Raw genomic sequence first — 57,671 nt, 5'->3', positions numbered from 1 at the left:
TCTCGTCGCGGCGACGGAGGGTGTGCTCCTCGCGAATACGCTAGCGTCAGTCACCACTCAAGACGGACTCACAGTCAAGCCGCTCGATGAATGGCTGTCGTGCTCATCATGCTCGCGCGCGTAATCAAGGTGTTTGTCCGGCAGCGACCTCGCGGTCGACCTCTGCCCTCATACGATCAAATGACGCATCGAACGCATTTTCCATGCTGCAAAAACACCCTGCGGCGACGCCGTCAATCGGTACCTCCGTCGGGGTTCCCTGCGAGGTCTCCCTGATGCACTGCGTGGCGACGTAAAAACCTTTTTCGGCCACTTCACCCGAATCGGAAGTCATCTCGAAGCCCATGTACTCGTAGCTGCGCTTATCGACCATCAATGTCTCCATCTATGCGGGAAAATGCTGCCTTGATCCAGAAAAACTGAGGTAAACGAGCAGACGCTTTTTTCCATTAATCTTCGTGGGCGGATCGATAGAAACGTTGGAGCCGATACAATTCCGAACGTCTATCCATTGGGCCGCCATCAGCACCCCTATTCCGCCAGCGACCGGTTCTGCATCGCGACAGTCAGGAAATGCATAACGCACGCCACGTCGTTGGGGCGCGCGCCCACGACATAACCAACGTTCCGTCCGAAGCCCTCGATGTGATAGACCTTACTGCTTTCCTGGATGCTATGTGGGAGGACAGCGTCAGGACGATCCGTGTTTCCGATCGCGTCGAACGCGCCTCTGATGCGATATCCCTTGCCGATACGCTTGAGCCGAAACTCGGATCGCCAGCTATTCCCAGAGGCATGCGTCAGTCCAGTATCGCGGATAGCCGCAGTAATCGAAATAGCGAATTTAATGCTGCCGAGACGCAGGCCAATCTGTGCCGACATCCAGAGTATTCATAGCTCGTTGTCGCACAAGGCCGGCATGCACCACGGTCGAATCCGAATCCGCGTAATTGATTCATTACGGCGAGAGCGATACCTGCGTTCATCGAGCCAGCTTCCCGCGTTGCCCACAACGAAGCCCATACGTCATGCCTCATGATCAAAGCGCGCCTAGCCAGCTGTTCAGACCTCGTCGAGCGCTGCAGCCAGCAATCCGCAAGACTAATCTGAATTTTTCAGTATCCTATCCCTGCCTTCCTCCTAAATTAATGAGGGTGCGGTGCGATGAGGAGCGCGCGCTATTTTTGGGGGTTGGCCAACACCTGCTTGAGCGCCTCCATGGCGCTCCCGAATTGTGTCCATTCCCCGTTCTGCATCGCCCTCTGGGCGTCCTCGAATCGCCGTCGTGCCAAGCTTGCATCGGGTTGACCGGGAGCGGTCCGCACAGCGGCCGCCGCTGTTTTGGCTCCGTCGCCCTGTGTTACGCTACCTTGAGATTGCCGTGTACCGAAGAGGCCATCGAGCGCCTCGCCAAGCGTGGGTTCCATCACAACCTTGTCGCCCGCAACTGCGATAACACGCTTCAGTTGTGGAAAATTAGTGCCTTCTGCGGTCATGTAGAGCGGCACCACGTAGAGGAACGAGTTCTCAATTGGCGTCACGATCAACTTTCCGCGAATGACCCGCGAACCTTGCTGGTTCCAGAGGGTGAGCTGCTGGGAAATGGTAGTGTTCTGATCGATCATTGCCTCGATCTGGTTGGGTCCGTAGATCAGCTTCTCTTTCGGGAGCTCGTAAAATAGCATTTTTCCGTACCCGGGAAAATCTGATCTCGCCGCCATCCAGGCAATCATGTTGTCCCGGTTTTGAGGCGTAAAAGGCGTCATGAGCAGATATTCAAGCTTGCTGCTGCCGGGAAGCTTCATCAGGATGTAATAGGGATCCATAGGCTGAACCTGGCCTGCGTACGTTTCCTTGGGCGCGGCCCACAGGTCCTCCCGGTTGTAAAACACCTGCGGATCCGTCATGTGAAAAGTCCTGTATTGGTCGGACTGGAAAGCGAAGAGATCCTCGGGATACCGCAGGTGGCTCCTGAGATCAGGGGACAGCTCAGCCAGATCCCTGAAAGCATCGGGAAACGCATTCCGATAGGCGAGCAGCACGGGATCCTTCGGGTCCATGACGTAGAAGCGGACGGTTCCATCGTACATGTCCACTACGACCTTCACGCAATTTCGGATGTAGTTGAGTCCGTCGTAGCCCGGCATCGCACCGGACCCGGTCCCTGCTGTATTCGGAGTCTCCGTCTCACCCGTCATTGCGGCACCCATGCGTTGTTCAAGCGCATTTCCGTAAGGTGTGTTCCGCTCCGGATTGGCGTAGGGGAAGCGATTCGAAATCGTATAGGCATCCTGAATCCAGTAAAGCTTCCCAGCGCTCAATACAGCGTATGGATCGCGGTCCAGTTTCAGGAACGGGGCGATCTGTGCAACCCGCTCGTGAACATCCCGGTAGATCTGGATCCGGCTCTCAGGCTTCAGATAGGAGGTCAATAAAATGTTTAGGTCGGCTTTGGTAAAAGCGAACAGGATTCTTCTCCAGACGCTGTCCAACGGGATTCCGCCCTTTCCGCTGTAGCTTGTGTACACGTTGTCATTGCCCTTGGGGTAGTCGAACTCCTTGATATCGGTCGAAACGATCCGGTACCCAGACATCGACTGACCGTAGTAAATGGAAGGCTGAGTGATGGACAGACCGAAGTCGGACTCGGCGGGAACGTTCTCGAGGAGGTATTGCGGAAACCCCCCTCCGGTGGTCTTCGAGACGAAGTTCATGACCACCCCATAGCCGTGTGTGAACTGAAGATACTCGTTGACCCAGGTTTGTGCTTTCTCAGGAAGTTTGGCGGAGATCTCGCGGGTAGAGAGCATGACCTGATGATAGCCATCCGCCAGATGATAACGGTCGGTGTCGATGTTATAGAACTGATAGTAGAGCCGTATCGCCTGGGTCTGTTGATACGTCTCAAGTAGCGGTCGCGAGTCCCACAGACGAATGTTCTGTATCGTGTCCTGATTTCTCGCGAGTACATCAGGCGTCAGATCCGCGAGGGCGGGATAGGTCGTTTCCTGGACTGCATCCAGTTGGTAAGCCTTCCGGGTGTATGCGATGTATCTTTTGAGGTAAGGGGTCTCCAGCTTGAGCTCGCTCGGCTGCACGAAGAGTTCCTGAAAAGCAACGGGAAGCAGCCACACCGCGATGCCCCAGAGAACCAGGTACGCGCCGGTTCCCGCGGCCAACACCAGCATCTTGAACCGCGGACGGAAAGAATTGGCGACGAGCAATGCGCATGCCAGGGCTGAGACCGCCAGCATGATCCAGAGCGCAACGCGTGTTACATGGTCAGCCGCGTAGCCCGCGCCGTAGACGACACCCAGCGTGGAGAAGACGAGCTCATAGTGGCCAAGGTAAAAGCCCCATGCAAAATTGCCAGCCAGCATAAAAAGCAGCACCGAGATATGTGACGTGACACGATCGTCCGCAGAGATCCTTACGCTCCTATCTACGCGCAACAATCCCAGGAATGCATAGGCGAGCAGGACCAGCAAAAGCGTCAGGATCGTCAGCAATGTGAGGCTGTTTTGCAGCAGCACATAGAAGGGCAGATGAAAGACGTAAAATCCCACATCGACGCCGAAAAGCGGATCGGCTATGTCGAAGGCTCCGCCATATCGAAAGCGAAGATAGGTATCCCATTCTGCATAGAAGCTAACCGCATAAATCAGCGCGATGCCCGCGCTGATAGCTCCAATCGCCATCTTCACTACCCCAGGAACAAACACGATGTCTGGCAGTGTGTGTCCACGGTCGGTGGATGAACCGGCCGGCATGGTGGCTTGCCCCCTGGCTGGGACGTCCGTGCCATTTTTGCTGATCTGGCGCAGGTTGAACCACACGTAAAGGAAGACAAAGACGAAGGCGGAGGCGAACATCCCCAACTGGGCTGAAAGGAGCGTCCAGAAGACACGGACGTAGTCTAACTGCCGCATCCAGAGCCATTGTTGGATATAGCCGGCAACACCCGACGCGAAGGCGGCGAACAGGGCCACGGCAATAATCAGGTTCCTGAGCCGATGGCGCGATGGGCGATCTATTCCGATCGCGGTCACTTTTTCGTGTGCGAACCGTTTCGGTTCCTTGACAGCCGTAGGGATATCGTTCATTTCGCCACTCCTGATCTGCCGCCACGCAGCCCGTTCTCGCTATACGCTTGCCGTCGTATCTTTCCGACAAAGTCAACTGGCTTCTACCCTGGCACGTCGCCGCGTTAGGCTGTCCAGGCGCATATTTTCAGCATGTCCCGCCCATGCGTGTCGATGTAACGCCTGTGACCGATGACCCTTCCCGCATCTGGCGATTTGAGATGCGCGTGAACGTTCCAAAAGCAAAGCGCGCAGCGTTCCCGGTCATCGGCACCGCGTCGATCGCCATAACGCGTGGTTCAGCGGCCGCTATGGGTGCCCGCATCGCCGCCGTTGCTATAGGCCTTCGCTATTTCGGATTTCATCTCTTTGTACTCGTCCAGCGCCACCTCTCCTCGGGCATACCGCTCGTTCAGAATATCGAGAGCCTCTTTCCGTATCTGCAGCCCAAAGTTTCGTTGAGCACGATAGGTATAACCCCAGTTTCCGAAGCTTGAAAAAATCAGAACGATCACGGCGAACCATAGAAACCAGCCCCAGCCGGAATACCAGTCGTTCCAGTAATAATGTGCCATTTGAACCTCCCAATTTTTCAAGTATTAAATCTGTCGCCAGAGTGAGGAAGTCCTCTTCGTCACCGACGCATGAACCGCTGATCACTTCGCATGGACTCATTTGCGGTTCGGCTTTCCGGTCGCATGGCAATACTTCATCAGACCGCGACCTCGCGAATGTCAACACATCCTGGTAGCGCGTGTGTGCGAGCTAGCCTAGAGCACAAATAGTGTGACGTCTTCACTCCAAAGATCGGTTCTTCGCTACACCATCGGACGGTAGCGCCGTAACCCGAACCGGTGCTAGCGGACTACAGCCGTGCATGGTCGAGGCCGGCATCGCACTCTTGACAAGATGCTATGCGCTCTCGGCGTTGTGTTCTGTCCAGTACCGGACACTTCGTCGCGGCAGGATGCGTTCAAGGGCAGTGTGGAACACCGTCAATAATCTCGAGGAAATCTGCGGCCCTCAGGCTTGCACCACCAATCAGCGCGCCGTTGACCTCTGGAAGTGCGAGAATCGCCCGTGCGTTGGCGGGTTTGACGGAGCCGCCGTAAAGGATGCGTACCTCCTTCCCTTGCTCGCCCAGGTGCTCGACCAGACACCGTCGGATGTGCGCGTGCATCTCCGTGATCTGCGACGCTGTCGGCACCTGGCCGCTTCCAATCGCCCAGAGCGGCTCATACGCGACTGCATTGTGGAGCGAGACCATATGCTGAGGCACGCTACCCGAAATCTGAGTCCCGCATACAGATAGTGCGAGCCCCCCCTCGCGTTGCGATTTAGTCTCGCCGACACAAACAATTGTTAGGAGCCCGGCGCGCCATGCAGCTTTAGCTTTCTCTGCCACCATCGCATCGGTCTCCCCATGACCCCGCCGCCGCTCCGAATGTCCCACGATGACGGTACTCGCGCCCGCGTCTTTGAGCATCTCGGCGCTAATATCCCCTGTGAACGCCCCCGAAATCTTGCTATGGCAATTCTGTCCTCCAATTGCCATGCGCCCAGCCACCTGCTCTGCCGCGCGTGCGATTAACGTGGCCGGCGGGCAAATCAGAATGTCCGCGTGTGGAGGCGTCGCGCTCACCGATGCTGCAACAGTATCGATCTCGACCAGTTGTGACAGAAGACCATTCATCTTCCAGTTTCCGGCAATCAAAGCGCGCATGTCTTCCTCACATTGGCTGGTTGACCACCCATCACGCTGCGGCTGGCTCACTGACTCGAAACCGCCATCGCCTTGTTTACAATCAGCCGGACTTTCAATCAATCAGTCATCCTGGTGTCGCAAGGTCGAATCACAGACTTCGTGATCGCCTGAAACCAAAGGGGACTCGCTGCAGTTGCCGTAGCTTCGCAAACGTACGCGGCGCGAGTGATCCTGGTCGCAAATCACACGATCGAGGTATGCTCCTGAGGGTCAAACCAGAATCGCGACGACGTGGCATTCCACAGTTCGATGACGCGAATATCGGGATGGCTGGGCTCATGACCGAGAATGCTTACCGACGCCGGATGCAACGGGAAATGCTGCCCATCCATCAATGGGAGCCCGATCCATCGGGCTGCGATGACTGCGCCAAACTGGCCATGCGTAAAGAGCGCGATGTTGCCGTGCATCGAGCACAGACGTGTGATCAGGCTGTCGGCGCGCGCAGAGACTTCTGTGGGCGCTTCACCGACTGGAACTCCGTCCCGCCAAACATTCCAGTCTGGGCGCATCTTCCTGATGTCGGAGGACCGCCAGCCTTCGTAGTCGCCATAGTCCCACTCCGCCAGATCAGCTTCAATCTCGCTCGCCTGCCCGAGGCCGGCCAGCTCGCAAGTCTGCCGGGCACGCAGTCGCGGACTGACGAATACACGTCCGAACCGGATCTTCCTCAGAAGCGGCGCGAGTTCACGCGCCCCGTTCTCGCCGTCTGCAGTCAAGGGGAGATCAGTGCGTCCGGTGTGCTGCCCGCTGATAGACCAGGCGGTCTCGCCATGCCGAACTAGATACGCCTGCAGTAATTGGCTCATGACGCCTCCATCACTGCGCTATATTCGCCGCGGAGCGCGGCGTGATTGCACCGCGCACGATGCAACAATGCTTCCTGGGCCGCGCCCCGATTCGCCACCGCGGCTGGCACAGTTCGCTGCAGGCATAGAACTGTGGCATCTGCCACGTCGCCCAATGTCTCCTGTATCGCACAGGCTAAGCCGGGAAGAACCATATTTGGCTTCAGTATCATCCCCTCCAGCATCACGCCTTGCGAGTTGAGTTCGTTGAACACGTTGCGCAGCAACTGCTCTGTGACCTCGCCGCATCGATACAGGGAATGAGAGCCGTCCATCAGCACCTCGGGTTCCACGACGGGTACCAGGCCAGCTTCCTGGCAAAGAGCAGCATAGCGAGCCAGCGCGTGGGGGTTGACATCCATGCACCCCCGGCTCGGAACGCCTTCGGCTACGGTTATAACTGCCCGCCAATTGGCAGACCGGGCGCCCATCTCGGCATATTCACGTAGGCGCTCGCGCAATCCATCGAGGCCTTCTGCGATTCTTTCCCCGGGATGCCCCGCCATGTCCTTCGCACCTAGGTCAACCTTGATACCGGGAATGATGCCCGCATCGATTGCGACGTCCAGGAGGGGGTGCCGTGAGTCTTGCGCTGACGTACGGTCTCGTCGTACAGAATCACGCCGCTCACGCACATTGCAAGACCCGGTGTGATCAGAAGCAACTCACGATATGCGCGCCGCACCCCTTCGGTCTGCGGGATCCCCAATCCGAAAAATCGCCTGTTGCAGGTTGACGTGCTTTCATCCATCGCAAGCAGGCCCTTGTGGCCGGCGACAAAAGCATTTGCGGTGTCCACGACTTCTTGTGCCTTCATCTGATCCTGCTCCACATCGATTACCGGACGTCCGGGACCTCGCGGCAAACCGTACGCCGGCAGATGCACATCGCAAAGCCCAGCACACAAGCATGACGGTCATGCGCGATCTGGTGCCGGCTCGATCCAATAGCGACTAACTGAGAAAAGTCCTAGTCGACCGGCCTGATAACGGACTCGGGTTGTTCCAGGCCAGCGGAGCCCTCACACGCATATTAATGAGGATGAGGAATCTCGAGGCAACGGTCGATGTCGGAATGATAGCTGCGTGCGACGTGTGAGCGACAGGCTCGGAAACTACTCGGCACCTCCTCCATCGTCATCAAATTAGCGGAGGCGCGGTGGCCCGCAAGCCGGTTGCCCAGCTCCAGTCCGATCATGCCCTCAGTTTCCGCATCCAGCAGGTCGAGAGGAAAGCGCTCAACTTCAGGCGCGGCCATGCCTTACGACGCGAGCAGCCCAACTTGTGACCGATTACCGTGGACAATCACGAGATTGCCTCCGGTCGCTGCCTTCGACAGTTGTGTGGCGGCAGGCAGAATGTGTTTTTGTGTCGCGCGTAGGCGCTCGCTCGCCACGTCTGAGCAGTACATTCCCCCAGGGGCCACAACGATGAGCATCGTCATCTCCTCTATCCGGCAAGCGTCGCGACAAGAATCGCCTTGATCGTATGCAGCCGGTTTTCGGCCTGCTCGAATACCATCGACGCGTCGGACTCGAACACTTCGTTCGTTACCTCGACCCCACCCGCGAAGTCCTACTGATCCGCGATCGAGAAGGTGCGACCGAAGCGTAAGCCGGATCGACAGGTGTCTAACCGACGGCCATTCGTGTTACTCCAAATCATAGGATCGCCCACGCGGAAGCAACAGGTTCGGAAATTACTCAGATGTGTCGAAATCCATCTCTTCCGGCGACGCCGGAATGGACCTGATGAGAAAAGCGATGCGCGCGTTCAAGGATCTATCGAGCCGACACGCCGGACAAAGTCGAGCCGGGCTCTCCATTCGTCCGCTACCGGACAGACGAGAAGCGACTGACCGGATTAAAGGTGCAACAGATCGGCCAATTAAGTCCTCGCGAACGCTTCGCCATTCCATCCTGTCTACAGCCGCGCTTTGGCAGACCAATCCAATTTCCCGGAGATCTCCGATATGGCAGTCCCCTACAACCAGCTATTCCATGTTCTGCTGTACAGCCCGGTCTTCGCGACAGCGCCCCAAAGCAACGAGGCCCGTCTGATGCAGGGGCTCCTCGACGCCTTGTCCGGCTATGACTTCCGCACTGACGTCTGCCCCACCGTCAGCGGCGCGAAAGTAGCCGCTGAAAGCGATATGGCAATCGGCTGCTTCCTGCTCGCCATCGACGGTCCCAACGAGCTTGAGGTACAGGATCTGGTCAACACTATCCGGCAGGATCGCGGACTGGACACGCCGATTTACCTTGTCAGTGAATTGAACGGCGTCGAATCGCTATCGCTCGCGCCGCTCGGCGAGGTGACGGGCTACATCTATCTCGACAATGAAACGCCCGGCTTCACGGCGAAGAAGGTGATTTTCGCGCTTGAGCGCTATGCGGCGAGCCTTAAACCGCCATTCTTCGGCGCCTTGATGGACTACGACTACGAAGGCAACCAGATGTGGACTTGCCCCGGCCACCAGGGCGGCACGTTCTACCGCCGCAGCCCTGCCGGGCGACTGTTTGTCGAGCATCTGGGCGATGCAGTCTTCCGTAACGATATTGATAACTCCGTGCCCGAGCTCGGCGATCTGCTCACCCACGTGGGGGCGGCACTGGCCGCCGAGAAAGAGGCCGCAAAGGTCTTCGGTGCCGAGCGCACCTATTTCATCCTCAACGGCACCTCGACATCAAACAAGGTCGTCACGGCCGCCTTACTCAAGCGCGGTGATCTCGTCCTGTTCGACCGCAACAATCACAAGTCCAACCACCATGGCGCACTCCTCCTTGCCGGTGCGATTCCCATCTATGTAGAGACCGACCGGAATCCGCAGGGGTTGATTGGCCCGATCGACTACGAGGCCCTGGACGAAACCAGGTTGCGCGAGCAGATTCGCACGCACCCGCTCATCACGGACAAGGAAGCGTGGCTGCGCGAGCGGCCATTTCGGCTCGCAATCATCGAGCAGTGCAGCTATGACGGGACGATCTACAACGCCACGAGCCTCATCGAACGTATCGGCCACCTGTGCGACTACGTCCATTTCGACGAGGCGTGGGCGGGTTTCATGAAGTTCCACCCGCTGTTCGCGGGGCACTTTGCCATGGGCATCGAACATCTCGACGCAAGGAGCCCTGGAATCGTTGCGTGCCAGTCAACCCACAAACAGCTCGCCGGATTTTCGCAGGCCTCGCAGATCCACATCAAGGATCAACACATCAAGGGGCAGTCACGACGCACGGAACACCGGCGCTTTAACGAGATGTTCATGCTGCATTGTTCGACCTCACCGTTCTATCCGTTGTTTGCGAGTCTCGATGTCGACGCCCACATGCACAAGGGACGAAATGGACTGGTGCTTTGGGACGACGCGATACGGATCGGCATCGAGACCCGCAAGAAGCTGCGTGTACTCAAGTCAAGGTTCATAGACGCGTCAACGGATGAACGTACTGCATGGTTCTTCGATCCGTTCGTGCCCGATGTCGTGACCCTTGTGGGTTCGAATGTGAGCCCCGATCTCGAGAGCGTACCGTGGGAGGAAATCCCAACCGATGTGCTGGCGCGCGAGCAGGCCTGCTGGGCACTCGCGCCCGGGGCTCGCTGGCACGGTTTCCGCCATGCCGCGCCCAACTGGGCGATCACCGATCCCAACAAGCTGACACTGATCACCCCCGGATTCGATCGGCAGACCGGCAAGTACAGCAAGTTCGGCATACCCGCCACGCTGCTCGCCGCGTACCTTCGGGAGCACAACATCGTGGCGGAGAAGTGCGATCTCACCAGCATCCTGTTCCTGCTGACACCGGCGGTCGAACCTGGCAAGAGCGCTTCCCTGATCTCTCATCTGGTCGGTTTCAAGGCGCTATACGACAGGGACGCTCCGCTTGAGGAGGTTTTGCCGACGACGCTTACGCGTTATCCGGCACGCTATGGCAGCTACTCCCTCCAGCGGCTATGCGATGAGATGCACCAGTTCTATCGCGAACACAACGTCACTGAACTGCAGCGCCTGTGTTTTCGCAGCGAGCACTTCCCGGAACAGGCGATGTCGGTACAGCAGGCCACCGAGGCGTTCGTGGGAAATCGGGTCGACTATCTGCCGCTCGCTCAGTGTAAAGGCCGGATCGCGGCTGTGCTGGCGCTGATCTACCCGCCAGGCATCGGCATTGTCGTGCCCGGCGAGCGCTTTGACGAGCGCTCGCAGCCAATGCTCGACTACTTCCTCGTCTTCGAGGAGGCGTTCAACCGCTTTCCCGGATTTGAGTTTGAAGTGCAGGGTGTCTACGCCGACGATGTCGACGGGAAGATCGTGCTCCACACCTACGTCGTCAAGGAATAGGCATGCGCCCTCGATGCACACGCGGCCCGCAATCTCCCAACACCTCGTCCACTGTTCAGGAAACACCCGCAGGCCGGAATTCGCCGCACGTCGTTCAACGCAGAAGGAGCGTACATGCATGATGTCCCTGGAATCCTGTTCGACCGCCGCGTGCTGGTGGTTCATAACGGAATCGATGAGGTAAGCGCCGCCGGCCGCGCGACTGCCGCGTTGGTGCAGGATCTGCGAGAGCGCGGCATCGGTGTCATCGACGCCGTGTCACAACGCGAAGCCGAAGCGCAGATTTCCACCCATGCGCTGCTGCAGGCGGTGCTGGTCGACTGGGAACTGGTTGGTGCGCCCGAGCATGGAGGGGCACGCAGTGTTATCGCCGCCGTGCGCGGGCGCGCCGCGCAACTGCCGGTATTCCTGCTTGCTTCCAGCGGCTCACTTGCGCAGGTGACTGCCGGTATCCTCGAGCAGGTCAACGACTATATCTGGCTGTTCGAGGATACCCCCGACTTCGTCGGCGGGCGCGTGGCTGCCGCGATCGATCGCTATCGGGCAACGTTGTTGCCACCAATGTTCAAGGCACTGGCTGCCTTTGCCGGCACCTACGAGTACTCATGGCACACGCCTGGGCACAGCGGCGGCACGGCCTTCCTGAAACATCCGGCCGGTCGCGCGTTTTTCGAGTTTTTCGGCGAAGAACTGTTCCGCTCCGATCTGTCGATTTCGGTCGGCGAACTGGGTTCGCTCCTCGACCACTCAGGTCCGATCGGCGAAGCCGAGCGTAATGCTGCACGCATATTCGGTGCGGATCGCACCTATTTCGTCACCAACGGCTCGTCCACTTCGAACCGGGTGATCCTGATGGCCAGCGTAACGCGAGACCAGATCGCCCTGTGCGACCGCAATTGCCACAAGTCGGTCGAGCACGCGATGACACTCTCCGGCGCAATCCCGACCTACCTGATGCCTTCGCGAAACTACCTTGGCCTGATCGGACCGATTCCGTCACAGCGACTCAGCCCGGCGGCGGTCCGCGAGAGCATTGCAGCCAATGCCCTCGTCACGAAGAACATCGATGGCAAGCCAATCCACGCGGTGGTCACGAACTCCACCTACGATGGCCTTTGCTACGACGTGGAGCGTGTCGTAGCGCTGCTCGGAGAATCCGTGGACCGGCTGCATTTCGACGAAGCCTGGTATGGCTATGCGCGCTTCAATCCCCTCTACGCCAGGCGCTTCGCGATGCATGGCAGTCCTGATGCGTCGTCTGGTTCCCGTCCAACGCTTTTTGCGACCCAGTCGACCCACAAGCTGCTGGCGGCGCTGTCGCAGGCATCCTACATTCACGTGCGCAACGGACGTCGTCCGATCGACCACGAGCGCTTCAATCTCGCGTTCATGATGCATGCGTCGACCTCGCCGCAATACGCGATCATCGCCTCGAATGACATTGCCGCAGCGATGATGGATGGCCCCTCGGGTGAAGCGCTGACCGGCGAGTCAATCCGCGAGGCCGTGGCGTTCCGGCAGACCCTGGCCCGGCTTCACGCCGAATTCCAGGCCCGGGGCAGCTGGTTCTTCAATGCCTGGCAACCGGACACGGTTACTGACGCCGAGTCCGGGAAGACGACACCGTTCCACGACGCCGATCCGGAAAGGCTCGCACGAAACCCTGACGCATGGGTTTTGCATCCAGGTGAATCGTGGCATGGGTTTGCCGATCTCGAGGACGGGTACTGCATGCTGGACCCGATCAAGGTTTCGGTCGTTACGCCCGGCATGGAACGTGATGGCACGTTGGCGGCGGAAGGAATTCCGGCCTCGTTGCTCGCCGCCTACCTTGATGCGCAGGGCATCGTCGTGGAGAAGACCACGGACTTTACCAGCCTGTTCCTGTTCTCGATGGGTATCACACGAGGGAAGTGGGGCACGCTCATCAACGCCCTGCTTGGATTTCATCGAGACATGCTCGCGAACACCCCGCTTATCCGGGCCATCCCGTCTCTCGTGACGTCCCACCCCGATCACTACAGCACCCTCGGACTCGCGGACCTCGCAACCACATTGTTCGCAGCGGTGAAAAACTGCCGGACCACCGAGCTTCTGTACGCGAGCTTCGGTACGTTGCCCGCACCGGTCCTGTCCCCGGTGCAGGCTTACGAGCGTGTCGTTAATGGCGATGTCGAATCGCTGACGCTCGACCAGATGGCGGGCCGCACCGTCGCGACCGGTGTGGTCCCGTATCCGCCGGGAATCCCACTGATGATGCCCGGCGAAAACGCCGGCGACGCGCAGGGTCCGTTGCTCGGCTATCTCAAGGCGCTCGAGGCGTTCGACGCCGAAATGCCAGGCTTTACCCACGACATACATGGCGTCGAGGTCGAAGCCTGGCGGTACCGGATTTTATGCGTGAAGCAGTGAGGGCCGCTACGGTCTTCCACTCCCGCTCGGCTCGAAAGGAACAATCATGACTGACTCGCAAGCGACTTCGAAGGACAACAAGAAGCTGGGACTGATCGCAATGACGATGCTGGTCGTCAGTGCCATGGTCGGCGGCGGTGTATTTAACCTGCCGCAAAACATGGCGCAGTTCGCCTCGCTGGGGGCCGTTCTCATCGCGTGGCTCGTGTCAGGACTCGGCATCTTCTTTCTGGCCCGAACCCTCCAGGTGCTGGCAGACATCAAGCCGGAACTGACTTCGGGGATCTACATGTACTCGCGTACCGGCTTCGGCAAGTACGCGGGGTTCCAGATCGCCTGGGGGTACTGGCTGTCGTCGGCCTTCGGCAACGTTGGCTTCGGCGTGCTGCTGATGGACACGCTTAATGCATTCTTCCCGCCATATTTCAAGGGTGGCAATACATGGCAGGCGGTCATCGTGGCCTCGGTCCTCTTCTGGATCATGAACTGGCTGGTGCTGCGCGGCATCAAGGGCGCAGCGGCACTCAACATCATCGGCACGGTTGCCAAGTTCATCCCAATCGCATTTTTCATTCTGATCGTCGCGTTCTCGATGAAGGCCGGACTGTTTGGCAGCGACTTCTGGGGCCATGTGAGCGCAGCGCCGCCCGCAGGCAAGCCTCTTGGCAGCCTCCTCGCCCAGGTGAAAAGCACAATGCTGGTCACGCTGTGGGTCTTCATCGGGATCGAAGGTGCGGTGGTGATGTCTGACCGGTCCGACGCGAAGACCGTCAGCCGTGCAACGCTGCTGGGCTTCCTTTCCGTCACCGCAATCTACGTTCTCGTCTCGGTCCTGCCGTTCGGCGTTATGTCGCAGGCAAAGCTCGCCGCAATTTCACCGCCTGCGATGGCAGCAATCCTTGGCTCGCTGCTCGGCAAGTGGGCCGAATACTTCGTCAACGCAGGCGTCATCATTTCGGTTTTATCCTGCTGGCTCGTATGGACCATCCTCGTCGCGGAGTTGCCGTGGGCCGGAGCCAGGGATGGATCCTATCCAAAGGTGTTCGCCACGACCAACAAAAACGATGCGGCGTCGGTCTCCCTATGGGTATCCAGTGCGGTGATGCAGGCGATGATGCTCCTCGTCTACTTCTCGAACAACGCCTGGAACGTCATGCTCTCGATCACCGGCGTCATGATTCTGCCCGCGTACATCGGATCAACTGGATATCTGTGGAAGTTGATGGCAACGGGACAGTACCCTCCGACGGCGAAGATCGGTAAGCCGATGGCGCTGGTCTCCAGTGTCCTGGGCACAATCTACGGCCTGTGGCTAGTGTATGCCGCCGGCTTGCAGTACATGCTTGTCGGTGCGGTGTTCTTCGCGCTGGGCAACCTGGTGTTCATCTGGGCCCGCAAGGAACACGCGCCGCACGAGTTTCCGTTTAACAGGATCGAGCTGATCGTGGCCGTAGGAATCGTGGCATTGGGGGTCCTCGCGCTGTGGATGCTTTTCACTGATCATCTAACGCAGGTCTATAAACCCTGACGTGCCTCCTAAGAGACCATTTCAAAAAGACCCCGAAGGGGCTGTTAACCTTTTCGGCAAGCGGTTAACCTTGGCCATCTGAACAACAGGAACCAAAGGGATGGGCACGCCGATCATTGATGACGAACTGTGGGAATTGATCGAACCTTTGCTGCCGCCGCCAAAGCCGCGACGCAAGAAATATCCCGGCCGCCGTCCTGTTTCGAACCGGGCGGCACTGAACGGCATCCTGTTCGTGTTAAAGACCGGGATACGTTGGTGCGACCTGTCGATCAAGTTGGGATTTGGTTCGGGCCCGACCTGCTGGCGTCGCTTGCGCGACTGGCAAAAGGCCGGCGTCTGGGACCGGCTGCACGAACTGCTGCTCGCGAAGTTACGCGAGGCTGGCCAGCTCGATTTCTCACGCGCAGCCGTCGATTCATCGTCGGTGCGAGCCGTCGGGGCGGGCGAAAAACTGGCCCGAACCCCACGGATCGCTCGCGACCCGGTTCCAAGCACCACATCCTCGTCGACGCAAACGGCGTCCCCGTCACCGCGATCCTGACTGGCGCCAACCGCAACGATGTCACGCAGTTGCTGCCGCTTGTCGACGCGATCCCGCCGATTCGCGGCGTGCGTGGCCGACCGCTTCAGAAACCCAGAGTCATTTACGCCGATCGTGGCTACGACTCCGAGCCACATCGCCAGACACTTCGCGAACGCGGCATCAAGCCGGTGATCGCCAGGCGCCGCACAGAGCACGGCAGTGGCCTGGGAAAATTCCGCTGGGTGGTCGAACGTACTCATGCGTGGCTCCACAACTTCCGTCGTCTTCGCATTCGCTTCGAACGTCGGGCCGATATTTACGACGCATTCCTCAAACTCGGTTGCTCCCTCGTCTGCTGGAACATCTTCAGGCGTACGGAGCAGTCTTTTTGAAACGGTCTCTAACAAGGCCCCATGCCCAGGCCAAAACGCAGAGTTAATCTCTAGCGTGAGTATTTTGCCCGGAAAGGTCGTCACAAACGCTATCGCATCGGTCTAAACAGATTTCATTGGGGTGATTTGATGAAGCCACTTAAAAGACACAAAAAGCTCGGCTGGGCGCATTGCTGGACCAGCAGGAAGCAGCGGCGCGTTCTACGCTGGATCGCGCAGGAGGCCAACGCAACGGCGAGCCGCGTGACGAACCCGCAATTCCGGACAGCGGTGATGCTGACCGAGCCTACGCCGAGCAGGTAATTGATAGAGACCTCGCTCTGGCGGAACATTCAGCCCATGAACTGGAGAGCGTCGCGAAAGCACGGGGCCGCCTCGGCGCGAACACCTACGGTGTCTGTGTCGGATGTTGCGCGGATATTGCCTTCGAGCGACTGATTGTATGTCCGACCGCAACACGGTGCGAGCGCTGGCAGACCCTGTACGAGCACACACATAAAGGGCTCTCACATCCGTCCATGTAAGGCAGCAATCCGCACTCCATATGGGGCACTGTACGACCGGATTTAACGGTCGGACCATGCCCCCCTTCGCGCGTGGTGAGAATCTGGGATGACTGCGATGGCTAGAAGGTATTGCCTTTTGGGCAACAATTACGCCCCGGCGTATCCGTCGCATGCTGTGTCAGCATTGTTCCACCGAGCTCGAGAATATTTCAACGCCAATCTCTCGATGCTCCGGCAACCTGGCCGTCAGCAGCACCCCGATCTCCTCACCAGAGAGCGACTCCCGCTCAAGCAACGCGTGGGCGAACAGTCTGAGCTGATCGATATGGTCGTTCAGGATCAGGCGCGCCCTTGCCCGCCCTCCTTCGGTGACACGCCGAACCTCCATGTCGATAGCCAGGGCGGTAGCTGGAGACACGTCGGCGGCAGCACCTGAAAACGTCTCCTGCCGACTTTCACAATACACTGGCCCAAGTGTTTCGCTGAACCCGAACTCGGTCACCATGCGCCGCGCCAGCAGCGTCGCCTGGCGGATGTCATCACTGGCGCCAGTGGTGACCTCGTCTGCGCCGTAAATCAGTTCTTCGGCGACGCGCCCACCGAACATCATTGCGATCTTCGACTCGAGCTCCCTCCTGGAGAAGGAGTGCCGATCCCGCTCCGGCAACGACATGGTGACGCCTAGAGCACGCCCCCGTGGCACGATGCTGACCTTATGGAGCGGATCATGTCCCGGCGAGTGGAACGCGACCAGTGCATGCCCCGCTTCGTGATAGGCCGTCATTTCCCGCTCTTCTTTGGTGAGTGTCAGCGAGCGCCGCTCCGCGCCCATCAGAACCCTATCTCTGGCGTGCTCGAAGTCGGTTCCCGTTACGTGCGGGCGATCGCAGCGAGCGGCCAGCAGCGCAGCTTCGTTGACAAGATGGGCGAGATCAGCACCCGAGAATCCAGGCGTGCCGCGCGCGAGGGTCAAGGCAGTGACATCAGGCCCGAGGGGTACCTTGCGCATATGTACCTTGAGAATTTTCTCGCGCCCCAGCACGTCCGGGTATGAAACCGTCACCTGACGATCGAACCGACCGGGCCGGAGCAGCGCCGGGTCCAGCACATCCGGCCGATTGGTCGCAGCGATCACGATGACGTCTTCGTTGGCTTCGAACCCGTCCATCTCGACCAGAAGCTGGTTCACTGTCTGCTCGCGCTCGTCGTTACCCGTGCCCACGCCCCGGTGGCGGCCAACGGCATCAATCTCGTCGATGAAAATGATGCAGGGTGCGTTCTTCTTGCCCTCGCTGAACATATCGCGTACCCGCGCCGCGCCTACGCCGACGTACATCTCGACGAAATCCGATCCGGAGATGGTAAAGAACGGCACACCCGCTTCACCAGCGACAGCGCGCGCCAACAGCGTCTTGCCGGTGCCCGGTGGCCCGACCAGCAGCACGCCCTTGGGCACCCTTCCGCCAAGTCGCTGGTATTTCGCCGGGTTCTTGAGGTATTGAACGATCTCTGACAGTTCCTCCTCTGCTTCTTCGATTCCGGCAACATCGGCGAACGTGATACGGTGCGAAGTCTGAGTCAACAAACGCGCCCGGGAATGACCAAAGGAAGTATTAACACCGCCACCGCGCGTCGCCCCTCGCCGCATCAACAGAATCGTGCCCGCGATAACCAGGCCCAAAGATAGCAAAGTCGTTAGAAGACCGTTCGATATCCAGCCGTCGTCATCTGATGCGATAGTTACGCGTACGTGGTGACTGACGAGACTCGCAATCACGCCGGCGTCACCAGGAACGATTACACGAAATCTGGTGCCATCCTTGAGTGCTCCGTAGGCGACGTGACCCGCGACGGTCACGTCGGCCACCTCGGCCCGGTCTATGTGAGACAGGAAATCCGAATAGACCATTACGATCGCCGCCCCCCCTTGTACCCTTGGCGCAGGGACTCCAGCATCTTGTGCCGTGCCCGTGGCCGTCGTTGCCTCTGATGCGACGTCTTTCGAATCCGATTGCGCGTAGGCGGAGCCGTCTAGTATCGATACCGCAGCGATCATCCCAATTGCGAGTGCGCTGCCCAGGCTGCATTTTCGCATCAGTCTCACTCCCTCTACATGCGCTCGGAAACCATCAAGAATGGCGAAAAGCCGCGATGACAGCAAAGCAGTTTAATAAGTTGGTTCACCCACCTCGTGGGTGTCGTACGACTTGTTATGAGGCAGAGGCATCACATTTTCCGATGAAGGCTTCCCTCACTGCAGGAAAAAATACGCTGTGAATCGCCCAACTGGCGACGCCAACGCCGTGATATCCGAACGCGGCTTAAAGGCCATAAGGCGCCTGTATGGTGAATCGGCGCACGATCGGAGCGACGGTATGATCGGCTATTGCCCCGTTTTCGACAGGGTTGCGTTCCAGTAAGCGTCCACCGTTTGACTCTCCTGATCGAAATGTCCACCAATCTTGAACTGGTCATTTTTTACCTGAGGTGCGGCATCCATGGCGCTCCTGGTGGTGTCCAGTACGAGCAGACTCACGTTCGGCGTCGCCTTGAAGTCCTCCCACGGAACCGGAACATATTTTTCGTCGATTCCAAACACACCACCACGGCCGATTACCAGATACGCGATCTTGCCCGTCTGAGGGCTCATCACAAGATCATCAATGCTGCCAAGAGGTTCGTTCCGCGGATTGCGCACCTCCGTTCCGAGCAACTCATCTGAGCGGAATGCGATATTCTGGCCTGCGACCGGCTTTGCGGCGGCGAGCTGCCGCTGTTGCCATTCCGGTGGGTCTGCCAGTGCCGCTCTCCCACTGTGCTGATCAATCACATAGCTTTTGTATAACTCGCGGGTGGTGCCAAGCAGCTTTTCACATGACTGCTCCTGACCATGTCGGGCAAGTATGGTGGCAGAGGCCATGAGAACGCGGACGTTGTATCCCGGCCGGGCGTTCCGGTAGGCGTTAGCAGCCGACTGCGGCTTGTCGCCCCCTGTGTGCCCGTACCACCCGTACCCCAAACCGCCGGCCGGATAGCCATAGGCGTATTGAGACCCGCCCACCCAGTAGCCGTCTTTCGCCATCTGATTGCTGAAGGCGCTCAGATCCCGCAGGCATTGCCCCGCAGGCTTTGCGAATGCAACATCCATCCCATCGGGGGGCGCGGCGCTTGTCGTGTCGAGCGTCAGAGGCTGAGTGGCAAGCACCTGGCCTGCCAGCCCGAGGCAGACGGACGCAGACACGGAACTTAACAGAATCAAGCGTTTCATTTGTTCCGTCTCCTTGTTGCCGCATTGATCGCCAGACGGGCTAGAGTGCCGTCGCACAGCCGATGATTCGATCATAGTTGCTGTGGGATCAGGTCGAAAGAATCGGAAACTACTCAGACCTGAGCGCATCGCGGACAGACTGGATCCGAAGCTCGCGGAAGTCTCAAGCAGTGGCCGCCGCATGTCTCGACACCAGACGACCGACGCCCGATATTGACGACGCTCGTCCCATTTGCCGAGTCTCTCGTGCCGTCGGAAATGGCGCGCGCCGAAGGTGGTGTGCCGGGTTCGTAAGCGCTAGTTAAAGCACACCGGATCGTCAGATGCGGCGGAGAACAGGGGTTCAAGCCTGTCTACTTTTTGCCCCAGTTGTTCCACGCCATGCGCAGCAGCGTCGCATTGGCTGCCCGTCGGTCGAACAGTTCGGCATCGAAGTCGTCTCCCGCCCATGTTCTGTACCGCGTCGCTTCGTCGCCATCTGGGTCGACGCTTAGAACGCGCAACATCTCTGCATATCCGTTCGTGCCACCCACGTCCTCGGGCGGACAGGCACGTTCTCCAGCACCAATCCACGCCTCGCTGTGCGGCTCATGGTCCGTTTGAGTGACCTCTTCCACGTGAATGTCATGATGCCAGTCATCGCCAAAGTCATATCGATAGAGGAACCGGTGTCCCGGGTATGCAAGCCGGTATAACCGCGCCTTGCGGTCATCCAGCATTTCGGGATCTTCAGCAAACAGATCGAGCATGTTGTCGTTGTCGCCCATCGCGTAAGTCCGCCCGTCGATCTCAAAGTCATGCAAATGCGAGTCAGTCCACCCAAACGCGGCTTGCAGGATGTGATGCAGCTTGCGCAAGGTGATGTTGCCGTCGACGTGGATCCGTCGCCAGACGGGCGGTTCGATGTCACGGATCTGCGCGTGAAGTGTGTAGATGGTGTAGGACTTGGTCATGGATTCGTGCAAAGCATCGTATTGGACGCAGACAGAATTCGATTATCGCCTGGCGTCGCAATCGACCGCGCCTGCCGTGCTGCGTGCCGGGACCTATGCTGTGCGCTGCCTGGAAACCGACACGAATCGCGTCAAGCGGATGTTCGCGTCGAAGTGGGTCGCATCGCGAAGTTGAACGGCAGAAGATCGGTGATGTCTGCTTCGGGCGGCCTTTGCGGCAGCTCGGTGAGCACATGCAAGAGATATGCATAAGGTTCGACGTCGCACGCCCGGCACGTGAGCATCAGGCTGTAGATCATGGCGCTCGCCTTCGCACCGGCGACCGTGTCTGCAAAGAGCCAGGCCTTTCTCCCTGTGCAGAAGGGTCGGATGTCGCGCTCGATCACGTTATTGTCCACGGGGGCGCGCCCATCGGTGACGTAGCGGCTCAGGTAATCCCATTGGTTACGCGTATAACTGATCGCCTTTCCCAGCAGGCTCTCGGGCAGGACCTGTGGGGCCTGTTCGTCGAGCCACGCCTTCAGGGACGCCAGCAGCGGTACGCTGTGTTGCTGGCGCAGCCGGTACGTGTAGGCGTCCCGTGTTTCGCCTTCCGGCAGATCGTCTTTGGCCAGCGTCTCGACCTGATACAGCGCCTTGAAGTACTCCAGTGCCTGCGCGGCACGACCGCCGGGTTTCTTCATGCCCTTGAGGGCGTCGACGAAGACCCGGCGGGCGTGCGCCAGACAGCCGAAGTGCGTCGCGCCTTCGAGTGTGCGCCAGGCGGCATAGCCGTCGGTCATCAGGAGACCTTCGTAGCCGGCGAGGAACGCCTGGGGATGTTCCTGCCCGCGCCCCGGCTGGTAGTCGAACAGCACCACCGGTTCCGGACAGTCTTCAGCACTGCGGTACACCCACATATACGATGTGCTTTGCGCGGTCTTGCCGGGCTCCTTGAGCACCTGCACTGTTGTCTCGTCACCGTGGATCAGCGGCTGCGACAGCAGTGTCCTGCGCAGTGCGTCGTACAGCCGGCTGTAGTGCAGCTCTGCGGGCCGGATGATCCAGTTCGCCAGCGTGCCGCGTCCTACTTCGATGTCCGCGCGAGCCAGCGCGTGGGCCATCCGGTACAGCGGCGTACCGTCGACGTACTTCCCCGCTGTGACGGTGGCGATCATCGCCGCACTGGCATTGCTGCCCGGTAACGGCTGCGCTGGCATCGGTGCGGTGATCACCGGCGTACGCTCGGCATGACGTTCGCAGTGGCGGCACGCGTACTTGAAGCGCACGTGCTGCAGCACCGATGCCTTCACCTCGATATGCAACTGTTCGCTGACCTCTTCGCCCATGCGGTGCAGCGCTTGCGCGCAGCACGGACAGACCTTCTGGTCTTCCGGCAGGTCGTATTCGATGCGCTGGCGTGGCAGGTGTGCCGGCAGCGGTTTGCGTCCGGGCCTGCTTCGCGCCGGTCCAGGTGCATCCGGCAGGCCAGTATCGGGCAGTGCGAACGTGTCTTCGGTACCGTCGGTATCATCGTCGGGTTCGGTGGCGGCGATCTGTTCGGCCTCGTCGAAGACGCGATCCCGGAGCTTCTCGCTGCTCGGCGCGAAGCGCTTGCTCTGCGCCAGACGGAACTGCTCCTCCAGTTGGGCAATCCGTTCGCCCAGTTGCTGGTTTCGTGCCTCGAGTTCACGGATATAGGCCCGGGCGGCCGGAGGCAATCGGGAGAATTCGTCTTCGTTCATGCCCCCACGATAGCGAAGTGTCGCCCGCGATGGGTTTACGGGAATTTGTAACAGGCTGGCCGGCTGATGCTGACCTGCGACGCCCAACGCTCAGCTGGCGTGATGGTACGACCGTACCGGGTGGCGGCGCACAGCATCAATGTCGATGCCCTCCAGGAGCCAGTGCAACTGCTCGCTCGTCAGCTTGACTACGGTCTGCTGCCGGCGTGGCCATACGAAGTGGTCTTCCTCGAGGCGCCTCAACATCATCCAGAAACCGTTGCGATCGTAGAACAGCAGTTTGACCCGGTTGCGTTTGCGGTTGTGGAAGGCGAACACAGCGCGCGCAAACGGATCGAGCTGCATGGACTGCTCGACGAGCGTCACGAGACTATTGATGCCGGCCCGGAAGTCGATCGGTTCGCGATGCAGGAAGACCGTCAGGTCCGCCTCGAAGCGGAACATCAGCGCGCTCCCAATGCGACAACTATCGCATTTACGATTGCCACGTCGTCAGATGAACATTCGAGCTCAAGCTTCACGCCGTTGGGCAGATGAGCCGACAGCCGTGCCGCTCGTGTTGAGCGTGGCGAAACGCAGGATGATTCTGCTCTGGTGGCGCGGTGCGACGCGGGCGCGGCCGCCATGACCGTTGTCGGCCCGTCGATCGCGACCACCGAAACAAACGCCGACGACGCGACTGGCTCGTTGTGCCCGATCGGGGGCCCGGAGCGTTCACGCGCCTGGACCCATTTATGCAACTGGTTGGCATTCACGCCAGCCTTAAGGGCGAGGCCCGATAGTGAGGCGCCTGGCCGCAGACAGGCTTCGATCAGCCGTCGTTTGTCCGCCGGGTCGAAGCTTCGCTTGCCGCCGACACCAACACGCGTCACACGCAAAGGCAAAAAGCTCAGGTCATCTTCTGTCATGGATTGCGTCCGCAAAGTTGGGTTGCGGACGCAATCGTGAGCCTTATCAATAACGGAAGCTAGGTGTGCGAAATCGCGCGCTTACCCGGGTTCCATCGACTTGAGCCGACTCGCCGACGGCGAAGTGATGCCTTTGGGATAACGACGCGCGGCGGTATTTGTCGTCAACCACCCGGACTTGCGGCATCCCGACCCGCCTATTCCGCCGTCAGAAACTGTCAAGTTACCCGGGCATATCCCAATATAAGAGAACACAGCAATTGCGCGATTGTGGCATCGAGCATCGCCGGCCCATCGTGATTTTCTGCAAACATCGGAACGGCCGCATTGAGGGTAAAGCGGGATACCTCCCAGTTTCCCTCTTTCAGAATAACGCTGCCATCCAGCTTAAGTATCGCGGTGAACTCGCGCGACCCGACCTTCTGCGAAATCTGCATACCGGTGTTGTCCTCCGACCAATACCCATCCTTGCCATAGTGTTGATGAAGCATCACTTCATGCGCGCGGTCCGGCGGAATGGATTCGTCTCGTGGAGGGCTATTTTTGATTTCTGCACGGGTGAGTGTGGTAGAAACGGCGGATCCAATCCAATCGACGAGTTCAATCCATTTCGTCGCTAACAGCACTTCCTTGCCACCAGGCCACCAATTCCGGGTATCGACAGTCAGGTAGCGGATAACCCACACTGCATCGTCGAAGATGAAGCCCGAAACGTGACCGATGTTGCCGTCGACAGCCTCAATGTGATACCCCGTCACTGCTTTCGTGCTGCGTAGATGAACGTCGGCGGGCGGGTCATAGGCTTCCCAATCGAGTCGCGCGCGTGCTTCCGCTGCAACGGCAGTTTCGGAGTCTCTGACGCCGAAGTCCGGACGCCCGTCCGCCCCCCACAGAGATGCCCCCGCCCAATATCTCGGATACCCGTAGTAGTTCAGATATTGACTTTCGTGCTGCCGTGACACAGGGATCTTCGTGTCGATATCCGGACTGTCCTTGATCTGCTGACGGGCGAGATCAACGTGCACGACGCCCGAACCTGGTTCCCAGTGCTTGATCGAATACGGCGAAATCAGTACCTTTCGTTCATTGATCCAGCTTCCCGTCCCGACCACGAGATAACGTACACCCCACGCCTCGTCGTCGAAATATGCCTGCTCGACTGTTCCGATATCGCCATCAAGCGCAGCAACCGTACATCCATAGATACTCTCAATACTTCTCAACATTTTCGGTGCTCCTTATTGGAGGGCGAATAACCGTTTGGGGGGGTGAAAATATCCTCTGAATACCGCAGGTTAATCCGGGGACATGATCCAGATCGAACAGCGGAAGATCACCATTTCATCCTTGCCATTTCCAGTTGCATATCTCCGGCATGTCCAGTCCGTGTCTATCGATGTAATGCTTATGCTCGATAAGCTTGTCTTGCATCTGCTGTTTCAGGTACGCACCTTTCGACCCCAGACCAGACACGCGATCGATCACATCCTGCACCAGATGAAATCGGTCCAGGTCATTCTGCACGCGCATGTCGAAGGCCGTCGTGATGGTGCCCTCCTCCTTGTATCCGCGGACGTGCAGGTTGCGGTTGGTCCTGCGATATGTCAGCCGGTGCACCAGCCAAGGGTACCCATGAAAGCCAAATATGATGTGCCTGTCTTTCGTAAACAGCGAGTCGTAGTCCTGATCGCTCAAACCGTGCGGGTGCTCAGTACAAGACTGAAGCTTCATCAGATCGACCACGTTGACAACGCGAATCTTGAGCTCGGGCAGATGCTCACGAAGTATGGAAACGGCGGCGAGAATTTCCAGCGTAGGTGTGTCGCCGCAGCAGGCCATTACAACATCTGGCTCGACGTCCTGATCGTTGCTCGCCCATTGCCAGATGCCCACGCCTTCCGTGCAATGCACGACGGCCGCCTCCATCGTGAGCCATTGAGGCAGCGCATGTTTGCCGGCCACCACCACATTGACATAGTTGCGACTGCGCAGACAGTGATCGACCACAGACAACAGGCAGTTCGCGTCAGGCGGCAGATAAACGCGAACGATGTCAGCCTTCTTGTTGATTACATGATCGATAAACCCGGGGTCCTGGTGCGTGAAACCATTGTGGTCCTGCTGCCAGACATGCGAGGCGAGTAGATAGTTTAGCGAGGCGATCGGGCGACGCCATGGCAGTTCCCGGGTGACTTTCAACCATTTAGCGTGCTGGCTGAACATCGAGTCGATAATACGGATGAACGCTTCATAGCTGTTGAATAGTCCATGTCTTCCGGTTAGCAGGTAGCCTTCCAGCCATCCTTCGCATTGATGCTCGCTGAGCATCGAGTCCAGCACGCCACCGGAAGGCGCGAGAAATTCGTCACTGCTCAGCTGACGCGCGTCCCACTGTCGTTTGGTTACCTCAAAGACAGAGCCAAGCAGGTTCGACAGTGTTTCATCGGGCCCCACCACGCGGAAGTTGCGTTGGTCCTCATTCAGACTTGCCACGTCACGCAGAAATTTTCCGAGCACTAGCGTATCTTGTGCGTTGACGGCACCGGGCGCAGGAATGCCGACGGCATGCACACGAAAATCCGGCATTCTTAAGTCACGTAATAGCAGGCCACCGTTGGCATGCGGGTTTGAACCCATTCGCCGGTCCCCTTTCGGCGCGAGTTCAGCCACTTCTGGTATGAGTCGGCCACCTTCGTCGAACAGTTCCTCGGGCTTATAGCTTTTCATCCAGCTTTCGAGCAACTCGACATGACCAGGATGCTCCGAATCCACCAGTAGCGGAACCTGGTGCGACCGGAAAGTGCCTTCGATCTGCAATCCGTCAATGACCTTGGGTCCGGTCCACCCCTTCGGGGACCTGAGAACGATCATCGGCCAGCTCGGACGTGCGACGTCGTTCGTTTCCCGCGCATGCCTCTGGATTTCCTCAATGTTATTGACGACCTTTTCCAGGGTCGTGGCCATGAGCTCGTGCATCTTCTCCGGCTCGTCTCCCTCAACGAAGTAAGGCGTCCATCCACAGCCACGAAAGAACTGGTCCAGTTCCTCATGTCCAATGCGAGCTAGCACGGTCGGATTGCTTATCTTGTAGCCATTGAGGTGCAAGATCGGCAGAACCACACCGTCGGTGATCGGATCGAGCAGTTTGTTGGATTGCCACGCCGTCGCTAGCGGTCCCGTCTCCGCCTCGCCGTCGCCGACTATACAAGCGGCAATCAGCCCGGGATTGTCGAACACGGCTCCAAATGCATGGCTTAACGAATAGCCAAGTTCGCCACCTTCGTGAATCGATCCTGGGGTCGTCGGCGCGACATGACTGGAAATGCCGCCGGGCCATGAAAATTGTGTGAACAGCTTCTTGAGGCCAGCCTCGTCCTGGGTGATCTCTGGATAAACTTCACTCCACGTTCCTTCAAGGTAGACATTGCCGACGAGTGCCGCACCTCCGTGCCCAGGCCCCGCGACGTAGAACATGTTCAGATCGTATTTCTTGATGATGCGATTCAGATGCACATAGATAAAGTTCTGGCCCGGAACGGTCCCCCAATGGCCAACCACCAGCGGCTTGACGTGCGACAGGTTGAGCGGTTCCCGAAGCAATGGATTGTCATAAAGATAGATCTGACCGACCGACAGATAATTGGCAGCGCGCCAGTAACAATCCAAGCCTCTGATCTGTTCAGGCGTCAACGTCTGTGCTTTCATGATTGCGGCTTCCGGTGTTGGTAGCGAGCGGCGATCGATCTCCGCCCTTGAAACTTTCAGCCCGAACCACGAAGCGTTGCAGCGGACGTTTTGGTCACGGCGAGCTCACGGTTTCTACTGCCTTATATCTTGGCCATCTCTGACTTCATTGCGTTGTATTCGGCCAGCTCTATGTCTCCGCGGGCGTACCTCTCATTGAGAATATCGAGGGCCTGCTTACGTGGCTGCTGCCCATAGTTTCTGTGAGCGCGATAGGTATAGCCCCAATTCCCGAAGCTTGAAAAAATCAGCATGAACACGGCGAACCACAAAAACCATCCCCAGCCAAAATACCAGTCGTTCCAGTAATAATGTGACATTTGTATCTCCTTCGTATTCAGCAAACTGCAAGGCAACGGTGTGAAGGGGAGTTCCCTGGTAACCGGGGCACAACATATGAGAAACTTCAATCGGCTCTGCTGCGCGAGGACTTTCCGCTCTCGTGCAAATGGCTGGCAGATCGACAGATCAAACCATGGTGGCAGAAACATCCACACTTGAATGATCCGCTTTTCCAAGGGCGAGTTCTGTCCACTACCGGACAGTCCGTGATGAAGGGAAACCCATAGCGACGAATTTCCTTCGGGAGAAGACAGGGTAGACGGACCTGGCGGAGAAACCGCTGTGATGCAGTATTCGAATCATGACAGGCACTTTCGCCCAGGCGCGAAAATCACTGGCAAGGCATCCAATCTGACGTAACTTCATAGCATTAATCGGCGATGCCACCTTCATGCAATGAGTCTGTGTACCGGGCTGCCGGATGTCACTGCACACTAACGTACAGACCAAACGCGCCTTACGTGAGACAGTATCCTCGTCCCGTTGGTTTGCCTCGACGCTATAAAAAGCGAACGTTTCGACAGACCGCCGCCTGCGATCCGAAAGACGACATACCGCCGGTCGGGTGTGTCTCCGCCTTGGTTCGGTTGACGCGATTCATGGAGGCGCTCCTTACGATACTTTTCTAACCGAAGCAAGGAGGTTTGCACCATGTACAGCATAAAAGAATCGGCACTCGCTCGCCGCCCGACACTGGCTATGTCAGTGACAGCTTGCGCGTGCGTGGTCTTCTCTGGTTCGCTACTCGCCGCACAGCTGTCAGATGCCAGCGCCGCACCAATCCAGAAAAGCGCAAGCACCTCGAGGCCGGACATGAAGCCGGCGCAAAAATGTTTGAACGATCTGCGCGCTTTCGACAGCCAGATGAGAAAGAACGGTTATTGGCTACGCGGGGGCGGTTACGGCTTCGGCTATGGCGATGGGTCACCGATGTACGGCTACGGCTACGGCACCGGCGAACCGGACACGTTGCCACCAAGCCGCGGCAGCACTCCAAACGGTCTTCCGCCCGACGGTTCCTACCGGTCAGCTCGCCCCGCTTACGAAGTACGAACGCTGATGACATCGGCCAACATACTCGCCCGACGTGGCGAACAACAGGATTGCGAGTCGTTACTGACGGCGAGCCGCGCGATCTACAAAGGTTACTCGGCAGATATGGGCCACGCTGATCGTTCGGCGGGTGGCACGCCGGATTGGAGGATTCGCCAGATCGCAAGTGCCCAACCCGTCGCAGGTGATGGCAACTCTTTCCGGTCCGCCGAATTGATTGGCACCAGCGTGGTCAACCTGCAGAGTGAGGATCTTGGAAGCATCAACGACATTGTCCTGAGTCCGCAGACAGGCAAGATTGCGTATCTTGTAGTAGGTCGAGGCGGTATGTTTGGAATTGACGAAAAAAATGTTCCCGTGCCATGGGCTGATTTCAAGGCAACCGAGGGGGTCACCATGCTGGTGCTCGATACGACCAAAGGCAAGATGGACGCGGCTCCCGAGGTCAAGAAAAACGGATTCGCAGCGCACGGGAATTTCCAGCAGCAGAGTCAGAAAATAGATAAATATTGGAGCGCCCAGTTATCCAATTGAAGCCTAAAGAATCGCGAATGTTAACGGGCGACCGTCTCAGGCACATCGGCTGGCGGATTCTGACGCGGTGCCTCGCGATCTTCCGGGTCAATTGAGATGCGGAGGGTTTCCGAAGAGTTGAGCCGAAACTCTCTATCGCTGACGACGAGTTTCATTGGCTGCCCCCCTTCCAGAGTGACCTCGAGACTTGCCATGGCCCGTGTAATCCCGAGGTGGAGACGTCGGCCGCGCCACTGCACCCTGAACACAAGCCTTTTCCAACCTGGCGGAAGTCTGGGGTCCAGACTGAGGTGATCGGCGTTAAACGATAGGCCGGCAAAACCGTATACGGCCATGAGCCATATCCCACCCAAACCCGCTATGTGCACGCCACCATCGATGGCAGCCTCGCTATCGTCAAGGTCGATTGCCGCCGTCCCACTGAAAAAATCCATTGCGACCTCGCTTTGTCCAAGCCGGGCGGCGACGATTCCATGCATGGCACGGCTCAACGAACTCCCGTGACCACAGCGTTTGGCATAGTAGTCGAAGTTCTTCGCGTCCGAGTCGCCGTTGAACTCGTCCGGAAGAAGCGCCAGCAGCGCCACGACGTCTGCCTGCTTGATCACTTGCGACTTTTGGGTGCGCTCGCGGCCGAGCACCACATCCATAGGGACTGAACGCCCCACATAGTTGCCGAGATCGATGTCTTCGAGCGCAAAAAAACCTGCAAATTGTTCGAAAAGTCCGGTCGATGAATCAAAGCCCGTCACCACCATGTCGGCAATGATGCGCCATTGCTTCAGCTCGCCCTCATCCAACCCGATACGACCCGAGAGATTTTCCCAAGTTTGGGGCCAGCACTCGCGCAATAACGCGCTGGTGTCTAGCGCGCGTCGAATGTTCCAGCGTGCCATGACATTGGTAAATGCGTTATCGTCAATCGACTCATGATATTCGTCGGGACCGATCACACATCGGATATGCCAGTGACCGTCAGCGTCTGCCTTTGCGCGGCTTGACCAGAAACGCGCGGTCTCGAAGAGGATCTCCGCGCCGGCCTCGCGAAGAAAAATCTCGTCGCCAGTCGCCAGCCAGTACTGCCAGACCGCGTAGGCGACGTCTGCGCTGATGTGCTGCTCCTCCTTGCCACACCGCACGTCGACAACTTTACGATCCGGGCCGATAACCTTCGATGGGGATACCTCGGCGCCCGTGTCAGCGGATTCCCATGCGTAAAGCGCTCCTTTGCAACCCATTCCGGTGGCCTTTGACCGCGCGCCGTCAAGCGTGCGAAAGCGGTACATCAGCAGCGCCCGGGCCGCTTCCGGCCAGGTCAGAATGTAGAACGGAAGCAGATAGATCTCCGTGTCCCAGAACACGTGTCCCCGATAGTCGTCGCCGGTCAACGCGCGTGCGGCAATCGAGACACGCTCGTCGGCGGGGTTTGCCGCTCCGTTCAGGTGGTAGATCGCGAACCGCACCGCCTGCTGTGCGGCGGGATCTCCCTCTATCTCGACATCGCTGGCGTCCCAACGGGCCGCCCATGCCTCCTCATGAGCCGCCATGACACCAGACCAACCCAGCTTACGTGCGACGCCAAGCGCAGCTTGCGCTTCCTGGCTCGAGTCGACGCTTTCCATATCGCCCCGCGTGATGGAGACCAGACGCTCCAGCGAACCGATCTGTCCTCGTTGGGATTTCCAGGTCCAAGACCATGCGAACGGTGCAGAACAGGTAGCGGGAACATCCCGCCCCTCGAACTGCAGCGTCAACCCCGCAGCAATCGCAAGATGCTTGCCGGTAGAGATCGCGTGCCATATGCCCAACCCGGATTCGATCCGTTCAGACTTGAGCCCGATATTCAGGCTCTCGAAAGACGCGTTGAGTGTGACCTCGATCCCTGCCTGCTCGATCTCCAACTCGAGGAGTTGCAGGCCGATTGAGCGTTGGCCGAGCGAGACGATGTGCGCACTGCGCAGCCGCACGCCTACGCCTGCCGAGTTCGAAAGACGGTCCTCGGTAATTAGCGTACCCCGCCTCATGTCGAGAATTCGTCGCTGCGAATCCCCGTCGCCGGGTCGGTGCACGAGCGGCTCGCTATCCAGCAATATATGCACCTGAAGCCAGTCGGGGGTAGCGACAAGCCCTGGTATTGCCTGTTCGTCATCCGGCGTATCAAACAGCCCCGCAACCAGCGTACGCGACGTGTCTACCCAGCGACCGCCGCGATGAATTGCCCGCGCACCTCGCACGCCCAGAAAGCCGTTGCTGATGGCAAAACGCGCTCCCCGGCTCGTTTCGCGCAGTGGATCGTAGCCGCCCTCCTCCATGATCCAGTCGCGATTGCTGGTTGGCGTCAGTGTCTGGTCCATACTCTGCGGGGTTGTCATGGCGCTTTCCGGCGGAGCCGGCCCTTAGACGATTGATCGATAACGACTTCATCGCGAGTGGTCACGATAAGCGTGGCACCGACAGCGGATAGAAGACCAGCGTCAGCAAGGCGTGCCACGACAAGCGCCGCCATACCCCCAGCGCGGGCAGCTTCGATACCAGTTGGCGCGTCTTCCATCACGAAACAGCTCCTCGGCGTTTCCAACAGCTCTTTTGCTGCGAGCAGCAAAATTTCGGGGTTCGGCTCGCCCTGCGGCAAATCGCGACAGCAGACTTTAGCCCCGAACGCATCAAATAAAGAGAGCCCCACGTCTCGGCGAATCTTCCGCATCATGGCGTTGGCATCCTTCAACGAGGACGCCGCCGTAACAGGCCATCCGAGCGCCCTTCCCGCTACGACCAACCGGATCGCATCAGGGAAGGCGGTCATCGCGCCCGCTTCAATCACTTGCTCGGCGCGCCGCTGCTTTGCCTGCGCATGGACGGACGCGAAGTGTTCGGCATTGGGCACTCCCAATGCCCACAGGGCCGGCCAATGCGCCGCTCAAGCGCGGCCTACCCGCCACCTGCGATTGGTACATCCTGGTGTTAAAGCGCGCGTTCTCGCGAGGGTCGTCAAGGGCTTCGCGCCATGCGCGCTCGTGAGACGAAGCCAGCAGCAGTCCGTCAACGTCGAAAATGACTGGGGAGAGCTCTCGTGTCACCTCTGCGTTAGGCGTTAGAGACTCGTTTATATGCATGATTGAGAACCTTTGTGGACGGAGGTCGAGGAAGCGAATTCTTCCAGCACGGATTCAATCGTCGTCCACAAGACGGACTTCACCATATAGGTAGGCAGACTACTGGCGCACAGACAGTAACGATAGGGTCGGAAACTACTCAGACCGAGGGCAGGCAATCAACGTTGATCGATTCATCGTAACGTTGGCGTAGAACCCGTTCGTTGCCCAGCATCCTCATCGGCGAAACACGCGTTCCATCGGAGCTTCATCTTGAATAGTACGGTCATCTGAGAAAAGACGGCGCTCTTCTCTTAAGGCGGAGCTTGCCCGCTAGCGTACAGACCGATTGCTTGCTATGTAGGACACTCAGGCGGAGTGAAAATAACCATCATTCAAGTCCGAAGGCCGACCAACACGGAGGACAGGCTATCTGCGCAACGTCCAGCATCGAGAATTGAATTCCGGCGAGCGGACGTGTCGCCATACATAGTGGGTTTGCCTGGAGAGTTATCGATGAGAATCGCACAAATAGCGCCACTGCACGAGGCAGTGCCTCCTCTGCTTTACGGCGGTACCGAACGCGTGGTTTCTTACCTCACCGATGCACTTGTTGACCTGGGGCATGAGGTGACGCTGTTCGCTACCGGAGACTCTCGCACGAAGGCCACCCTTGAGGCAGTCTGGCCACGAGCATTGCGCCTCGACTCGACGATACTCGACGCAATGGCGCCGCATGTGGTTCTGTTGGAAAGGGTAAGGCAGGTCGCCGACGAGTTCGATGTACTCCACAGCCACCTCGGCTATCTGCCGTTCTCGCTGTTTTCCGAGATCGACGTCCCATTCCTGACGACGCTTCATGGACGCCTCGATCTCCCGGAACTACAACCCGTATTCAAGGCATTCCCGGCAGCGCCAGTCATCTCCATCTCCGACTCCCAACGCCTGCCCCTACCGCAGGCGAACTGGCTCAACACGATCTATCACGGCCTGCCGGAGGATTTGCTGAGGCCGACCAACTTGACAAAGCCTGCATACCTCGCCTTTCTGGGACGTGTCTCCCCCGAAAAGGGCATCGATGCAGCCATCACAATCGCGGTAGAGAGCAGGATGCCGTTAAAGATTGCAGCCAAGGTGGACAAGGTTGACTACGACTACTTCAAGGCAAAAATCGAACCGTTCCTTTCCCTACCCGATATCGAATTCATCGGTGAAATCGCCGAGGATCAGAAAGCAGAGTTTCTGTCCGGTGCCAAAGCACTGCTGTTTCCAATCGACTGGCCCGAACCGTTCGGCCTGGTGATGATTGAGGCGATGGCGTGCGGCACACCGGTGATTGCATTTAATCGTGGCTCCGTGTCAGAAGTCATCGATCATGGCCTGACTGGTTACATCTGCGAAGATATCAACGGTGCGATTTGCGCACTGAAGCGCCTCGACGAACTGTCGCGCGCTGAAATCCGCGCGCAGTTCGAATGCCGATTCAGCGCCAAGGTGATGGCGCAGCACTATGTTGAGGCCTACGCAGCCCTGTCTCAGCGTTCCATGGCCCCCGCCGTACGACGTGCCGCGGCTACCGGTTGAGTTCATGAATCGCGTAAGCTCACCGCTACGATACGGCCCTGGAACCGAGACTTCCTCCGCTCAATCAGTCCACATCTCAGCCCTCCGAATCGGCAACTGTCTATGTGCGCCAGACCGCCCTCGTCCGGTCCAGCTGCTGCGCTGAATGTAGAGGATCGTGGTCCAATGAGGCTTAATGTCCCAAACCAGGCAGCCTGAAAGCACAGACCCTTCGAGCGAAGCAACAGCACAACGAGTTCCTCTCACGTGCGCTACGCGCCGTTGAAATGATTTTTCCCCATGCTGAACACGCAGACCAAGGTTGTTTGGACAGAATCGCAGTCCGGCCACACAATGACCCAGCGACGCCGAAAAATTTGCCTCGATCCTGACAGAGTGACCTCTCGACCCAACTCCACTCATCTGGCCTCGGCGCTGCGGGTTGCGTGTCAGCGCTTCACGGCGCGTGGGAAGTCCACAATGTCGGTGCTTGGCGCTGCCATGCGTAAGCTCGTACATGTGTCCTTCGGCGCCTTGAAAACTCGACAGCGTTACCAGGCGAACTACCTCGCGAGCGCTTCAGCGCGAATACAACATCTCTACGAGATCCGGGGTGGTTCGGAGGTTCCAGATCCATTCACGCATCGCCTCATGATCGAAGTTCTATGCGGCGGTCTTTAACGGCGTAACTAATGGTGCTGACGGAAGTTCATGCCCGGAGATCGCCAGCGCGAGGGCAGGATTGAGACTATCCACCATGGAGCTTGGCAGGAGGATCGTCGCACCGCGCTCTTTGGTTGTCTCGTAAATAATGTTCATTGCGCGCAGTTGCAACGCTCCCGGCTGACTTTCATATACTCGCGCAGCTTCGACGAAATTTGAAGCGATGGCGGCTTCCGCCGAGCCGAGGATCACACGAGCCTGCTTTTCGCGCTCGGCCTGCGCCTGGCGCGACATCGCGTCCTGTAAAGCTTCCGGGATAGCGACATCACGAATCTCGACTGAGCCGACTGCGATGCCCCACTCCGCCGTCTACCCGCCGATCTCGTCACGCAGGTGTGCATCCGCCGCAGTCCGATCCGAAAGTAAAGTCGAAAGCATCGATGATCCGATCAACTCGCGCAACGTCGTCTGCGCTACGCGATCAATCGCCTGGCGGTAGTCCGTAATGGAGAGCGCCGCTTTCTGCGCGTCGCATACGTGCCAGAAGATTATCGCGTCGACATTGACCGGCACTGTATCCTCCGTCAGCGCCTGTTCCGCGTTAAACGCAGTTGTTTGTATGCGTTCGTCTATAACTGCAACTACCGTGTCCAGAATGGGAATAATCATGAAGAATCCCGCCCCTTTTACGCTCTTCAGCTTACCGACACATAAGATCACGAATTTTTGCCAGACATTAGCAACTTTCACCGACATGGTGATGAAAATCGCGACTAGAAATGGAGAGATCGCCATATATACATTCATGAATGCCGCCGCTGCAATAGCCGCCACCATGAACAAAGTGGACAAAAGTAAGGTAATCGGATTCATGGCGAGTGTACCTCTGAAAAAGGAGGTCGTTGACGCGGAAAATCCGGTTTGATCGTCTCGTGCACGGCTATTATTTAGACTTGGAAAAGGGGAGCTTCCGAGTCAAAGACTAGTGTGCACGCAGCGGCGTTGAAGGTCGGTATGCTGCCGTACTGGCGCCACAGCACAACCACTTCGGGGTCCCATTACGGAGGGAAACGTCTCAATCACGTTCAGCTAAGGGGCAACCTCGCCGAGGTGAGCTAGCAGCGCTTCAGTATCATCCTCTGACCAATACTTATCCTTTCCGTAAAATCCGTGCAGCGCTTTTTCATAGCTTCGGGCGAGCGGAGCCGCCTCGTCATAAGCGGGACTGCTCCTTATCGCTTCGCACGTGAGTTCTGTTGTGACAGTGGAGTCGAACCAGTTGGTCTGGCGAATCCATTGGGTTGAAAGTAAAACCTTACTGCCACCCGGCCACCAGTTCCGCGTATCAACGCTGAGGTACCGGATTACCCACGCAGTATCGTCAAAAATGAAACCGCAAACATGACCAATATTGCCGTCCACGGCCCTGACACGACAACCGCTCACTGCAGCAGTACTGCGCAGGTGAATATCGGCCGGTCGATCTGGATCTGACCTCCCGTCCGCACGCCCCTCCGGGTCAAAGCGCGGCGCGTCGGTCGACCCCGGGAACGCGGGATAGGCACCAGGCCCCCACAAGTTCGCACTGCCCCAGTACCTCGGATAGCCGTAGTAAAGGAGGTGGCTTGTTTCATACTGACGAGACACCGGCTTATCTGTATCGATATCCGGGCTGTCCCTCACCTGTTGCCGTGTAAGATCAACGTTCACGGCACCCGAGTCCAGGTCCGACTTTTTGATCGAATACGGTGAAATCAGCACCTTTCGTTCGCCGATCCAGTTTCCGACATCAACAACCAGATATCGTATCCCCCAAACCTCGTCATCAAAATACGCCTGTTCGACGGTTCCGATGTCTCCATCAAGTGCCGCGACCGCGTATCCGTGAAGACTGTCAATGCTTCGCAGCATTAGGTTGCTCCTATGAACAGGTTGAGTCCCCGTCGCCTTGTATGCCTGCGCGCCTAGGAAGGTATCGCGTCATTAGACCAGTATCCGTCTTTCCCATAATGCTTATAGAGGCTTGCTTCATAGCTACGATCCAGCGGAGAATCGCCATCGTAAGTTGGGCTACCTTTGATCGCCTCACACGTGAGTCTGGTAGAAACGGTAGAGCCGATCCAGTCGATCTGTTCAATCCATTGCGCTGCGAGCAGCACCTGCTTGCTACCGGGCCACCAGTTTTTCGTATCAACGATCAGATAACGAATCGCCCAGGCTACGTCGTCGAAGATGAAGCCGCAGACATGGCCGATGCGGCCGTCACCGGCCTCGATGTGATAGCCCATGACGGCCTTCGAGCTTCGAAGATGAACGTCTGCAGATGCGCTGTCAGCTTCCTGCTCGTGCCGGATACGCACCGCCGACTCCATCCCGATGCTCGATACCATCGACCCGTATCCGGGATAAGCCCCAACGCCCCAAAGATATGCGCCGCCCCAATAGGTCGGATATCCGTAGTAACCGAGGTATTCAGTCTCATGCTGACGCGATACCGGCTTATCCGTGTCGATATCGGGACTGTCGTTTATCTGTTGTCGTGTCAGGTCGACCGCGATCGCGCTCGAACCCGTCTCCGGATGCTTAAATGAATACGGCGAAATCAGTACCTTTCGCTTATTCATCCAGCCTCCGGTTTCCACCACAAGATAACGTACTCCCCATGCCTCGTCATCGAAATAGACCTGGTCGATGCTGCCAATCTCCCCGTCCCGGGCTGCAACGGGGTTTCCGTAGAGGCTTTCCAAAGTTCGCAACATCCTGACTTCTCCTTCATCCGTTCACGTGTCCCACTGCCGACCGTTGGCTTGCTAAAGTGACTTCAACCGGGTCACCTTCGTGTCGTCGAGTGACACGCCCGCCATCAGCCCGTCGTTCGTCAAGACAAATGCATCCGCCTGACTACTGGCGGTGCTCGTGTCGACTTCGCCATTTGCGCAAATCGTCAGTACTGCGACAGATGCGTCGCCTTCGGCAGACCAGCCCTGGCTATTCCGAAACCGGTTGAGAGCGTCATCTGTCATGAAAATGAAAACGATCGCCATCGATTGCGCACCGATCTGCCAGCCTATCGAAGCCGTTGCCGTACTGTAGTAGCCGACCGTGCGCCCACCCATGCGTAGTGCGCCCTCGCCGTACTGCCCGCCAACGCCTATGCCAGCGTCAATGACTGACGGGAACACAAGCACACCACGGGCCTCGGAGACCAGTTCGCGTGATCCGTTGGCGGAAGTGAAGAGGCGGGTCAACGTCGAGTCAACCCCAGCGTTGATCGTTTGACGACTGTCGGTCTGTCCGCCAGTCGTGTCGGACATGCCCGTCGTCGTGCACCCTGAAACCGCGAGTGCAATGGTCAGGATTGACCCGGACGTACTGAATATGAAATTCCGTCGTAGCATCACTGGCTCCTGAATAGGTCCACCGTACGTTAAAGCTACGCCATGACCTGAAGGGATGCGGTACGACAGCGTACAAACTTTCAATTCAATCGAAAGGTGTTCGTGCCGTTGCGCTCAGTGCTTCACTTTTCAAGCCGCTTTCGTATCGCTAGCAGTTCATGCCGTCGCTCCTCGCTGACTTCTGGATAAGACATCTTGAGTCCTTCGAACGTATTCAGAACGATCTGCGAGACTATCAGTCGAGCGTTTTCCTTATCATCCGCCGGAACGATATACCAAGGCGAGTCAGTCGTACTTGTTGCGCTGATGCATTCCTCAAACGCTGTCGTATAGCGCGACCAGAACTTCCGCTCTTCAATATCGGCGAGGCTGAATTTCCAGTTCTTGTCGGGGTCCTCAAGGCGCGCCAGAAAGCGCTTTCTCTGCTCCTCCTTCGAAAGATGGAGGAAGAACTTGACGATGCGGGTGCCGTTGCTATGGAAGTGTCGCTCCATATCGACGATCGAACGATAGCGACCCTGCCAAACCTTCTTCTCGTCAAGCAACGCGTCAGGCAGCCCTTCGCTACGAAGAATCTCCGGGTGAACGCGCACAATCAGCACTTCCTCGTAGTAGGACCGATTAAAGATACCAATCCTTCCCCGCTCCGGCATATCGCGAGTGGTACGCCAGAGAAAGTCGTGCTCCAGTTCGGTAGGAGTGGGATGCTTGAAGCTGAACACCTGGCAACCCTGCGGATTGACTCCTGACATAACATGCCGGATGGCACCATCTTTTCCCGCAGCATCCACTGCCTGAAAGATCAGCAGTAGTGCATAGCGATTTGAGGCGTAATGAAGTTGCTGCAACCCACTCAACTTCTCTACATGGTCATGCAGCATCTGCTTATAGTCTTTTTTCGACTTGTACACCGGGGCAACGGTCGTGGGAAATTTGGCAAGGTCGATGTGGCTCCCCTCCAGTGCGCAAAAATTCTGTGAGTTGATTTTCATCTTCATGCCTTTGGGAATAGTTAATTCTTTACTGGATAAACCGTTTCATGCTGGGGAGCAGCGTTTGCGACAAAAAAAGCCCAATAGTGATTGAGGTCATCCCTTTATGCGCCCGAAGTGGTCGCCCCCCTGGATCCATAGTGTGGCGCGCGGTGTTCACGATCGGTTTGCATCGACTCATTCCTGAGGTTTTTCTTTCTGGAGCTTTCGCTCCGCTGCATCCCAGTCCTGAACAGCCTGAACGTCCTCCCTCCCTAGCTCCTCGTACAGTTGATGAACACGTTTGACGAGTTGCTGAGTCGGGTCGGACGGTGTTTCACCTTTACCTTCTGGTCCGGATGTAACGTTGCCCTCGGGCTGGGGCGTGGCCTCTGCTTCGGGATGGGCTGTGCCCTTTGCCACAGGCTGAGGCGCGGCCTTCGCTTCGGGCCGGGGTGTGGCCCCCGCTGCGGGCTGGGGTGTGGCCTTTGCTGCGGGCTGGGGTGTGGCCTTTGCTTCGGGCTGGGGTGTGGCCTTTGCTTCGGGCTCGGGTGTGGCCTTTGCCTCGGGATGGGCTGTGCCCTTTGTCTCAGTCTGAAGCGCGGCCTTCGCTTCGGGCTGCGGCGAGCCCGTGGCATCAGGCTGAGGTTTCGTATCCGTTTCAGATTGCGTTTCGGCTTTGATGCCACCCGTGTGCCCACCTTTGACGGAATCAAGTATGCGGTAGGCGAGCAACTTCAAGGGATCGGTCACGAGGAAACATGCAATAGCATAGCCCCAGACAAAAGCCGCCCACCGCCAGCCGATCGGCGTCATGAATAATCCGTAGACCGCAATCAGGGTCGCCACCAATTGGGTACCCAGGACAGCAAAGAGAAGGACTTTCGCGGGACGTATCGACCAGAACGGCCCACGCGTACGGGTCAGAAAAATCGTCAGGTGCCCCGCAACAGACAGCTTCAGGTACATCAACGTCTGGATATGCGGGCGATCGAGATGAAATACGCGTTCGCCAAGGTAAAACAGGCCGAATGCAGCGCCGACACCGAAGATCCCCAACACCGTGGCGATCCCCAGCACGAGCCGCATGTTCCATGCCTCAGGCTGGTCCTTGTAGTGAACGTTATCGTAGGCAATGGACAGAATGGCGCCGTCATTGAGCAATGCCAGCATCACGATCATCACTGCGGTCAACGGGTAAAAGTTAAAGACCAGAATTGAAAGCGTCATGAACATCAACACCCGCAGGGTTTCGGCGATGCGGTACATCGCGTAGCTGGTCATCCGCTGGAAGATCTTCCGGCTCTCCTTGATCGCGTCGATGATGACAGAGAGACCAGGCGTGGTCAGTACAATGGCGGCCGCAGCACGCGCCGCGTCCGTTGCGCCCGAAACGGCAATACCACAATCGGCTTTCTTCAGCGCCGGCGCGTCATTCACGCCGTCGCCAGTCATACCAACGATGTGGCCGCGTTTTTGGAGGGCATTGATAATCCGGAACTTGTGCTCAGGAAACACTTGAGCGAAACCATCGGCCTTCTCGATGGATTCCGACACTGCCGCCGTCTCCTGATCCTTCGCGTCGCCGAGGCTTCGCGCATCGAGGATATTCGCGCCCATACCGAGCTTCCTGGCAGTTTCCTGGGCAATGGCCAACGCGTCGCCGGTGACCATCTTGACCTTCACGCCCATCTGTTGCGCGGTCGCGATGGTTGACGCGGCATCGGGCCGTGGCGGATCGAACAGAGGCAATACACCGATGAATTGCCATTTCCCGTCTGCTTCGGCCCGCGCCACGCCTAATGCGCGAAAACCACGCGCTGCGAATTCGTTGACAGCCTTGTCAACGGCGGCCTTTACTTCTCCGGCATTGGCCGACAACGCAAGGATCACCTGCGACGCACCCTTGCTCACCTTGAACGTCTGCCCGTCCGGACCCGTGACGGCGGCCTCGGTGCGCTTATGGACCGGATCGAATGGCTGGAAGTGGTCGATCTGATAGCCCTTCAGGGCCTCTCTATCTTTCAGTCCGCCGAGTACAGCAAGGTCGATGGTGTCGTTATTGTCGGCGCGCGATGCCAGCGCGCCAGCAACGATGATCTGATCGGCAGGAATATTGTCGACACCGAACGGGTCACCCAAGGTCAACTTGTTCTGGGTCAGCGTGCCGGTCTTGTCGGCGCACAGCACGTCGACGCCCGCCAATTCCTCGATCGCCACCAGCCGGGTCACGATCGCCTTTTTCTTCGCGAGCAGGCGTGCGCCGACTGCCATGGTCACGGACAACACCGTCGGCATCGCCACCGGAATCGCGGCAACCGTCAGGACAAGGGCGAATTGCAAGGTGGTAAGGATCGGGTCGCCACGGAAGATAGCGACCGCGACAATCCCCGCCACCAATACCACTGCCAGGATGATCAGGTAATTGCCAATTTTCAGCACGGCACGTTGAAAGTGGCTGACCGTGTCTGCCCCCTGAACCAGCTCTGCCGTTTTACCGAAGTAGGTTTTCGCACCCGTGGCATAGACGAGCGCATCGATTTCACCTTGGCGAACGATCGAACCGGAAAACACCGCCTCGCCGGATTTACGCGTCGCGGGCAGCGACTCTCCCGTCAAGGCAGACTGATCGACCTCCACCGCGTCGCCGTCGAGCAGGCGCGCATCCGCCGGTACAATGTCCCCCATACGCACGCGAATGACATCGCCTGGCACCAGATCGCGCGCCGCCGGTGTAGTCCATTTTCCGTCGCGCTTCACCCGGGCCTTGATTGCCAGGGTGGCCTTTAGCGCTGCAATGGCGTTCCCCGCCTGGTGCTCTTCCCAGAACCCCACGACCGCGTTGGCCAGAAGCAGAACGAGAATGATGCCAAAGTCAGGCCAGTGCCGAGCTGCCGCGGAAAGAATCACCGCCACTTCGATCATCCACGGAATGGGCCCCCAGAAATAGCTGAGGAATTTGAGCAGAGGATTGGTCTTTTTTTGTTCAAGCTCGTTAGATCCGTATTGGGTCAGGCGTTTCTCGGCTTCGGTTTGACTGAGGCCATCCGGCGACCATCCCAATTTCTTCTCGACCTCCGGCATCGGAAGGGTCTGCAACGCGTCCACACGCGGTTTCATTCCCGGTTTTGCATCCGGAGACTTGGGCTTCCCGGCGAGGACTTCCATGGCGTGTACTCCCCTCTGTCCTTACGATGCCTCGTATGTCATGGTTAGCTGCTACCGCTGCGATCTGTGATCCATTACCAAAACGAGCGCGAACTCTGCATTCTTTTGATGGTTATAGCGATGGTATGACAAGACACCCTTCACACCCGACGGAACTTCCGCTGCTCGGGTAGCAGATAGTGGGTCGCGCCGGACCAGCGAACTTCGGCCCGTGAAAAGAACGTGTCCCTGAGTCGCAAGCCGGATTGACGCATGTCAAATCGGCTGACAGTCGTTACTCGAATCATAGAGTCGCCCACCCGGATGCAACAGGTTCGGAAACTACTCAGACCCGGTCTTCGCGCGACAACCGGGAGTATTGCGACAGGCATCTTTCGATTTGCCAACTCAAAGCGGGTCATGCTATGCAACCGTCATAGAAGCGCGATCGCTATGGCTAGAGCCATCAGATCCTGTGCTTCTTCGATAATGCTTCGCCGCGATGGCTTACCTCTGGAGGTGTTCGAAGCCGGACATGGGACCGGATATTTCACTTCGCATCTTTCCAAGCACGGTTTATAGCATGTGCTGTTGCGCCGGGCAGTTCGCTTCTCTAACTTTTCTCATTTAAATGCGTGGGATATCAGATCGTCTAGTGTTCCGAATATCTGACAGTCCACCCGGTACGAGGCTTGTTGCATCGTGTTCAGTCTTTCCGCCGCTGTGTGTCGCACCGGTATCGGTGATATCCAAGACGAACGACGCAAGTCCCCCCAATCACGACACCCGCGAGGGCGAGCCACAGCAGGCACAAGTAGCCTACCAGTTGGCGAAACTCACTGATTCGATCCTGCATGACGGACGCCATATAGGAAGGTAGATCATCGGCAGCGTCCGGGAACGTGGTTCGGTAAAGATAAAAGGACCGGCAGACTTCGTTTTCAGGCTGCCTGCTGAGAAGTAGCGCGCCAGCTCGCATCGCGCGAACTTCGGCGCACTCCGGTGCCGCCATGCCGGCCATGATTGATCCCTCAATAGGATGATCATAGGTCGAACCAGCCCATGTCATGCCGATTGCAATCAATATGCTCAGAACTGCTGCCTGAACTAACGTGACCCACCATTGGTGTGGATTTCGTCCTCTCGCGGAGTGCATCTCTGCCGCTCCTTTCCCTTATCGTGAAGCAGTCGCCCGGTATCGGGAAAGATTCGACATGCCGGCGCGCAGTCGCGTCACGTCAACGCTTCGTTAAAAATGCTGCCGTGCACAGGCCCGGATGCGCTCCATATGCTGCGCCGCCACAGCCTCCGTCAAGAACGGAACAATCTCGTCGAAATGTAGATGCTCGATCAATTCGAAGCCGGCTGAGCGGAAGATATGAGTTTCCTGCAACACCTCCATGGCGTTCCAGTTGCCGCTCTTCACTAGCAGCGGTAGTGGCGCACCGGAGCAGGTGACCATCAGCGCCTTTTCCCCCCCGTGCAGGCCGTGCACGATACCTTGACTGGATTCGTAAGCAAAACCGCGAGCAAAGACCCGGTCGACATAACCCTTCATCATCGCCGGCATCGATATCCACCAGAGCAGATAGAACATGGTCAGGACATCCGCGGCACGAATCTCGTCCTGCGCCTTTGCCACATCGGCACCGGCCGGGTGCCCTGCGCTAACCGGCATCCACTCATGTGCAATCAATACAGGGTTAAATCGCATTCGATACAGATCACATGTCCGTTGCGTATGTCCGAGTTTTTCCAGCTCATCCGTGTAGGCGCGGGCGAGTCTCATCGTAAAGCTGTTTTCTACGGGGTGAGCCACAATGACGAGTTGTTCCACATATTCTCCTCGCGATTTAACGTACGCAATCCTGATTGATATCCCAGTACGACATCACTGTCCTCGCATGTCGGTTTGGCGCACAAAATAGCTGCTGTCGTACACTCAGTTGTGCAACATGCTCCGCGGGAAGCTTTTTATAGTCGTGTTTCGGCACGTAGACGGGCGCCACCGTCGTTGGCCATTAGGGAGTTTGATCTGGTCGCCCTGATGCACCCGAAAGTCCTCCGATCTGGCTTTCATTCTGGTCCTCTTCATGCTCCGCGCTGCATAAGCGCACTTAGGTAATCCCGAGTCTCGCGAATACCGAAATCTCCAACGCATCCAATAGCACTGTAAGCCGCTTTCTGCGCGGCGCACACTTTCCCGATCGCTTCGTCGATGCGCTGCGCGCTCGGTCCGATACTTCCTTCTCCGATAGTCTGCGCGTCGTCGCCACTTTCGATCGGATGGATAGACCAGTCATGCGCAGTTCGATGACCCAGATGGGCACACACTCAGTTTGGCGCGCCAGTCAAAGAAATTCGGTACGGCAGCGGTCAGTCTAGACCAACCAATGATCGACCGACGAAATCTTCTGGTAGCTATCTGAAGCCCCACGCGTGCGCGGCTCGTCGCCCGGCGGCATCGTCGGATATAGAGCCGTATCCGCCATTTGTACGGTGTCGTACCGCATCTCCAATCGCACTCACGTATCGTGATGTCAGCACCGTCTGATAGGTGGGAAGGGCGCGCAAGCACCGGACCCGGGCAGGTCGATGCGCTCGTACTGACCCGCAGCGGGTTGATGGCCGGCGCGTCTTTCGATTGCATCAAGGTCAGTTGGCTTGATCCCCTATCGTCTAGCAGGTCGGTGAAATACCTCACATACCGGTCATCCGGAACACAGGCGTAAACGTTGAACTGATGTCATCAATGAAAGCGAGATGGAACGAATGCGCGGACCAGACGGTTTTACCGAGTCGATGTTCACAGTGTTGAAGCTGGATGACTTCGTGCCGAAGGACCATCCGTTGCGTCCGATTCGCAGCTGGCTTAATGACACACTCAAGCGCATGGACGATGTGTTCGCGCGGATGTACGAGGCTGACGCCATGTTGTAGGAAATCTGTTCCACCATCATGCGCTCGCTACGAATTGAGTACAGAACCTGCAGCAAAAGAGCTCGCACCAGTTTCTCCGGCGCGATGCTCGGCCGACCGCCTTTCGCTAGACAGCTGTATAGCGCGTGACGTTTCCCCGCTCGCCCGCTTCTATGTTGGAGGAAATCATGTTGCGGAGCATAAAGGATCTACATGGCTGCACGGTCAGCGCGATCGACGGCGATATTGGAACGGTCGATCAGGTCTACTTTGATGACGAGGCGTGGGCCGTGCGATATCTGGTGGTCAAGACCGGCCATTGGCTCAACGAGCGCCGCGTCCTGATATCCCCCTATTCGATCAAGCACACAGACCCGGGTTCCAACGTCGTTCATCTGAGCCTCACGCAGCAAGCAGTAAGAGACAGTCCGGGCATCGACACGCACAGGCCTGTTTCGCGTCAGAATGAGGTTGAATGTTTGCGTCACTACAACTATCCAGCTTATTGGGGCGGACCGAACTTGTGGGGAATGGGTGCCTATCCAAGGTTCGATCCGGCTGACGTGGCACCTGATCCCGCGCCGGTCCCTCCTCAGATTGGACCCCAAGCTGTACGCTCGCCTGACGACGTGCATCTGCGCAGCACGGACGAGGTAACAGGTTATCGGCTTGACGCTGTTGATGGTGGGATTGGCCATGTTTCCGGGTTTATCTATGACGATGAAGCCTGGGCGATTCGATATCTTTGCATCGATACACGCAGCTTGTTGCACGGCGGAAAGGAGATATTGCTCGCGGCACACTGGATTGCGGGAGTCGACTGGCTGGCAAAGACCGTCACCACTGAACTTACCCGAGACTCCATCCGTCGCAGCCCCGTCTACGACGATTCAGTTCCGATTCATCGGAGCTACGAGGTTGCGCTTCATGAGTTTTATGGAAAGCAGGGGTACTGGTCGCAAGCTGGACCGGCATCGTTGAGCGAATATGTCCAAAGTACAGCCACTTAAGATAATGCGCATGTTGCTAGTTGGGGAAACGGGGATGCTGCGACTGCGACGTTAGACGTTCATTCATAGGCGGATAGCGGCAGCTCGGGGCGGGAGTCTAAATCGATATGTTCGGTTTTCTGGAAATTAGCCTCCTTTCGATCGCAGGCGTGCTTCTGCTGCTTCGTGTGCTTCCGTACGGTCGACTGTACCGTCCATTTTTCGCCGGCGGCGGTGTCCTCTTGCTGATAACCGCGCTCTTTCCGCGGACGGATAACCCGATCGGCCAATTTCTCTTCGGGACAACTGGGAGTGGCCTTCGCCTGCCACGCGAGATGTTCGGGATCGTGTGGTGGATTCTGGGTGCTTGGCTGTGCAAAAGCCTGCTTGATCTGGTGCTCACCCGGACGTTTTTCCCCGATAACGACGAACCTCACGCGCGGCGCCTGTTCGCCGATCTGGCATCGGGGCTCATCTATGTTCTTGCATTCGTCGGCATCATCGGCGTCGTGTTCAAAGAACCGCTCTCAACCTTCCTGGCGACCTCTGGGGTCGTGGCAATTGTGCTCGGTCTTGCGCTCCAAAACACCTTGGGCGATGTACTCTCCGGTCTCGCGATCAACATCGAACGCCCATTTGGAGCGGGTGACTGGATTACCCTGACCGATCACACCTCTGGCCAGGTCATGCAGGTCAATTGGCGCGCTACTCGGATCAGGACATGGGCCCATGACATTGTCGTCATTCCGAATAGCGTCATTTCGAAGTCGATTGTAACGAACCACAGTCGCCCGAAAGGCCCCCATCGCTGCATTATTCGTCTAAGAGTCGATCTCGCAGTGGCACCTTCGCGCGTGATCGAAGCGTTGAAAGTCGCGGCCGCCGGTAGCCCAGACGTCGCTCATGGCACCATTCCCCAGGCCTACGCATGCGCATTCTCGGACTCCCTCGTGTGGTATGAGTTAGCTTTTGCGCTCGACAGTTTTGCACTGACACCCGACGCGAAATCGGGGATGCTAGGACGCGTAGCAGACACATTCCGGAATCTCGGCATCCACATCGGCACGCCGCCGACAGATGTCCGGATCATTCAACGGGGGGATCTTGCCGTTGCAACTCGTGCGCCACACATCGCAACCTTGCCGAAACCGAACGAACGCAGATGAAGGCAATTGGCGAACATGAGGGGATCGGGAAACGGAGTCGCCATCGAACGGGCAAAAGCGGCTGGCTGCGCGCTGCAGTCCTGGGAGCCAATGACGGCATCCTGTCGACGTCGAGCCTGGTTCTCGGCGTCGCAGCTGCACATGGTAGTCATGGCAGCGTCTTGATCGCCGGAGTTGCAGGCGTTGTCGCCGGTGCAATGTCCATGGCTGCGGGGGAGTACGTGTCGGTGCACTCGCAGAAGGATACCGAGGAGGCGGACCTGGCAATTGAACGGACGGAGCTTAGAACAGACAATTCAGGCGAGCACGCTGAACTCGCGGCGATCTATGTCGGCCGCGGTCTCGACCTGCCGCTCGCCAAACAGGTCGCGGACAAATTGATGGCCCACGACGCGGTTGGCGCGCACGCCCGGGACGAACTCGGCCTGACGTCGGCCCTCAAAGCCCGCCCGATCCAGGCAGCGCTTGCCTCGGCAGGCAGCTTCGCCGTCGGGGGCGCCATGCCCCTGCTAGTCGCCGCCTTGGCACCGGAATCGCGGATAGCAGTCTTTGTCTCTGGGGCGTCCCTGTTTTTCCTGGCGTTTTTGGGGGGTCTTGCGGCGCGAGTCGGCGGTGCTGGCGTGATTGCAGGCGCCACCCGGGTCACGTTCTGGGGCGCGTCAGCAATGGCGATCACGGCGGGCGTCGGCAGCCTGTTTGGAAGACTGATGTGAACCGCGGCCGCCACGTTAACCCATCGGGCCTGAGTCTTTCAAGTTGCAGCAGGCGCGAGGTGGCTCGTTGCGACCGCAGGGCTTACCGCTTGATGCATGTCCAGACGAGTCGCATCCGAACTCTGGAGTACGGCGCGCGCTCGAGCCATTTCATCTGCGGGTCCATGACCCACGACGAGAAAGCCGTCGGCTTTCACCGCTGCTTCGTATTTGATAACGCTGTCCTTTGGAATGCCATAGTCGAATAAAGCTGCGCCAAGTGCAGAGAGCCCGCCAACAACAACTGCGCCTTCCACGACACCCTCGATCGCAGCAATGACCAGCGCGGCGAGATGCCCTACTACGACGACAGGCCCAATTACCGGAATCGCGAAAAAGACACCGCCAAAAAGGAGACCCCACAGCGCACCCCAAAACGCTCCGTATTTTCCCCACATCTTCATGCGATCGCCGATATTGTAGAAACCAATGATTTTTTCTTCCGTGTGGTAGCCCTTGCCGATCACACTAAAGTTCTTCATGTTGAATCCACCGTCGATAAGCTTGCTTACGGCGACATTAGCCTTCTGGTGATCATCGAAGGTCGCGATTACAACATCGTATGAGTTCATGGTGGTTCCCTTCATTGGTGAGTGAGAAAAAGGTGCCGGCGTCTGCTCTAAGGTCGGTCGTGAGACTCATCCGGCATGACAAGCACGGCAGCCCCCGAAAGGCGCCCTGCCCGCAGGTCATCGAGCGCCCTGTTTGCATCCTTCATTGGATAGCGTGTCACCTCGATCTCGAGCTTGATCTCGCTGGCGAGGCGCATAAATGCCGCTCCATCTTCTCTCGTGAGATTGGCGACTGAGCAAATCCGGCGCTCCTCCCACAGGAGGTCGTAAGAGAAAGCCGGGATCTCGCTCATATGTATTCCGCCGCAAACGACAATTCCGCCTTTGACGAGCGCTTTAAGCGCAATCGGAACCAGAGCGCCCACCGGGGCGAAGATTAGCGCGGCGTCAAGCTCTTCTGGCGGTGCTTCATCGCTACTCCCGGCCCACCGTGCGCCAGATCGAAGCGCAAGCCGTTGTGCCGCGATATCGCCGGGCCGAGTGAAAGCGTAGATCGCGCGCCCCTGATGGCGAGCCACCTGCGCGACGATGTGCGCGGCCGCGCCAAACCCGTAGATACCGATACGCCTGGCGTCGCCGGCCAATTCCAGCGTACGGTAGCCGATGACGCCGGCACACAGAAGCGGCGCCGCCTCTGCATCCGCATACGCAGGGGGTAAATGCAAACAATAGCGGCTATCGGCGACGGTCCGTTCTGCATAACCGCCGTTGATCGTATAGCCCGTGAAACCAGGGTTATCGCACAGGTTTTCCCGATGCGCGAGGCAGTAGTAGCAATGGCCGCACGTATGTCCAAGCCATGGAACGCCAACCCTATCTCCCGGCTTGAAATCGCGCACCTCAGAGCCTATCGCGGCCACTACGCCTACTATTTCATGGCCCGGAATCAGAGGGAGTTTCGGTGAAGTCAAATCGCGATCCACCACGTGCAAATCGGTGCGGCACACGCCGCAGGCGTGAATGTCAATCAGCAAGTCGTCATCGCCCACAACAGGCTCGGCAACCTGCGTTTCACGCAAGACCGGTGATATACCGTCAAACATCATTGCGAGCATCTCAACTCCGCCTCTAACGTCTGCACAGGTTTGCCATCGAAAGTGACTGGGTTGTACCGATGCGGCAACAAGCGCCCTTGCAGCGTCGCGGGAGCGCGCAGTAACGGCACATTCGCCACTTGTCTCACTGGTCGACGTCGTCCCCCGCCCCGCCTTCATTCACCCACATTTCGATACGATCACGCTGATCTGAAGCAACGCCGTACTCATCCGCCAACGCAGAATCTGGGTCGTCGAGCGTTACCGCGTAAGCGGAAGACGCATCTTGCCGTCGCGAGGCGCGCATAGGCTGAGTCTGCCAGGTCGTATTCATTCTGGGTGGATGTCGGATTCAACAACCGTGAGTTGCCGATCGCTCTCCCGCGAAGTGTGTGTAGGCATGTAGGCGGTATCAGCCTCACGAAAATTCGTCACGCTTCCGACGATGTGGTGTATCGACCGGCCGAACGTGGCCAACGTACCGGATACGGCAAATGCATGCTCGCTCAACGCTTTAACACACTGCGCGCGGATGCTCTCGGTCAGGGCTTTGCGAGTGGGATACATCAACGACTCTCCGAGTTTCGAGAAATAGAACTGCAGATTCTGGCGCCGGCGTCGCAACTGACGGCGGGGAGACCTGGATATGCCGTTCCGAGAAAGCACCGGCTCCTTACGTCTAGGCTAGTCCTTCTGGCTCGCCTGGGACAGGTTCGGAAACTACTCAAGGATCGGAGCCGCAACACTGAGCCAACTGAACCCGCTGAGATTGCCGTTATGGGAATCCGTCGCACCTCGAAAAAAAATTTGCCGGATGTCCGTCGCCGTACCGACTGCACAGTAATTGCAAGCCATGCTGACCCAATGGGATAAGTGCACCACACCCCACCGAAGTCTTACGAAGACCATGTATCGATGGGTTTCAAGACATTGGCCTTTTAAAACGCATAGCGCCCTTAGGCTTGGCGAACTGAGAAAAGCCTAAGTGCGTGATGACGTCATGCCGCCAACCTAGTGAGGTACACCATGAAACAATTCAAATACCCCCTGAGCGCCGCCCTCCTGGCAATGGCCGTCATGAGTGGGTCGCTTTGGGCTCAGGGCGCGCCACAGACGATAAGTGTCAAGCGAGTGGACGTGGTTCAACTTGCGACCGGATATCGTGCCTCGAAAATCAGCGGTTCTTCCGTGTATAACGGCAACAAAGACATAATCGGGACCATCGACGATCTGATCATCGGTCCAACGGATCCCTTACCCTATCTTGTGCTGTCGGTCGGGGGCTTTTTGGGCATGGGAACCCATCTGGTCGCCGTGCCGTTCAGTAGCATTCAGATTGTCGACAAACAGATACGCCTGCCCGGCGCAACAAGAGATTCACTGAAGGCATTGCCCGAATTCAAGTACACGCCGGAATAGTGAAGAAATCGCAGCTGCGTTCGAGGTATGAGCGAGAGCCTCGGAAACTCCCCCGACATCGCGTCCGCAGCTAACACAAGCGGCCATTTAATAGGGCGCAAATTAGCCCCGATGAGCGCATCAGGTTCAAAAGAAGTCCGGGGCCAATCACGTTGTCTGCATTTAGGCCAGTATGGAATACGCCAGGAACCTGATCGCGTGCCGTAATTGCGACATGTTGATCCGCAAACGAAGGTTGATCGGCCGCGGCGAAATTGCATTCTGTCCGCGGTGTAGTTCGACGCTCTACAGCAACATGTCGCGGCGGATCAACCTGGCAAGCGCGGTAGCGCTGGCCGCTCTGATCACCTTCCTGATTGCCCAGGCCTACCCGATCCTCGAACTAGTGGCCGATGGCACCACGTCGCAGACCACCCTGATCGGCGCGATCGTGGTCTTATGGCGCGAGAACATGCAGTTCGTCGCGGCATTGGTGTTTTGCTCGACCGTTCTGTTTCCGCTGACCGAGCTTCTCGCTTTGCTCTATGTTCTGATACCCCTCAGCACTGGCTATATCCCCCCGGGATTCAACAAGGTGCTGAGGTTGATCCAGTTGGTGCGGCCGTGGGAAATGATTGAAGTCTTCATGCTCGCAGTGCTGGTTACGATGGTGAAGATGCAGAGTCTCGCACGTGTGATTCCGGAAACCGCTTTGTTTGCATTCGTCGCGCTGACGCTGATGCTCGCGGCTCTCGTGAAGCTGGATTTGTTCGCCCTATGGGATTTTGCGGACGGTCTGCCCGCAGGAAAACCCACGAAGTACCCCGCGGGTAATTCCGGGGAAGCAACGCAACCGCTGCCAGCAATGGCGGTGGCCTCACGATCGCCCGTGGCCAATCCTACCCTTACCTACGTCACCGCGTTACAGATGGGTCTGATTGCATGCAATGCGTGCGGACAGGTTGAGCCGCGCGACTTGTCAATCAAGCGCCAGCGCTGCCCGCGATGCGACTCCGTGCTGCACCGGCGTCATCCCGATAGCCTGAAACGCACCTGGGCGCTGCTGGCCTCCGCAGCGCTCCTATATATTCCCGCCAATCTGCTACCCGTCATGCATACAGCTTCATTGCTGAACACGCAAGACAATACGATTATCAGCGGCGTAGTCTACTTCTGGACATCGGGTGACTGGCCGCTCGCTGTTGTCGTATTCGTCGCGAGCATCATCGTGCCGATGCTGAAAATCTCCGCGCTGGTGCTTCTCCTGGTCACTGCGCAGCGTCATTCACGTTTGTATCCCCGCGAACGCACCACGCTATACCGGTTTCTGGAACGCATTGGGCGCTGGTCAATGCTCGACGTATTTGTCGTCACACTGACCGTCGCTCTGGTGCGCTTCCAGTCGTTCGCTGAGGTCACTGCCGGCCTCGGGGTTATCGCATTCGGCTCGGTGGTGATTCTCACCTTGCTGGCCTCGATGCAATTCGATCCGCGACTCACCTGGGACGGCGCGGGGGACAGTCCCGAAGTCGTTCACAACTCTAACGACGACGGGCACAAAAGCACTCACGTCGGCTCCCCATCCGTAAAGTAAAGGCCTAAAACGAACATCAGCACATACTGGTCGTTCACTTCGCGCCAGTAACCGTTCGAAATCGTCGACGATGGCGAGGGGCTGCACACGTCATCCGATGAAAAGGCAATACCAGTCTGGAATCACCGAGAAGGCCTTGAACGCAATCTATTCCGCCTGAGCCTATCCGAGAAAGATCTCATCACCCTTTAACCAGACTGCGGGTGACCTCCACTTGAAATGCAAGCCACGTCAGACTGTGTCCGCTCCACTAGATCCGTGCTGTTCGTAGTCTTAGCGCGTTCCCAATGACCGAAACGGAACTGACCGCCATCGCAGCACTCGCGATAACCGGGCTCAGCAGGACGCCAAGCCAGGGGTACAGAACACCCGCCGCAACCGGTATCCCAATAGCGTTGTAGGCGAATGCAAAAAAGAGATTCTGACGGATATTTTTCATCGTCGCGACGCTGAGCACACGCGCCGTCGCAATGCCCCGCAGGTCGCCTTTAACAAGCACGACGCGCGCGCTGTTCATTGCGACGTCGGTACCGGTGCCCATCGCAATGCCGACGTTAGCCTGCGCAAGAGCCGGCGCATCGTTCACCCCGTCACCAGCCATCGCCACAATGTGTCCTTGCTGTTGCAACTCCTGCACGTATTTGTGTTTATCCTCCGGCAGCACGCCCGCCTTTACGCCGTCGAGGGCTAATGCTTTGGCGACCACATTCGCGGTTACCGGATTGTCGCTTGTGAGCATAAATATTTTGACGCCGGAGTCGCGAAGGAGCCGGACCGCCTCTGGCGTCGTACTTTTCACCGGGTCAGACACTCCGACGTAGCCAGCCAGCTTGCCGTCCAGAGAGAGATACATCACGGTCTGTGCGCCTGCCCGCAGACTGTCCACCTGCCAGGTTGCGGAAGAGACGTCCACGTGGGCGTCTTCCAGCAGCCGCGCGTTACCAAGCAAAACGGCGTGCCCGTCAATTGTTCCAGCCACACCTTTGCCGGTCAGAGATTTGAATGACGAAACGGGTAATAAAACTGCATCGTTATCGTGCGCATGGCTGACGATCGCCTGGGCAAGCGGATGCTCACTCATGGCTTCCAGGCTCGCTGCGTAAGAGAGGACGAGGCCTTGCGCCACGTCATTCAGCGCGATCACTGCCTGGACGCGAGGCTTTCCCTCCGTAAGCGTACCCGTCTTGTCGACGACCAGTGTGTCCACCTTCTCCATCAGCTCCAGCGCTTCTGCATCCTTGATGAGCACGCCCTGTTTCGCGCCGCGACCAATGCCCACGATAATCGACACCGGCGTCGCGAGACCAAGTGCGCAAGGACAGGCAATAATCAGCACGCTAATGGCAACGACCAGCGCGTTGCCGACTGCCGGCGCGGGCCCCCAAATGACCCATCCGGCGAAAGCAACGATGGCGATGACGATGACGGTGGGTACGAACCATCCCGATACTGTGTCAGCCAGTTTTTGGATGGGCGCCCGCGAACGGCCAGCTTCTGCGACAAGCTGGATGATTCGCGCGAGCAGCGTTTCGGCGCCAACTTTCTCGGCCCTCATGAGAAACGAGCCGGTTTGATTGACGGTCGCACCGGTCACCTTGCTCCCCGAAACTTTTTCGGCCGGAATCGGTTCGCCGGTGATCATCGACTCGTCCACGGTCGATTGTCCTTTGGTGAGAACGCCATCAACCGGAACCTTTGAGCCGGGCTTAACCCGCAAGATATCGCCGGCAACGACCGCGTCAAGGGGCACAACCTCGTCGGTGGCGTCTGCCCTCAAACGGATCGCCGTATTTGGCGCGAGTTTCAGGAGGTCTTTTATCGCACTTGAGGTTCGTGAGCGGGCACGAAGCTCAAGCACCTGGCCAAGCAGGATCAGAGCCACGATGACAGAAGCCGCCTCGAAATACAAAGGCAACTCATGTCCGCGGCGGAACGTCTCCGGGACCCCGGCGGGAAACGATAATGCGTAAACACTGAAGAGGTACGCCGTGACAACGCCGAGGCCAACAAGGCTGAACATGTTTAGTCGCCAAGTCACGAAGGATTTCCATCCCCGTTCGAGAAATGGCCATCCTGCCCATAGAACCACCGGCGTCGCCAACAATGCCTGTAGGTATTCGGACCATGAGACGCCTGTCGGATGCGGCAATCCCCACGCGGCCGCCGCGCGGTCAACCGCTGCGTTGAGGTCAGGGATAGGGAGCATATGTCCCATCGTCAGCCACAGCAAGGGCAACGATAGCGCTGCCGCGCCCCAGAAGCGCAGCGTCATGTCCTTGAGTTCACCGTCCGATTCGTCCGCCGTGCCGGGCGTGTTCAACTCGAGCGTCATGCCACATATAGGACACGGTCCAGGCTCCGGCAACCTGACTTGAGGATGCATCGGACATGTGTACACGGCATTTTTTTCTGGCGCGGGCGTGCGAGCCTCTGCAATTGGCAGATTCAAGGATTTCATGGTGTTCATCCGCAGGATCGAGTTGCCGCTAGCCTCTGCCTGTTTGCACGGCAGAAGCGTTTTACCCTGCTCGCAATCGAGGCAGAAGTCAGTACGGTGTCGTACCTCGAAGCCGGCCGACCTCTACTCATACAAAAGGTATGAATGTCTCTTCATGGTCACGCAGCGAACCGTCTCCGACGGTGTGCGAGCGACATGAACGGGGTCGACAAAGAGGCGATCGTGTCTGCCCGCCAGCGGCCCTTCGCCAACCCGGCGATGATTTCATGGTGCCGAGACGCGGTTACGACTGCGCATGCTGACTGCGCCGTTACGCGCCTATTCCGTTAGGATTGGAGCAAACATGTCATCGCGATCGCGAGCCGTCCCGCCACCTTCGGAAGCAGGCGATTACGCTCTTATTTTCCCTTTGCTGGAACCGAATGACCCTGACGCAGTGACGACGAGCAGCGAGAAGGGAACTGCCGCGCTATTTGTACCTTGATGTGACCAAATGCCTACGGGGAACTACGCAGCTCCCTATGAAAACACTAGACCTTATAACTGTCAGGCTTACGATAGAAATTCGCGCTCAGCGTGGTTCAACGCCAACTAGCCTCGCGCTACCGCCAACACGGGTTCCGCTGACGGTAATCTTGCCGCTCTACCGGCAAGCGGCCATCGCGGCGCGCGAGAACGCCACGCCCGACACCGCGAGCATGGGTCTGTTGGTGGGCATGTGCGAGGCATCATCTGATCCGGTGGTGCAGGCGCTGCAACCTTATACGATCAGCGGCAGCCAAGCTGCACGCAGACGACACGCCGATCCCTGTACTCGCCCCACCACCTCAAATTCCTGTTCGCAATGGCGTGGAAACCCGGTTTCTTTTTGCCGTGGAATCCCTGTTCACTTTGGCGTGGAATATTCAGGCAATCGAACCTTTAGGGAAAATCTCCTCTTTGTTAAGCGTAGTATTGGTCAGACACCGTGGTTTCGGCGTACCGATTCCAGTTGGGCTAAAAGTAGCCAACAAGATGCTACATGCCGATTGCGCTGCAGGAACACCACTTCTGACTTCATCCCCAGCCATGTTCGATATCCTCCTTGTCCCGCTCGACGGCTCACCCCAGAGTGTCCGCGTCATCGACCTGGCCGGCCGCGTGGCTGCACCAGGTCGGGCAACCGTGCACCTTCTATGCGTTGTCGACCCGTCCTACTTTTTGCCTCCCGACTGCGAAAGTGGCGTCGCGCGCGATGGCCTTACCTATCCGCCCGCAGAAGCGCAGACATCTTTCGCACGATCCGTCCTGGTTGCCGCGGCCGCACAGCTCGCTGACCGGAATGTCACGGTGGAACAGCACCTCTGCGCGGGAAATCCCGGCAATCATCTCGGCCGAAAAGCGCGGCAAGATGAAGGCCGTTCTGCTTGGCGCGATCGGTCTTGTCCTGATTGGACAGATGCTGTTGGGCACCGCACTCCATACGATTACCAGTGTGGCGGCGATCCTGTTCGTCTATTTTCTCGGCTTCAATATTCTTGAAGCTTCGCAGCCTTCGTTGGTGTCGAAACTGGCGCCGGGCACGCGCAAGGGCGCCGCCACCGGGGTCTACAACACCACGCAGTCGATTGGACTGGCGCTGGGCGGGATAGTGGGCGGCTGGCTTCTCAAGGTAGAAGGCCAAAGTGCAGTCTTTTTCGCCTGTTCGGGGCTGGTGTTGTGTTGGCTTGTAATCGCCGCGGAGATGAAACCGTCAGCACACAGGAAGGCGTAGTAAGCCTGAGCGGGCGGGGCACAGGTCCGCGCAAGCCCTGACGCAGTCCTGTCTTCACGCGGGATATCGGGATTCAGCTCGTACTATGTCAGACGATGGCACTGGGCCGGTCGCAAATGTTCCCATAGTCGTGTCGTGTCGACTTTTCGATTCAGCTTTTATGTCAAACGCAGCGCGTCAACCTGCTCCTGGATTGAGCGGGCGAGTTTGAGTAGAGAATCCAGGGCGGCAGAAAAAGGATAGTTATCTGAATACCTGTGTCTGATTTCACTTTTTGCAGAGGATAAACACGCCGGTAAATCACGAAACAATGCGGTCCAAGGAAGGGAGTACCATTGGCTCAGCCCTCGTAGGGCAGCAGAGGTGTCTGTCATCGGGAAGCACAGCGGAGTTCCAGCATGAACGGCGCCTCGTACTGCTCGATCAGATCCACGAGCGACATCAACCGGTCGCCGTCCGGCGAGTCGGGCGCCGGATCGAGATCAACCAGCGCCGATACGGTTTCGAGCACTTCGCGGTATTCTTCCTCGTTCTCGATACGACGCACGGTCATGGTTTGCCCCGGGGAAAATGCTGCCAGTGTATCAGCCAGCAGACCGTCTACTGCTCGTTGCCACGTCGGCGTGCCGCGGAACCAGTCCGCAGAGTCCCAGGACGCGATATCGGAATCCTGCCGACCGGTTAGGTCGGTTGACGATTTACCATATCGCATCGCGATCCAACAGAAATTCCTCTCGCGCAGCAGCAATCACCAGAGCCGGATCGTCAATAAAGATATCTGCCGGCGTCCGGCCATCAAGCAGCGCAAGCGGAGAGTACAGCCAGAACGTCCGCCTCCAGCCTGCGCGATCGCCTTCACTCGGCAGGACGGCGAGGAGTACGGCAACGTCCTTCCGTATGGTGCCTGAACAATTGAACTGGAAGTCCGGGTAAAGGAAGCAATGCCGGGGCGCAGACCACACTCCCAGCAGGTCACCACGTGCTTGCGCCCGGATCGCGTACGTTGTGGCTTCACTAGCCGGGGCCTTGCCGCCCAGTTCGGCAACTTGACGGGCGTCGGGCCACCCCTTCTTAAGCAGCTCGTCACGGAACTCGATCGCCGACACGGTGCCCGGCAATTCATTCTGCGTTTCCACCGCATCCCCTTCAACGGTTGTCGATGGTGCTGGGGATCCGCTCAAATCTGGCGTCGCAAGGTTGACGGCGGCGTTGCAAACGCGTATGCGCGCGACGAGATGAGGGGTAGGTGGTCCTGGGGATACTGGAGTAAATGGCAAGG

At 58.0% G+C, this 57,671-nt stretch carries 39 protein-coding genes and 9 pseudogenes; 15 read left to right on the top strand and 33 right to left on the bottom strand.

The genetic code is table 11. The features are described 5' to 3' along the window. Positions 1-124 precede the first annotated feature (124 nt). The 9 genes and pseudogenes from HWY05_RS26010 to HWY05_RS25970 all read right to left on the bottom strand — a co-directional run. Positions 125-373, bottom strand: a complete 249-nt coding sequence (locus HWY05_RS26010; protein WP_176060079.1) for a hypothetical protein — start codon at positions 371-373, stop codon at positions 125-127. Positions 374-531: 158 nt separating this feature from the next. Then, on the bottom strand, positions 532-882 hold the full coding sequence (locus HWY05_RS26005) for a hypothetical protein (protein ID WP_176060078.1): 351 nt from the start codon (positions 880-882) through the stop codon (positions 532-534). A gap of 296 nt (positions 883-1,178) precedes the next feature. Continuing rightward, positions 1,179-4,103: a UPF0182 family protein gene (locus HWY05_RS26000; protein WP_176060077.1), complete on the bottom strand. Its 2,925-nt coding sequence runs from the start codon at positions 4,101-4,103 to the stop codon at positions 1,179-1,181. A gap of 278 nt (positions 4,104-4,381) precedes the next feature. Next, on the bottom strand, positions 4,382-4,657 hold the full coding sequence (locus HWY05_RS25995) for an SHOCT domain-containing protein (RefSeq protein WP_176060076.1): 276 nt from the start codon (positions 4,655-4,657) through the stop codon (positions 4,382-4,384). Between the two features lie 398 nt (positions 4,658-5,055). Next, a complete protein-coding gene (gene tpiA, locus HWY05_RS25990) occupies positions 5,056-5,907 on the bottom strand; it encodes a triose-phosphate isomerase (RefSeq protein WP_208459112.1) in 852 nt (283 codons plus the stop codon). A 122-nt stretch (positions 5,908-6,029) separates the two neighbouring features. After that, complete coding sequence (locus HWY05_RS25985) at positions 6,030-6,656, bottom strand: histidine phosphatase family protein (protein ID WP_176060075.1); 627 nt, start codon at positions 6,654-6,656, stop codon at positions 6,030-6,032. Continuing rightward, a pseudogene (locus HWY05_RS25980) lies at positions 6,653-7,512 on the bottom strand (class I fructose-bisphosphate aldolase). The gene HWY05_RS25985 and the pseudogene HWY05_RS25980 overlap by 4 nt, the downstream one beginning before the upstream one ends. A 215-nt stretch (positions 7,513-7,727) precedes the next feature. Further along, complete coding sequence (locus HWY05_RS25975; RefSeq protein ID WP_176060074.1) at positions 7,728-7,952, bottom strand: hypothetical protein; 225 nt, start codon at positions 7,950-7,952, stop codon at positions 7,728-7,730. A gap of 191 nt (positions 7,953-8,143) precedes the next feature. After that, a pseudogene (locus HWY05_RS25970) lies at positions 8,144-8,254 on the bottom strand (ornithine carbamoyltransferase subunit F); the annotation flags it as partial. A 412-nt stretch (positions 8,255-8,666) separates the two neighbouring features. Here HWY05_RS25970 and HWY05_RS25965 point away from each other — a divergent pair. The 4 genes from HWY05_RS25965 (at position 8,667) to HWY05_RS25950 (ending at position 15,891) form a co-directional block, all read left to right on the top strand. Further along, positions 8,667-11,033 carry an Orn/Lys/Arg decarboxylase N-terminal domain-containing protein gene (locus HWY05_RS25965; RefSeq protein WP_176060073.1) on the top strand — a complete coding sequence of 789 codons (2,367 nt, stop codon included), beginning with the start codon at positions 8,667-8,669 and terminating at the stop codon, positions 11,031-11,033. Between the two features lie 114 nt (positions 11,034-11,147). After that, positions 11,148-13,445, top strand: coding sequence for an Orn/Lys/Arg decarboxylase N-terminal domain-containing protein (locus tag HWY05_RS25960; protein WP_176060072.1), 2,298 nt, complete (start codon positions 11,148-11,150; stop codon positions 13,443-13,445). A 46-nt stretch (positions 13,446-13,491) separates the two neighbouring features. Next, a complete protein-coding gene (locus HWY05_RS25955; protein WP_035553108.1) occupies positions 13,492-14,973 on the top strand; it encodes an amino acid permease in 1,482 nt (493 codons plus the stop codon). A 100-nt stretch (positions 14,974-15,073) separates the two neighbouring features. Next, positions 15,074-15,891, top strand: a protein-coding gene (locus HWY05_RS25950) for an IS5 family transposase (RefSeq protein WP_244146698.1) whose coding sequence is annotated in 2 segments (ribosomal slippage) — positions 15,074-15,422 and positions 15,422-15,891 — 819 coding nt in all. Because the reading frame shifts where the segments join, the coding sequence is not laid out codon by codon here. A gap of 684 nt (positions 15,892-16,575) precedes the next feature. Here HWY05_RS25950 and ftsH read toward each other — a convergent pair. From ftsH to HWY05_RS25905, 9 genes are all read right to left on the bottom strand, one after another. Then, the gene (gene ftsH / locus HWY05_RS25945; RefSeq protein ID WP_176060071.1) at positions 16,576-18,306 is read right to left on the bottom strand and encodes an ATP-dependent zinc metalloprotease FtsH; all 1,731 of its coding nucleotides are present in this window, start codon (positions 18,304-18,306) and stop codon (positions 16,576-16,578) included. Between the two features lie 474 nt (positions 18,307-18,780). Next, the gene (locus tag HWY05_RS25940; RefSeq protein ID WP_176060070.1) at positions 18,781-19,665 is read right to left on the bottom strand and encodes a PRC-barrel domain-containing protein; all 885 of its coding nucleotides are present in this window, start codon (positions 19,663-19,665) and stop codon (positions 18,781-18,783) included. Positions 19,666-20,018: 353 nt separating this feature from the next. Next, positions 20,019-20,618 carry a plasmid pRiA4b ORF-3 family protein gene (locus tag HWY05_RS25935; RefSeq protein ID WP_176060069.1) on the bottom strand — a complete coding sequence of 200 codons (600 nt, stop codon included), beginning with the start codon at positions 20,616-20,618 and terminating at the stop codon, positions 20,019-20,021. Positions 20,619-20,749: 131 nt separating this feature from the next. Further along, entirely contained in the window at positions 20,750-22,342 is a 1,593-nt protein-coding gene (locus HWY05_RS25930) for an IS66 family transposase (RefSeq protein ID WP_176060068.1), read from the bottom strand. Between the two features lie 90 nt (positions 22,343-22,432). After that, positions 22,433-22,786 carry an IS66 family insertion sequence element accessory protein TnpB gene (gene tnpB / locus HWY05_RS25925; RefSeq protein WP_062170938.1) on the bottom strand — a complete coding sequence of 118 codons (354 nt, stop codon included), beginning with the start codon at positions 22,784-22,786 and terminating at the stop codon, positions 22,433-22,435. After that, positions 22,786-23,250 (bottom strand): transposase, encoded by a 465-nt coding sequence (locus HWY05_RS25920; protein ID WP_176060067.1) that lies wholly within the window; start codon positions 23,248-23,250, stop codon positions 22,786-22,788. The genes tnpB and HWY05_RS25920 overlap by 1 nt, the downstream gene beginning before the upstream one ends. 218 nt (positions 23,251-23,468) lie before the next feature. Further along, positions 23,469-24,476 (bottom strand): PRC-barrel domain-containing protein, encoded by a 1,008-nt coding sequence (locus tag HWY05_RS25915; protein ID WP_347880812.1) that lies wholly within the window; start codon positions 24,474-24,476, stop codon positions 23,469-23,471. Positions 24,477-24,591: 115 nt separating this feature from the next. Continuing rightward, the gene (locus HWY05_RS25910; RefSeq protein WP_279614184.1) at positions 24,592-26,958 is read right to left on the bottom strand and encodes a phosphoketolase family protein; all 2,367 of its coding nucleotides are present in this window, start codon (positions 26,956-26,958) and stop codon (positions 24,592-24,594) included. A 119-nt stretch (positions 26,959-27,077) separates the two neighbouring features. After that, on the bottom strand, positions 27,078-27,314 hold the full coding sequence (locus tag HWY05_RS25905) for an SHOCT domain-containing protein (protein WP_035553114.1): 237 nt from the start codon (positions 27,312-27,314) through the stop codon (positions 27,078-27,080). Positions 27,315-27,987: 673 nt separating this feature from the next. On the opposite strand from HWY05_RS25905, the gene HWY05_RS25900 reads away from it, so the two are divergent. Further along, positions 27,988-28,923, top strand: coding sequence for a PRC-barrel domain-containing protein (locus HWY05_RS25900; RefSeq protein ID WP_176060065.1), 936 nt, complete (start codon positions 27,988-27,990; stop codon positions 28,921-28,923). A gap of 20 nt (positions 28,924-28,943) precedes the next feature. Here HWY05_RS25900 and HWY05_RS25895 read toward each other — a convergent pair whose 3' ends face one another. Beyond that, positions 28,944-31,295 carry a glycosyl hydrolase family 65 protein gene (locus HWY05_RS25895; RefSeq protein ID WP_244146697.1) on the bottom strand — a complete coding sequence of 784 codons (2,352 nt, stop codon included), beginning with the start codon at positions 31,293-31,295 and terminating at the stop codon, positions 28,944-28,946. Beyond that, positions 31,292-31,807, bottom strand: a complete 516-nt coding sequence (locus tag HWY05_RS25890; protein WP_208459111.1) for an HAD-IA family hydrolase — start codon at positions 31,805-31,807, stop codon at positions 31,292-31,294. Before HWY05_RS25890 ends, HWY05_RS25895 begins: the two co-directional genes overlap by 4 nt. 724 nt (positions 31,808-32,531) lie before the next feature. On the opposite strand from HWY05_RS25890, the gene HWY05_RS25885 reads away from it, so the two are divergent. Together HWY05_RS25885 and HWY05_RS38420 are read left to right on the top strand one after the other, a co-directional pair. After that, positions 32,532-33,599 carry a glycosyltransferase family 4 protein gene (locus HWY05_RS25885; RefSeq protein WP_035553117.1) on the top strand — a complete coding sequence of 356 codons (1,068 nt, stop codon included), beginning with the start codon at positions 32,532-32,534 and terminating at the stop codon, positions 33,597-33,599. Positions 33,600-34,046: 447 nt separating this feature from the next. Further along, positions 34,047-34,145, top strand: a pseudogene (locus HWY05_RS38420) (IS110 family transposase); the annotation flags it as partial. Positions 34,146-34,241: 96 nt separating this feature from the next. Here the strand turns inward: HWY05_RS38420 and HWY05_RS25880 are convergent. The 7 genes and pseudogenes from HWY05_RS25880 to HWY05_RS25850 form a co-directional block, all read right to left on the bottom strand. Further along, positions 34,242-35,114, bottom strand: a pseudogene (locus HWY05_RS25880) (slipin family protein). A 216-nt stretch (positions 35,115-35,330) separates the two neighbouring features. Beyond that, entirely contained in the window at positions 35,331-36,152 is an 822-nt protein-coding gene (locus tag HWY05_RS25875; RefSeq protein ID WP_035553119.1) for a PRC-barrel domain-containing protein, read from the bottom strand. 53 nt (positions 36,153-36,205) lie between these two features. Beyond that, positions 36,206-37,000 carry a PRC-barrel domain-containing protein gene (locus HWY05_RS25870; protein WP_176060064.1) on the bottom strand — a complete coding sequence of 265 codons (795 nt, stop codon included), beginning with the start codon at positions 36,998-37,000 and terminating at the stop codon, positions 36,206-36,208. A gap of 51 nt (positions 37,001-37,051) precedes the next feature. Then, positions 37,052-37,639, bottom strand: coding sequence for a YSC84-related protein (locus HWY05_RS25865; RefSeq protein ID WP_176060063.1), 588 nt, complete (start codon positions 37,637-37,639; stop codon positions 37,052-37,054). Between the two features lie 122 nt (positions 37,640-37,761). Next, on the bottom strand, positions 37,762-38,631 hold the full coding sequence (locus HWY05_RS25860; RefSeq protein ID WP_035553126.1) for an ADP-polyphosphate phosphotransferase: 870 nt from the start codon (positions 38,629-38,631) through the stop codon (positions 37,762-37,764). Positions 38,632-38,808: 177 nt separating this feature from the next. Further along, entirely contained in the window at positions 38,809-41,778 is a 2,970-nt protein-coding gene (locus HWY05_RS25855) for a plasma-membrane proton-efflux P-type ATPase (protein WP_208459110.1), read from the bottom strand. A 1,228-nt stretch (positions 41,779-43,006) separates the two neighbouring features. After that, positions 43,007-43,594, bottom strand: a complete 588-nt coding sequence (locus HWY05_RS25850; protein ID WP_176060062.1) for an NAD(P)H-dependent oxidoreductase — start codon at positions 43,592-43,594, stop codon at positions 43,007-43,009. 935 nt (positions 43,595-44,529) lie between these two features. Between HWY05_RS25850 and HWY05_RS25845 the strand changes: the two are divergent. After that, positions 44,530-44,685: pseudogene (locus HWY05_RS25845) on the top strand (IS5/IS1182 family transposase); the annotation flags it as partial. 2 nt (positions 44,686-44,687) lie between these two features. Here HWY05_RS25845 and HWY05_RS25840 read toward each other — a convergent pair. Further along, positions 44,688-44,801: pseudogene (locus HWY05_RS25840) on the bottom strand (transposase); the annotation flags it as partial. Between the two features lie 63 nt (positions 44,802-44,864). Between HWY05_RS25840 and HWY05_RS25835 the strand changes: the two are divergent. The 3 genes from HWY05_RS25835 to HWY05_RS25825 all read left to right on the top strand — a co-directional run bounded on the left by HWY05_RS25835 (position 44,865) and on the right by HWY05_RS25825 (position 47,544). Beyond that, positions 44,865-45,686, top strand: a complete 822-nt coding sequence (locus HWY05_RS25835; protein ID WP_176060061.1) for a PRC-barrel domain-containing protein — start codon at positions 44,865-44,867, stop codon at positions 45,684-45,686. A 107-nt stretch (positions 45,687-45,793) separates the two neighbouring features. Further along, positions 45,794-46,831 (top strand): mechanosensitive ion channel family protein, encoded by a 1,038-nt coding sequence (locus tag HWY05_RS25830; RefSeq protein ID WP_111930216.1) that lies wholly within the window; start codon positions 45,794-45,796, stop codon positions 46,829-46,831. Beyond that, positions 46,828-47,544: a VIT family protein gene (locus tag HWY05_RS25825; RefSeq protein WP_111930215.1), complete on the top strand. Its 717-nt coding sequence runs from the start codon at positions 46,828-46,830 to the stop codon at positions 47,542-47,544. The genes HWY05_RS25830 and HWY05_RS25825 overlap by 4 nt, the downstream gene beginning before the upstream one ends. 38 nt (positions 47,545-47,582) lie before the next feature. On the opposite strand, the gene HWY05_RS25820 is transcribed toward HWY05_RS25825, so the two are convergent. Both HWY05_RS25820 and HWY05_RS25815 read right to left on the bottom strand, forming a co-directional pair. Continuing rightward, the gene (locus tag HWY05_RS25820) at positions 47,583-48,155 is read right to left on the bottom strand and encodes a DUF1269 domain-containing protein (protein WP_176060060.1); all 573 of its coding nucleotides are present in this window, start codon (positions 48,153-48,155) and stop codon (positions 47,583-47,585) included. A gap of 47 nt (positions 48,156-48,202) precedes the next feature. Continuing rightward, complete coding sequence (locus tag HWY05_RS25815; protein WP_176060059.1) at positions 48,203-49,210, bottom strand: zinc-dependent alcohol dehydrogenase family protein; 1,008 nt, start codon at positions 49,208-49,210, stop codon at positions 48,203-48,205. 1,005 nt (positions 49,211-50,215) lie between these two features. Here HWY05_RS25815 and HWY05_RS25810 point away from each other — a divergent pair. Together HWY05_RS25810 and HWY05_RS25805 are read left to right on the top strand one after the other, a co-directional pair. Beyond that, the gene (locus HWY05_RS25810) at positions 50,216-50,608 is read left to right on the top strand and encodes a PRC-barrel domain-containing protein (protein WP_176060058.1); all 393 of its coding nucleotides are present in this window, start codon (positions 50,216-50,218) and stop codon (positions 50,606-50,608) included. Between the two features lie 172 nt (positions 50,609-50,780). Then, positions 50,781-52,181, top strand: coding sequence for a paraquat-inducible protein A (locus HWY05_RS25805; protein WP_176060057.1), 1,401 nt, complete (start codon positions 50,781-50,783; stop codon positions 52,179-52,181). Positions 52,182-52,431: 250 nt separating this feature from the next. Here HWY05_RS25805 and HWY05_RS25800 read toward each other — a convergent pair. Further along, positions 52,432-54,579, bottom strand: a pseudogene (locus HWY05_RS25800) (copper-translocating P-type ATPase); the annotation flags it as partial. A 1,074-nt stretch (positions 54,580-55,653) separates the two neighbouring features. Between HWY05_RS25800 and HWY05_RS25795 the strand changes: the two are divergent. Continuing rightward, positions 55,654-55,944, top strand: a pseudogene (locus HWY05_RS25795) (universal stress protein); the annotation flags it as partial. A gap of 49 nt (positions 55,945-55,993) precedes the next feature. Further along, a pseudogene (locus tag HWY05_RS25790) lies at positions 55,994-56,392 on the top strand (MFS transporter); the annotation flags it as partial. A 370-nt stretch (positions 56,393-56,762) separates the two neighbouring features. Here HWY05_RS25790 and HWY05_RS25785 read toward each other — a convergent pair. Both HWY05_RS25785 and HWY05_RS25780 read right to left on the bottom strand, forming a co-directional pair. After that, positions 56,763-56,945: a hypothetical protein gene (locus HWY05_RS25785; protein WP_176060055.1), complete on the bottom strand. Its 183-nt coding sequence runs from the start codon at positions 56,943-56,945 to the stop codon at positions 56,763-56,765. A 145-nt stretch (positions 56,946-57,090) separates the two neighbouring features. Next, a partial coding sequence (locus tag HWY05_RS25780) for a hypothetical protein (protein ID WP_244146695.1) occupies positions 57,091-57,671 on the bottom strand: 581 nt, incomplete at its 5' end.

The organism is Paraburkholderia sp. BCC1876 (assembly GCF_902833695.1).
Classification (GTDB): Bacteria; Pseudomonadota; Gammaproteobacteria; order Burkholderiales; family Burkholderiaceae; genus Paraburkholderia.
The sequence above is the reverse complement of the archived record's forward strand: the minus strand, read 5'-3'. Positions and strand labels throughout refer to the sequence as shown.

Bases quoted from the DNA above. Each gene is read 5' to 3' on its own strand.
- HWY05_RS26010 (WP_176060079.1), bottom strand. From the start codon at position 373: ATGGTCGATAAGCGCAGCTACGAGTACATGGGCTTCGAGATGACTTCC.
- HWY05_RS26005 (WP_176060078.1), bottom strand. From the start codon at position 882: ATGTCGGCACAGATTGGCCTGCGTCTCGGCAGCATTAAATTCGCTATT.
- HWY05_RS26000 (WP_176060077.1), bottom strand. From the start codon at position 4,103: ATGAACGATATCCCTACGGCTGTCAAGGAACCGAAACGGTTCGCACAC.
- HWY05_RS25995 (WP_176060076.1), bottom strand. From the start codon at position 4,657: ATGGCACATTATTACTGGAACGACTGGTATTCCGGCTGGGGCTGGTTT.
- HWY05_RS25985 (WP_176060075.1), bottom strand. From the start codon at position 6,656: ATGAGCCAATTACTGCAGGCGTATCTAGTTCGGCATGGCGAGACCGCC.
- HWY05_RS25975 (WP_176060074.1), bottom strand. From the start codon at position 7,952: ATGGCCGCGCCTGAAGTTGAGCGCTTTCCTCTCGACCTGCTGGATGCG.
- HWY05_RS25965 (WP_176060073.1), top strand. From the start codon at position 8,667: ATGGCAGTCCCCTACAACCAGCTATTCCATGTTCTGCTGTACAGCCCG.
- HWY05_RS25960 (WP_176060072.1), top strand. From the start codon at position 11,148: ATGCATGATGTCCCTGGAATCCTGTTCGACCGCCGCGTGCTGGTGGTT.
- HWY05_RS25955 (WP_035553108.1), top strand. From the start codon at position 13,492: ATGACTGACTCGCAAGCGACTTCGAAGGACAACAAGAAGCTGGGACTG.
- ftsH (WP_176060071.1), bottom strand. From the start codon at position 18,306: ATGGTCTATTCGGATTTCCTGTCTCACATAGACCGGGCCGAGGTGGCC.
- HWY05_RS25940 (WP_176060070.1), bottom strand. From the start codon at position 19,665: ATGAAACGCTTGATTCTGTTAAGTTCCGTGTCTGCGTCCGTCTGCCTC.
- HWY05_RS25935 (WP_176060069.1), bottom strand. From the start codon at position 20,618: ATGACCAAGTCCTACACCATCTACACACTTCACGCGCAGATCCGTGAC.
- HWY05_RS25930 (WP_176060068.1), bottom strand. From the start codon at position 22,342: ATGAACGAAGACGAATTCTCCCGATTGCCTCCGGCCGCCCGGGCCTAT.
- tnpB (WP_062170938.1), bottom strand. From the start codon at position 22,786: ATGTTCCGCTTCGAGGCGGACCTGACGGTCTTCCTGCATCGCGAACCG.
- HWY05_RS25920 (WP_176060067.1), bottom strand. From the start codon at position 23,250: ATGACAGAAGATGACCTGAGCTTTTTGCCTTTGCGTGTGACGCGTGTT.
- HWY05_RS25915 (WP_347880812.1), bottom strand. From the start codon at position 24,476: ATGTTGAGAAGTATTGAGAGTATCTATGGATGTACGGTTGCTGCGCTT.
- HWY05_RS25905 (WP_035553114.1), bottom strand. From the start codon at position 27,314: ATGTCACATTATTACTGGAACGACTGGTATTTTGGCTGGGGATGGTTT.
- HWY05_RS25900 (WP_176060065.1), top strand. From the start codon at position 27,988: ATGTACAGCATAAAAGAATCGGCACTCGCTCGCCGCCCGACACTGGCT.
- HWY05_RS25895 (WP_244146697.1), bottom strand. From the start codon at position 31,295: ATGACAACCCCGCAGAGTATGGACCAGACACTGACGCCAACCAGCAAT.
- HWY05_RS25885 (WP_035553117.1), top strand. From the start codon at position 32,532: ATGAGAATCGCACAAATAGCGCCACTGCACGAGGCAGTGCCTCCTCTG.
- HWY05_RS25875 (WP_035553119.1), bottom strand. From the start codon at position 36,152: ATGCTGCGAAGCATTGACAGTCTTCACGGATACGCGGTCGCGGCACTT.
- HWY05_RS25870 (WP_176060064.1), bottom strand. From the start codon at position 37,000: ATGTTGCGAACTTTGGAAAGCCTCTACGGAAACCCCGTTGCAGCCCGG.
- HWY05_RS25865 (WP_176060063.1), bottom strand. From the start codon at position 37,639: ATGCTACGACGGAATTTCATATTCAGTACGTCCGGGTCAATCCTGACC.
- HWY05_RS25860 (WP_035553126.1), bottom strand. From the start codon at position 38,631: ATGAAAATCAACTCACAGAATTTTTGCGCACTGGAGGGGAGCCACATC.
- HWY05_RS25855 (WP_208459110.1), bottom strand. From the start codon at position 41,778: ATGGAAGTCCTCGCCGGGAAGCCCAAGTCTCCGGATGCAAAACCGGGA.
- HWY05_RS25835 (WP_176060061.1), top strand. From the start codon at position 44,865: ATGTTGCGGAGCATAAAGGATCTACATGGCTGCACGGTCAGCGCGATC.
- HWY05_RS25830 (WP_111930216.1), top strand. From the start codon at position 45,794: ATGTTCGGTTTTCTGGAAATTAGCCTCCTTTCGATCGCAGGCGTGCTT.
- HWY05_RS25825 (WP_111930215.1), top strand. From the start codon at position 46,828: ATGAAGGCAATTGGCGAACATGAGGGGATCGGGAAACGGAGTCGCCAT.
- HWY05_RS25820 (WP_176060060.1), bottom strand. From the start codon at position 48,155: ATGAACTCATACGATGTTGTAATCGCGACCTTCGATGATCACCAGAAG.
- HWY05_RS25815 (WP_176060059.1), bottom strand. From the start codon at position 49,210: ATGCTCGCAATGATGTTTGACGGTATATCACCGGTCTTGCGTGAAACG.
- HWY05_RS25810 (WP_176060058.1), top strand. From the start codon at position 50,216: ATGAAACAATTCAAATACCCCCTGAGCGCCGCCCTCCTGGCAATGGCC.
- HWY05_RS25805 (WP_176060057.1), top strand. From the start codon at position 50,781: ATGGAATACGCCAGGAACCTGATCGCGTGCCGTAATTGCGACATGTTG.
- HWY05_RS25785 (WP_176060055.1), bottom strand. From the start codon at position 56,945: ATGACCGTGCGTCGTATCGAGAACGAGGAAGAATACCGCGAAGTGCTC.